General features: G+C 70.6%; 61 protein-coding genes and 2 pseudogenes (1 of these 63 cut by a window edge). 28 read left to right on the forward strand and 35 right to left on the reverse strand.

The window, feature by feature from the left end:
- Window positions 1–462: 462 nt before the first annotated feature.
- The 5 genes and pseudogenes from ACIBG4_RS31930 to ACIBG4_RS31950 all read right to left on the reverse strand — a co-directional run bounded on the left by ACIBG4_RS31930 (window position 463) and on the right by ACIBG4_RS31950 (window position 2,895).
- The gene (locus ACIBG4_RS31930) at window positions 463–708 is read right to left on the reverse strand and encodes an SDR family NAD(P)-dependent oxidoreductase (protein WP_397204947.1); all 246 of its coding nucleotides are present in this window, start codon (window positions 706–708) and stop codon (window positions 463–465) included.
- 63 nt (window positions 709–771) lie between these two features.
- Window positions 772–1,509 (reverse strand): IS5 family transposase, encoded by a 738-nt coding sequence (locus ACIBG4_RS31935; RefSeq protein ID WP_397205291.1) that lies wholly within the window; start codon window positions 1,507–1,509, stop codon window positions 772–774.
- Window positions 1,510–1,598: 89 nt separating this feature from the next.
- On the reverse strand, window positions 1,599–1,997 hold the full coding sequence (locus tag ACIBG4_RS31940; RefSeq protein WP_397204949.1) for an MBL fold metallo-hydrolase: 399 nt from the start codon (window positions 1,995–1,997) through the stop codon (window positions 1,599–1,601).
- 89 nt (window positions 1,998–2,086) lie between these two features.
- A pseudogene (locus tag ACIBG4_RS31945) lies at window positions 2,087–2,305 on the reverse strand (MBL fold metallo-hydrolase); the annotation flags it as partial.
- A 44-nt stretch (window positions 2,306–2,349) separates the two neighbouring features.
- Window positions 2,350–2,895 carry an isochorismatase family protein gene (locus ACIBG4_RS31950; RefSeq protein ID WP_397204951.1) on the reverse strand — a complete coding sequence of 182 codons (546 nt, stop codon included), beginning with the start codon at window positions 2,893–2,895 and terminating at the stop codon, window positions 2,350–2,352.
- 49 nt (window positions 2,896–2,944) lie between these two features.
- On the opposite strand from ACIBG4_RS31950, the gene ACIBG4_RS31955 reads away from it, so the two are divergent.
- Window positions 2,945–3,397, forward strand: a complete 453-nt coding sequence (locus tag ACIBG4_RS31955; protein WP_397204953.1) for a MarR family winged helix-turn-helix transcriptional regulator — start codon at window positions 2,945–2,947, stop codon at window positions 3,395–3,397.
- A gap of 752 nt (window positions 3,398–4,149) precedes the next feature.
- The gene (locus ACIBG4_RS31960) at window positions 4,150–4,536 is read left to right on the forward strand and encodes a hypothetical protein (RefSeq protein ID WP_397204955.1); all 387 of its coding nucleotides are present in this window, start codon (window positions 4,150–4,152) and stop codon (window positions 4,534–4,536) included.
- Window positions 4,537–4,755: 219 nt separating this feature from the next.
- Here the strand turns inward: ACIBG4_RS31960 and ACIBG4_RS31965 are convergent, their stop codons facing one another.
- A complete protein-coding gene (locus tag ACIBG4_RS31965; protein WP_397204957.1) occupies window positions 4,756–7,926 on the reverse strand; it encodes an ATP-binding protein in 3,171 nt (1,056 codons plus the stop codon).
- 141 nt (window positions 7,927–8,067) lie between these two features.
- On the opposite strand from ACIBG4_RS31965, the gene ACIBG4_RS31970 reads away from it, so the two are divergent.
- From ACIBG4_RS31970 to ACIBG4_RS31985, 4 genes are all read left to right on the forward strand, one after another.
- A complete protein-coding gene (locus tag ACIBG4_RS31970; RefSeq protein WP_397204959.1) occupies window positions 8,068–9,219 on the forward strand; it encodes a serine hydrolase domain-containing protein in 1,152 nt (383 codons plus the stop codon).
- Between the two features lie 82 nt (window positions 9,220–9,301).
- Window positions 9,302–10,045: a DUF4097 family beta strand repeat-containing protein gene (locus ACIBG4_RS31975; RefSeq protein WP_397204961.1), complete on the forward strand. Its 744-nt coding sequence runs from the start codon at window positions 9,302–9,304 to the stop codon at window positions 10,043–10,045.
- A gap of 34 nt (window positions 10,046–10,079) precedes the next feature.
- Window positions 10,080–10,628: a serine hydrolase gene (locus ACIBG4_RS31980; RefSeq protein WP_397204963.1), complete on the forward strand. Its 549-nt coding sequence runs from the start codon at window positions 10,080–10,082 to the stop codon at window positions 10,626–10,628.
- A complete protein-coding gene (locus ACIBG4_RS31985) occupies window positions 10,621–11,256 on the forward strand; it encodes a serine hydrolase domain-containing protein (RefSeq protein ID WP_397204965.1) in 636 nt (211 codons plus the stop codon). Before ACIBG4_RS31980 ends, ACIBG4_RS31985 begins: the two co-directional genes overlap by 8 nt.
- A 351-nt stretch (window positions 11,257–11,607) precedes the next feature.
- On the opposite strand, the pseudogene ACIBG4_RS31990 reads toward ACIBG4_RS31985, so the two are convergent.
- From ACIBG4_RS31990 to ACIBG4_RS32000, 3 genes and pseudogenes are all read right to left on the reverse strand, one after another.
- Window positions 11,608–12,453 (reverse strand): annotated as a pseudogene (locus ACIBG4_RS31990) (Tn3 family transposase).
- Between the two features lie 260 nt (window positions 12,454–12,713).
- A complete protein-coding gene (locus tag ACIBG4_RS31995; RefSeq protein ID WP_397204967.1) occupies window positions 12,714–13,367 on the reverse strand; it encodes a DUF4158 domain-containing protein in 654 nt (217 codons plus the stop codon).
- Window positions 13,368–13,554: 187 nt separating this feature from the next.
- A complete protein-coding gene (locus tag ACIBG4_RS32000; RefSeq protein WP_397205293.1) occupies window positions 13,555–14,301 on the reverse strand; it encodes a TioE family transcriptional regulator in 747 nt (248 codons plus the stop codon).
- Between the two features lie 488 nt (window positions 14,302–14,789).
- Between ACIBG4_RS32000 and ACIBG4_RS32005 the strand changes: the two genes are divergently transcribed.
- Both ACIBG4_RS32005 and ACIBG4_RS32010 read left to right on the forward strand, forming a co-directional pair.
- Window positions 14,790–15,623, forward strand: a complete 834-nt coding sequence (locus tag ACIBG4_RS32005; protein ID WP_397204969.1) for an alpha/beta fold hydrolase — start codon at window positions 14,790–14,792, stop codon at window positions 15,621–15,623.
- A 20-nt stretch (window positions 15,624–15,643) separates the two neighbouring features.
- Window positions 15,644–16,246 carry an AraC family transcriptional regulator gene (locus tag ACIBG4_RS32010; protein ID WP_397204971.1) on the forward strand — a complete coding sequence of 201 codons (603 nt, stop codon included), beginning with the start codon at window positions 15,644–15,646 and terminating at the stop codon, window positions 16,244–16,246.
- 62 nt (window positions 16,247–16,308) lie between these two features.
- Here the strand turns inward: ACIBG4_RS32010 and ACIBG4_RS32015 are convergent, their stop codons facing one another.
- Together ACIBG4_RS32015 and ACIBG4_RS32020 are read right to left on the reverse strand one after the other, a co-directional pair.
- Complete coding sequence (locus tag ACIBG4_RS32015; protein WP_397204973.1) at window positions 16,309–16,908, reverse strand: class I SAM-dependent methyltransferase; 600 nt, start codon at window positions 16,906–16,908, stop codon at window positions 16,309–16,311.
- Between the two features lie 23 nt (window positions 16,909–16,931).
- A complete protein-coding gene (locus ACIBG4_RS32020; RefSeq protein ID WP_397204975.1) occupies window positions 16,932–17,918 on the reverse strand; it encodes a helix-turn-helix domain-containing protein in 987 nt (328 codons plus the stop codon).
- 191 nt (window positions 17,919–18,109) lie between these two features.
- Here ACIBG4_RS32020 and ACIBG4_RS32025 point away from each other — a divergent pair, with 191 nt between their 5' ends.
- The 4 genes from ACIBG4_RS32025 to ACIBG4_RS32040 all read left to right on the forward strand — a co-directional run bounded on the left by ACIBG4_RS32025 (window position 18,110) and on the right by ACIBG4_RS32040 (window position 20,090).
- Window positions 18,110–18,451 (forward strand): VOC family protein, encoded by a 342-nt coding sequence (locus tag ACIBG4_RS32025; protein WP_397204977.1) that lies wholly within the window; start codon window positions 18,110–18,112, stop codon window positions 18,449–18,451.
- Window positions 18,448–18,906 (forward strand): pyridoxamine 5'-phosphate oxidase family protein, encoded by a 459-nt coding sequence (locus ACIBG4_RS32030; RefSeq protein ID WP_397204979.1) that lies wholly within the window; start codon window positions 18,448–18,450, stop codon window positions 18,904–18,906. The genes ACIBG4_RS32025 and ACIBG4_RS32030 overlap by 4 nt, the downstream gene beginning before the upstream one ends.
- Before the next feature lie 54 nt (window positions 18,907–18,960).
- Window positions 18,961–19,401: an iron chaperone gene (locus ACIBG4_RS32035; RefSeq protein WP_397204981.1), complete on the forward strand. Its 441-nt coding sequence runs from the start codon at window positions 18,961–18,963 to the stop codon at window positions 19,399–19,401.
- A 113-nt stretch (window positions 19,402–19,514) separates the two neighbouring features.
- Complete coding sequence (locus ACIBG4_RS32040; protein WP_397204983.1) at window positions 19,515–20,090, forward strand: DoxX family protein; 576 nt, start codon at window positions 19,515–19,517, stop codon at window positions 20,088–20,090.
- A 167-nt stretch (window positions 20,091–20,257) separates the two neighbouring features.
- Here ACIBG4_RS32040 and ACIBG4_RS32045 read toward each other — a convergent pair whose 3' ends face one another.
- Window positions 20,258–21,007: an SDR family oxidoreductase gene (locus ACIBG4_RS32045; RefSeq protein WP_397204985.1), complete on the reverse strand. Its 750-nt coding sequence runs from the start codon at window positions 21,005–21,007 to the stop codon at window positions 20,258–20,260.
- 82 nt (window positions 21,008–21,089) lie between these two features.
- Between ACIBG4_RS32045 and ACIBG4_RS32050 the strand changes: the two genes are divergently transcribed.
- From ACIBG4_RS32050 to ACIBG4_RS32060, 3 genes are all read left to right on the forward strand, one after another.
- Complete coding sequence (locus ACIBG4_RS32050; RefSeq protein WP_397204987.1) at window positions 21,090–21,596, forward strand: RrF2 family transcriptional regulator; 507 nt, start codon at window positions 21,090–21,092, stop codon at window positions 21,594–21,596.
- 83 nt (window positions 21,597–21,679) lie between these two features.
- Window positions 21,680–22,300: a TetR/AcrR family transcriptional regulator gene (locus tag ACIBG4_RS32055; RefSeq protein WP_397204989.1), complete on the forward strand. Its 621-nt coding sequence runs from the start codon at window positions 21,680–21,682 to the stop codon at window positions 22,298–22,300.
- Between the two features lie 2 nt (window positions 22,301–22,302).
- Window positions 22,303–22,563, forward strand: a complete 261-nt coding sequence (locus tag ACIBG4_RS32060; RefSeq protein ID WP_397204991.1) for a hypothetical protein — start codon at window positions 22,303–22,305, stop codon at window positions 22,561–22,563.
- Window positions 22,564–22,571: 8 nt separating this feature from the next.
- Here the strand turns inward: ACIBG4_RS32060 and ACIBG4_RS32065 are convergent, their stop codons facing one another.
- Window positions 22,572–23,714 carry a serine hydrolase domain-containing protein gene (locus tag ACIBG4_RS32065; RefSeq protein ID WP_397204993.1) on the reverse strand — a complete coding sequence of 381 codons (1,143 nt, stop codon included), beginning with the start codon at window positions 23,712–23,714 and terminating at the stop codon, window positions 22,572–22,574.
- Between the two features lie 71 nt (window positions 23,715–23,785).
- Window positions 23,786–24,280 (reverse strand): FBP domain-containing protein, encoded by a 495-nt coding sequence (locus ACIBG4_RS32070; protein ID WP_397204995.1) that lies wholly within the window; start codon window positions 24,278–24,280, stop codon window positions 23,786–23,788.
- Between the two features lie 71 nt (window positions 24,281–24,351).
- On the opposite strand from ACIBG4_RS32070, the gene ACIBG4_RS32075 reads away from it, so the two are divergent.
- On the forward strand, window positions 24,352–24,951 hold the full coding sequence (locus ACIBG4_RS32075) for a TetR/AcrR family transcriptional regulator (RefSeq protein ID WP_397204997.1): 600 nt from the start codon (window positions 24,352–24,354) through the stop codon (window positions 24,949–24,951).
- Window positions 24,952–24,966: 15 nt separating this feature from the next.
- On the opposite strand, the gene ACIBG4_RS32080 is transcribed toward ACIBG4_RS32075, so the two are convergent.
- On the reverse strand, window positions 24,967–25,689 hold the full coding sequence (locus ACIBG4_RS32080; RefSeq protein ID WP_397204999.1) for an SDR family oxidoreductase: 723 nt from the start codon (window positions 25,687–25,689) through the stop codon (window positions 24,967–24,969).
- Window positions 25,690–25,820: 131 nt separating this feature from the next.
- Between ACIBG4_RS32080 and ACIBG4_RS32085 the strand changes: the two genes are divergently transcribed.
- The 3 genes from ACIBG4_RS32085 to ACIBG4_RS32095 all read left to right on the forward strand — a co-directional run bounded on the left by ACIBG4_RS32085 (window position 25,821) and on the right by ACIBG4_RS32095 (window position 29,827).
- Window positions 25,821–26,720, forward strand: coding sequence for a LysR family transcriptional regulator (locus ACIBG4_RS32085; RefSeq protein WP_397205001.1), 900 nt, complete (start codon window positions 25,821–25,823; stop codon window positions 26,718–26,720).
- Between the two features lie 162 nt (window positions 26,721–26,882).
- The gene (locus ACIBG4_RS32090) at window positions 26,883–27,839 is read left to right on the forward strand and encodes a cyclase family protein (RefSeq protein WP_397205003.1); all 957 of its coding nucleotides are present in this window, start codon (window positions 26,883–26,885) and stop codon (window positions 27,837–27,839) included.
- 20 nt (window positions 27,840–27,859) lie between these two features.
- Window positions 27,860–29,827: an NACHT domain-containing protein gene (locus tag ACIBG4_RS32095; protein ID WP_397205005.1), complete on the forward strand. Its 1,968-nt coding sequence runs from the start codon at window positions 27,860–27,862 to the stop codon at window positions 29,825–29,827.
- A 24-nt stretch (window positions 29,828–29,851) separates the two neighbouring features.
- On the opposite strand, the gene ACIBG4_RS32100 is transcribed toward ACIBG4_RS32095, so the two are convergent.
- The gene (locus tag ACIBG4_RS32100) at window positions 29,852–30,217 is read right to left on the reverse strand and encodes a helix-turn-helix domain-containing protein (RefSeq protein WP_310711295.1); all 366 of its coding nucleotides are present in this window, start codon (window positions 30,215–30,217) and stop codon (window positions 29,852–29,854) included.
- Window positions 30,218–30,333: 116 nt separating this feature from the next.
- Here ACIBG4_RS32100 and ACIBG4_RS32105 point away from each other — a divergent pair, with 116 nt between their 5' ends.
- The gene (locus tag ACIBG4_RS32105; protein ID WP_397205007.1) at window positions 30,334–31,299 is read left to right on the forward strand and encodes an NADP-dependent oxidoreductase; all 966 of its coding nucleotides are present in this window, start codon (window positions 30,334–30,336) and stop codon (window positions 31,297–31,299) included.
- A 52-nt stretch (window positions 31,300–31,351) separates the two neighbouring features.
- On the opposite strand, the gene ACIBG4_RS32110 is transcribed toward ACIBG4_RS32105, so the two are convergent.
- Window positions 31,352–32,374, reverse strand: a complete 1,023-nt coding sequence (locus tag ACIBG4_RS32110) for a hypothetical protein (RefSeq protein ID WP_397205009.1) — start codon at window positions 32,372–32,374, stop codon at window positions 31,352–31,354.
- 120 nt (window positions 32,375–32,494) lie between these two features.
- On the opposite strand from ACIBG4_RS32110, the gene ACIBG4_RS32115 reads away from it, so the two are divergent.
- Both ACIBG4_RS32115 and ACIBG4_RS32120 read left to right on the forward strand, forming a co-directional pair.
- Window positions 32,495–33,613 (forward strand): sensor histidine kinase, encoded by a 1,119-nt coding sequence (locus ACIBG4_RS32115; RefSeq protein ID WP_397205011.1) that lies wholly within the window; start codon window positions 32,495–32,497, stop codon window positions 33,611–33,613.
- Window positions 33,553–34,182, forward strand: coding sequence for a response regulator transcription factor (locus ACIBG4_RS32120; protein ID WP_310711291.1), 630 nt, complete (start codon window positions 33,553–33,555; stop codon window positions 34,180–34,182). Before ACIBG4_RS32115 ends, ACIBG4_RS32120 begins: the two co-directional genes overlap by 61 nt.
- Window positions 34,183–34,278: 96 nt before the next feature.
- Here the strand turns inward: ACIBG4_RS32120 and ACIBG4_RS32125 are convergent, their stop codons facing one another.
- Together ACIBG4_RS32125 and ACIBG4_RS32130 are read right to left on the reverse strand one after the other, a co-directional pair.
- Window positions 34,279–35,154: a hypothetical protein gene (locus ACIBG4_RS32125; protein ID WP_397205013.1), complete on the reverse strand. Its 876-nt coding sequence runs from the start codon at window positions 35,152–35,154 to the stop codon at window positions 34,279–34,281.
- Window positions 35,155–35,273: 119 nt separating this feature from the next.
- Window positions 35,274–36,854 (reverse strand): carboxylesterase/lipase family protein, encoded by a 1,581-nt coding sequence (locus tag ACIBG4_RS32130; RefSeq protein ID WP_397205015.1) that lies wholly within the window; start codon window positions 36,852–36,854, stop codon window positions 35,274–35,276.
- A 90-nt stretch (window positions 36,855–36,944) separates the two neighbouring features.
- Between ACIBG4_RS32130 and ACIBG4_RS32135 the strand changes: the two genes are divergently transcribed.
- Entirely contained in the window at window positions 36,945–37,544 is a 600-nt protein-coding gene (locus ACIBG4_RS32135; RefSeq protein ID WP_397205017.1) for a TetR/AcrR family transcriptional regulator, read from the forward strand.
- 74 nt (window positions 37,545–37,618) lie between these two features.
- On the opposite strand, the gene ACIBG4_RS32140 is transcribed toward ACIBG4_RS32135, so the two are convergent.
- The 4 genes from ACIBG4_RS32140 to ACIBG4_RS32155 are packed head-to-tail and all read right to left on the reverse strand — an operon-like array spanning window position 37,619 to window position 41,130.
- Entirely contained in the window at window positions 37,619–38,263 is a 645-nt protein-coding gene (locus ACIBG4_RS32140) for a response regulator (RefSeq protein WP_397205019.1), read from the reverse strand.
- Entirely contained in the window at window positions 38,254–39,402 is a 1,149-nt protein-coding gene (locus ACIBG4_RS32145; RefSeq protein ID WP_397205021.1) for a sensor histidine kinase, read from the reverse strand. The genes ACIBG4_RS32140 and ACIBG4_RS32145 overlap by 10 nt, the downstream gene beginning before the upstream one ends.
- Window positions 39,403–39,412: 10 nt before the next feature.
- The gene (locus ACIBG4_RS32150; RefSeq protein WP_397205023.1) at window positions 39,413–40,216 is read right to left on the reverse strand and encodes an ABC transporter permease; all 804 of its coding nucleotides are present in this window, start codon (window positions 40,214–40,216) and stop codon (window positions 39,413–39,415) included.
- On the reverse strand, window positions 40,213–41,130 hold the full coding sequence (locus ACIBG4_RS32155) for an ABC transporter ATP-binding protein (RefSeq protein ID WP_397205025.1): 918 nt from the start codon (window positions 41,128–41,130) through the stop codon (window positions 40,213–40,215). Before ACIBG4_RS32155 ends, ACIBG4_RS32150 begins: the two co-directional genes overlap by 4 nt.
- Before the next feature lie 252 nt (window positions 41,131–41,382).
- On the opposite strand from ACIBG4_RS32155, the gene ACIBG4_RS32160 reads away from it, so the two are divergent.
- A complete protein-coding gene (locus tag ACIBG4_RS32160) occupies window positions 41,383–42,036 on the forward strand; it encodes a 2-phosphosulfolactate phosphatase (RefSeq protein ID WP_397205027.1) in 654 nt (217 codons plus the stop codon).
- Window positions 42,037–42,103: 67 nt separating this feature from the next.
- Here the strand turns inward: ACIBG4_RS32160 and ACIBG4_RS32165 are convergent, their stop codons facing one another.
- From ACIBG4_RS32165 to ACIBG4_RS32175, 3 genes are all read right to left on the reverse strand, one after another.
- A complete protein-coding gene (locus ACIBG4_RS32165; protein ID WP_397205029.1) occupies window positions 42,104–42,979 on the reverse strand; it encodes a sigma-70 family RNA polymerase sigma factor in 876 nt (291 codons plus the stop codon).
- The gene (locus ACIBG4_RS32170) at window positions 42,976–43,365 is read right to left on the reverse strand and encodes a VOC family protein (RefSeq protein WP_397205031.1); all 390 of its coding nucleotides are present in this window, start codon (window positions 43,363–43,365) and stop codon (window positions 42,976–42,978) included. Before ACIBG4_RS32170 ends, ACIBG4_RS32165 begins: the two co-directional genes overlap by 4 nt.
- A gap of 123 nt (window positions 43,366–43,488) precedes the next feature.
- Complete coding sequence (locus ACIBG4_RS32175) at window positions 43,489–44,205, reverse strand: alpha/beta hydrolase (protein WP_397205033.1); 717 nt, start codon at window positions 44,203–44,205, stop codon at window positions 43,489–43,491.
- A gap of 324 nt (window positions 44,206–44,529) precedes the next feature.
- Between ACIBG4_RS32175 and ACIBG4_RS32180 the strand changes: the two genes are divergently transcribed.
- Window positions 44,530–45,201 (forward strand): enoyl-CoA hydratase-related protein, encoded by a 672-nt coding sequence (locus ACIBG4_RS32180; RefSeq protein WP_397205035.1) that lies wholly within the window; start codon window positions 44,530–44,532, stop codon window positions 45,199–45,201.
- Between the two features lie 69 nt (window positions 45,202–45,270).
- Here the strand turns inward: ACIBG4_RS32180 and ACIBG4_RS32185 are convergent, their stop codons facing one another.
- From ACIBG4_RS32185 to ACIBG4_RS32220, 8 genes are all read right to left on the reverse strand, one after another.
- Window positions 45,271–45,657, reverse strand: coding sequence for a VOC family protein (locus ACIBG4_RS32185; RefSeq protein WP_310711279.1), 387 nt, complete (start codon window positions 45,655–45,657; stop codon window positions 45,271–45,273).
- Entirely contained in the window at window positions 45,623–45,946 is a 324-nt protein-coding gene (locus ACIBG4_RS32190; protein WP_397205038.1) for an ArsR/SmtB family transcription factor, read from the reverse strand. The genes ACIBG4_RS32185 and ACIBG4_RS32190 overlap by 35 nt, the downstream gene beginning before the upstream one ends.
- A 32-nt stretch (window positions 45,947–45,978) precedes the next feature.
- Window positions 45,979–46,548 carry a MerR family transcriptional regulator gene (locus ACIBG4_RS32195; protein ID WP_397205040.1) on the reverse strand — a complete coding sequence of 190 codons (570 nt, stop codon included), beginning with the start codon at window positions 46,546–46,548 and terminating at the stop codon, window positions 45,979–45,981.
- Window positions 46,545–47,474: an alpha/beta fold hydrolase gene (locus ACIBG4_RS32200; protein ID WP_397205042.1), complete on the reverse strand. Its 930-nt coding sequence runs from the start codon at window positions 47,472–47,474 to the stop codon at window positions 46,545–46,547. Before ACIBG4_RS32200 ends, ACIBG4_RS32195 begins: the two co-directional genes overlap by 4 nt.
- Window positions 47,475–47,554: 80 nt before the next feature.
- Window positions 47,555–47,815: a hypothetical protein gene (locus ACIBG4_RS32205; protein WP_397205044.1), complete on the reverse strand. Its 261-nt coding sequence runs from the start codon at window positions 47,813–47,815 to the stop codon at window positions 47,555–47,557.
- Window positions 47,816–47,856: 41 nt separating this feature from the next.
- Window positions 47,857–48,642 carry an SDR family NAD(P)-dependent oxidoreductase gene (locus ACIBG4_RS32210; protein WP_397205046.1) on the reverse strand — a complete coding sequence of 262 codons (786 nt, stop codon included), beginning with the start codon at window positions 48,640–48,642 and terminating at the stop codon, window positions 47,857–47,859.
- 196 nt (window positions 48,643–48,838) lie between these two features.
- On the reverse strand, window positions 48,839–49,750 hold the full coding sequence (locus ACIBG4_RS32215) for a helix-turn-helix transcriptional regulator (RefSeq protein WP_397205048.1): 912 nt from the start codon (window positions 49,748–49,750) through the stop codon (window positions 48,839–48,841).
- 406 nt (window positions 49,751–50,156) lie between these two features.
- A complete protein-coding gene (locus ACIBG4_RS32220; protein ID WP_397205050.1) occupies window positions 50,157–50,705 on the reverse strand; it encodes a TetR/AcrR family transcriptional regulator in 549 nt (182 codons plus the stop codon).
- Between the two features lie 115 nt (window positions 50,706–50,820).
- Between ACIBG4_RS32220 and ACIBG4_RS32225 the strand changes: the two genes are divergently transcribed.
- The 3 genes from ACIBG4_RS32225 to ACIBG4_RS32235 are packed head-to-tail and all read left to right on the forward strand — an operon-like array spanning window position 50,821 to window position 52,947.
- Entirely contained in the window at window positions 50,821–51,660 is an 840-nt protein-coding gene (locus ACIBG4_RS32225; protein ID WP_397205052.1) for an SDR family NAD(P)-dependent oxidoreductase, read from the forward strand.
- A complete protein-coding gene (locus ACIBG4_RS32230; protein ID WP_397205054.1) occupies window positions 51,657–52,049 on the forward strand; it encodes a hypothetical protein in 393 nt (130 codons plus the stop codon). Before ACIBG4_RS32225 ends, ACIBG4_RS32230 begins: the two co-directional genes overlap by 4 nt.
- Window positions 52,042–52,947: an NAD(P)H-binding protein gene (locus ACIBG4_RS32235; RefSeq protein WP_397205056.1), complete on the forward strand. Its 906-nt coding sequence runs from the start codon at window positions 52,042–52,044 to the stop codon at window positions 52,945–52,947. Before ACIBG4_RS32230 ends, ACIBG4_RS32235 begins: the two co-directional genes overlap by 8 nt.
- On the opposite strand, the gene ACIBG4_RS32240 is transcribed toward ACIBG4_RS32235, so the two are convergent.
- Window positions 52,935–53,683: the 3' portion of a MerR family transcriptional regulator gene (locus ACIBG4_RS32240; RefSeq protein WP_397205058.1), read on the reverse strand. Its footprint extends 157 nt past the window's final position; the window shows 749 of its 906 coding nt (coding positions 158–906); its start codon lies beyond the right edge, outside the window — the gene reads right to left on this strand; the stop codon is at window positions 52,935–52,937. The genes ACIBG4_RS32235 and ACIBG4_RS32240 overlap by 13 nt on opposite strands.

A 53,683-nucleotide genomic window follows, 5' to 3' on the forward strand; every position in this document is an offset into this window, starting at 1 on the left:
AGCGGCGCCGTCTCCGCGCTCGCCGGGGCGTCGTTCATCGCCGGCGCCGCCGCGGACAGCCCGACGCTGCTCAACGCCGCCGGCTACGCCATCCCCGGCGGCGTCTTCTTCCTCGTCTCGGCCATCCGTCTCGGCCGCATCACTTCTGCGTCAGGCGCAGGGCCGGCGTGTTGATGTCGGAGACCTCGTCCAGCACGTAGGACCAGCATGTGCGCCATCGACGAGCGTGTCCCTGTCCTTCGAGAGGAAGACGAAGCCGTCGACGAAGACCCCCGTGAGCGCCCCTCGGTGGTCCTCGCCCAGGTCGGCGGCGGGTTTGAAACGGTCTCAACCCGGTCCAGGAACTGGCCGAGGCCCGCGATGGCGAGGGCGTGGTGCTCGTGCGGCCTCTGCTCGACCGGCCCGCATACCTGGTCAGCCGGCACGAGGATGTTAGCCAGGTGCTGGCGGACCCGGCCCGGTTCAGCAGCGCGATGATGCCGTTCCCGGTCGCTCCCGACCCTTCTCGTGCAGAGCGGCCATGCGCAAGGCCGCGGTCCACTGTTCGTCGTCGGTGTCCAGGAACCCGACGGGCTGGATCGCGTCTCCGGCGCCGGCGTTGTTGACCAGCAGGTCTATGCCGCTCAGCTCGGCCAGGGCGCCGTCGATGAGGGTGGTCACGCCGGCGGCGGTGCTCAGATCAGCGGAGACGGGGCTTTTCCGTACCATGGGCCCAGTTCCACCAAGAAGCCATACGCGCAACGCGCAGCCCTAGAGCCTGTTTTGTGGATCTCATGTGAGCCATAGCAACAGGCAGATGATGGTGGCACCTGCCTGGTAGTGAACGGCGAGCTTGTCGTAGCGGGTGGCGATGCCTCTGGCCTGCTTGAGCCGGTTGAAGCAGCGTTCGATGACGTTGCGACGCTTGTAGCGGGCTGGGTCGAACGCGCAGCGCCGGTGCCCTCGATGAGCTCGCCCGGCCAGTTGGTCGGCGCGTTCAGGGATGGTCGCGCCGATGCCCCGCCGACGCAGATAGGTGCGGATGGCCCGCGAACTGTAGCCCTTGTCAGCGATGACATGCTCCGGTCGGGTGCGGGGCCGGCCCCGACCGAGGCGAGGGATGCGAAGGGCCGCCATCACCTGGGTGAATGGGGTGCAGTCGTTGATGTTGCCACCGGTGACGACGAAGGCCAGCGGCAGACCGCGCCCGTCGGTGGCCAGGTGCAGCTTGGTGGTCAATCCACCGCGCGAGCGCCCGAGCTGATGGGCCCGCACGATGGTCGAGTCGACGCAGACAGCTGACCAGTCCACCGCGCCTGCCGCATCGTCATGAGCTTGGACGTGCTCCAGCAGCCGCTGCCACGTCCCCTCCGCTGACCAGCGACGGAACCGCTGATAGATCGTCTGCCAGGGGCCGTACCGTTCAGGCATGTCCCGCCAGTCGGCACCGGTGCGGATCTTCCACATGGCCGGTAGCAGCGGCGCGATACGTTCCCACGCAGCATCCGTTAACTCATGGCGACGAACCATGTACCCATCGAGCCACACCCGAGCTCACCGCGCTGCCCGAAACGGCGAATCAGGCGGCTGAACACTCCTTCTGATCCACAAAACACTGCCTAGCCCTTCCTGACCTCCTCGCTCACCTGGGCCGGTGAGGTGCGCCAGGGGGCGCCGTGGCCCGGAAGCACCCAGGATGCCGGCAGCCCGGCGAGCCGGTCCAGGGAGGACAGGGCTTCGGCTGGGTCGTCGGTGAAGGGCGCGGGCTGCGGGCCCGTGCGCCCCGTGAGGACGTGCCGCGTGGTCAGGGCGTCGCCGACGAAGACCGCGTCGGCCAGGGGGACGTGGATCGCCACGCTTCCCGGTGAGTGCCCCGGCATGCCCACGATCACCGGCTTCCCGGGCAGGTCCAGGACGTCGCCGTCGCCGATCTCGGTGACCTCGCTGACGTAACGGGTGCGCAGGCCGTTCTTGCGGAGGGAGTAACCGAAGAAGCCGAGCGTCGGGCCCAGGCGCATGGGCCCGAGCGCGGTCTTGGGCTTCTCCCCGTACGGGTACGGACCGCGTCGGCAGCATGCACGAACACCGGAACGCCGTGCTCGCTGCGCAGGCGTTCGGCGAAACCGATGTGGTCGGAGTCACCGTGAGTCAGCACGAGTCCGCGGATGTCATCGACGGACTTGCCGAGGGACCGCAGTTCGTCCTGCAGATCCCGCCAATGGCCGGGCAGCCCCGCGTCGATCAGAGTGATGCCCTCATCGGTGTCGACGAGGTAACACGCCACGACATCGTTACCGAGGCGATGCAGACGGGGTGCGAGTTTCATGGGAGCTCTTTCGGGGTCTGAGGGCGAAGGGGCGGATTGGGTTGCTAAACCATCAGGTCGTGCAGTGCGGTGATGACGTCGCGGCCGGTGGGGGTGGTGAAGTCGCGCACCATGCTCGTGACGAAGCTCGCCACCGACGTCACCGTGCCGCCCGCTGCCTCGATCTGGCGGAGTGCCGCGTTCTCCGTACGCTCGGACATGCCGCCGCTGGCGTCGACCAGAACGATCACGTCATAGCCGCCGGCCAGGGCGTCGAGTGCGGTGTGCAGGACCACGATCTCCGAGGTCACGCCGCATATGGTCAGCGTTTTGCGGGCCTCGGCGGCGATCGCTTCGCGCCATGCCTCATCGTCCCAGCAGGACGGTCCGCTGCGCACGAACGGAAGCGTCTCGGGAAGTTCGGCGATCACGCCGGGCCCACCGGGGCGGGGTGCGGCCGACACGGTGAACGGGATGTCCAGCGCCTGCGCGACCATGCCGAGAACCCCGGCCGAGCGTCTGATGGTCTCGGGGCTGTTCGTCCTGCTCAGGGCCACGATGCTGTCCTGCAGGTCGGCGAAGACGATCTGCGGGGCGCGGTGATCGAGCATCGATCTCATCTCTAATCGTTCATAGTCTGAATGATTTATGGACGGTATCATGCTGAATGTGAACGATGTCAAATGGACCGAAACGCTCAGCTTCCGGCTCAGCACCCTGGGCGTGCTGGTCGCCGATCAGTACGCCCAGACTCTGGCCGTCCACGATCTGAAGCCCAAGCACGTTGGCCTGCTGGAAGTCCTCGGCTCGGGGCTGGCCGTCTCGCAGCTCGAGATCGCCAAGCGGATGCGGGTGGCACCCAGCCTCGTGGTGTCCCTCGCCGACCACCTCGAGTCCATGGGCGCCATTGAGCGGCTCCGCGATCCGGCCGACCGTCGCCGCCAGATTCTGAGCCTCACCGGCGAGGGGCGTGACCTCCTCGCGGAATGTACTGCCAAGGCGCTCGTTCTCGACGCGAAACTCGCCGCCGACCTCACCTCGTCCCAGCACGCCGCGCTCAGCGAGGCGCTCAGCCGCCTGGCGGCGTCCTACGGTCTGCCTGTGCGTGAATGATCAGATGCGGGTACGGCACGCCGTCGTCAGCATGTGGTGGCTTTCGGCGGCGGTATCGGCTGGGCGCCCGCACCACGGGTGCCACCGGAATACGGCAGAGACTTGATCCTCGATTGGAATCACTTCTCAGTTGCCCCAACCGCGCTGTGCCGTCCCTGCTGCCGGTGGCCAGAATCTTGCCGTCGAGGCTGAACGCGGTACGGGCATCGGCCAGGCGGGCCAGGGTGACCGCGTCCTGCTCGCGTGCCGCGCTGGTGGCCGCGGCTGACCCGCGCACCCGAGCGCGCCTGCCACACCGCGAGAGCCTGCGGCGCCAGGTCCGGGGGTGGGAGGCTGGCGAGCACCTGCCGAGTGAGCGATTTCAGCTGTTACTGCCGCCTGCTCGGCCTCGTCGGGGAGTTCGCCCAGATCACCGGGTGGATCGCGAGCGACGCCGGGGAGCACCAGCGCGCCGCATCGGCCTCTGCGAGCGCTCCCGCTACTCGCCGACGTGCTGAGCCGCTACGACGCCTTGCACACGGGCGAGCTCGCGCTCTACCCGTCGTGGCTGGCGGTCGCCCTGTCGACGCCCACGAACCGGAAGAGGCGTGCGCGGCCGCCGGCCGGATGCTCGACCTGTCGGCCGGGATGAGCAGCGAGCGACTGCGCCGGCGGGCCACCCGCCACCTCCGCAGAGCGCCGCGGAAACGCCCGAACCACCGTGACACCATTGATCTCCCGCGGATGAGCTCGTCAGCCGAAGGCTGCTCCAGGTGACGGTGTCCTGGCACACCCATCCCAGCGCCGACCAAGCCTCACTGGTGCACATGTGGTTGCACCTGAGCGACCTCGGCCCACTCCGCTTCCACACCGCCCCCGACGCCTCGCTCGAGCTGACGCTCGATCAACCACACGACTCCTATGACATGGACGAGTACGGCCAGGTCATAGTCGGTCCCGCCCCAGACAATTTCCTGATGGGCCGATTCGTCGGCCAGCCGATCCGGGCCGTTCACCGCATCATCGACCACCGGATCGAGACGGAGATCGGCCTCCGGCTCGAACTCGATCACGGCGAGGTGCGCATCCTCAACCTGGGCGACGAACTGGTCATCACCGACACCGCCCTGCCGGACGCGCTCGAAGCCGCCCTCCGCTGACACTCCCCCGCGACATTCAGCGCGCTGAACGCACGAGGCGAACAGGCGTTGAGATGCCGAACCCACGTGAGTTTCCGCTCCCGGTGAGCTGTGTGATCGCACGGAGACAGGCGATGAACAAGCAGACGGAGACCCAATGGGTGCTGCCGCACTTCGCCGACCTGTGCGGCACATTGCTCTTTTCCTCGTACTTGGCCTGCCTCATGTACGACAATCGGCTCAAATGCCCCTGCCACCCTGGACTTGTACACGTAGCTTTGTCAGACGGTCGGTGGCCTCGTGTGGGGGCAGGTCGGCGCCCCGTTCATAGGCGCTGTCGTAGTCGGTACGGCCGAGCGACTCCGCGAGCATCTCCGAGAGGCAGCGCAGTTCGGTGTCGCCGTGGTCGAAGGCGCCGCGGATGGCCTGACTCAGGCCGAGCGCGGTGGCCGCGCCCGCCGGATCGCCCTCCAGCGACAGTAGCTTGGCCAGGAGTTGAGCAGCCAAGGGGACCTCCATGATCGCCTGCGCCGCCTCGACAGCGCGGGGCATCATTCCGCGGGCGCGTACGGCCTCGCCGGCGGTGAGGAGGTTGGCTACCCGAGCGAGGAGCAGCCGAGGGTCGGTGGCCTCCGCCGGCTGGGGCAGCTTGCGCAGGAGCGCCTCCATCCGGTCGAGCGCTTGATCGGCGCGTTCGACCTCTCCGGAGCGGCGGTGCAGTTCTGCCTGGACGCCGAGCACCTCGATCTCCAGCGCCGGCTGGCCACGCCGCCAGGCCGCTCGTTCGGCGGTGTCGATGTCGCGCCTCGCGCCGGCCAGGTCGCCGGCGCGCATACGTTCCGTGGCGAGCCCGAGCCGGCTGGAGACCTCGTCCTGCGAGCCGAGGTCGGTGGCGATCGCGAGGCTGTGCTCATAGGCGCTGATCGCCTGGTCGTGGTCTCCGGCGATGGCGTGGATCTGGGCCAGGCCGTACAGCGCCTTCGCCGTCCACCACCGATCGCCCGTCTCCTCGAACAGGCGCAGTGCCGTGGTCATCGCGGTCGCGGAGCCAGCCCGGTCGCCCTGTTCGCGATGGCGCATGGCTTCGATCATGAAGGTGCAGGCGATCGCCCAGCGGTCCGGGCCGCTGCGCACCCGGGCGATCTCTTGATCGAGCAGCTCGTCCAGCCCGGGTATCGCCGCCATCACCAGCACTATCGTCAGCAGCATCGGATAGCGGCGCAGCGCGCCCGTGCGCGCGCAGTCGCCGATGAGCGCGCGGAGCCGCTCGTGGTCAGTGATCGGCCCGCCCTCGGCGCCCACCAGGTGGATCGCGGTGAACGCGGCGCGGGCGTCCGCGGGCAGCGCGTCGCCGAACTCGGTGACCTTGGCGATGTAGGTCTCGGCTCGGGCGTCGTAGCGGAGCATGACCCAGTACCAGTACAGCGGTCCGAGTATCCGGGCCGCGGTCTCGGCGTCGTCTCCGTCGATGGCCGTTTGCAGGGCGTACATCAGGTTGTCGTACTCGGCCTGGAACAGCCGCAGCGACTCCGCCTGCTTGTCCGAGCGCAGCAGCGGCTCGTGTTCGTCGGCCAGGTCCGCGAAGTACCGGGTGAGCCCACGCAGGACGGCGTCGGTCTCTCCTGCGAGCCGGAGCTTCCCCGCCGCGTGTGCCCGGATGGTCTCCAGCATCCGGTAGCCGTCGCCTGTCCGCTCCACGATGGATTTGTCGACCAGGGAGTTCAGAAGGTAGACGACCTCGTCCGCGGGAAGCGTCTCATCCGCGCAGATTGCTTCGATCACCGCGATACCCGTCCGCGCCGGAAATATCGACATCCGGGCGGCCAGCGTGCGCTCTTGTGAGGTGAGGAGATCCCAGCTCCACTCAATGACCGCATGCAGCGTCTGCTGGCGGGGCTGGGCGGTCCGGTTACCGGTGCTGAGCAGCCGGAAGCGGTCATCCAGCCGCCGGGCGATCTGCTCGGCGCTCATGGTCCGCAGGCGTGCCGCGGCCAGTTCCAGGGCGAGCGGCAGCCCGTCCAGCCGGCGCACGATGTCCACGACCGGCCGCGCCGTCGAGGCGTCCAGGGCGAAGCCGGGTCGTACGGCTCCCGCCCGGTCGAGGAACAGCCGCACCGCGGCCGAGGCAGAGGCACGACCGCGATCCGCGTGCGCCGGGGGGAGGCCGAGGGGTTCCAGGCGGCACAGCGCCTCACCCATGACGTCCAGCGGTTCCCGGCTCGTGGTCAGGATGGTCAGGTCCGGACGGCGCTCCAGCAACTGCCCGGCGAACTCCGCGACGGCTCCGGAGATCTGCTCGCAGTTGTCCAGAACCAGCACGCCCTCACCACCGGCGAGCAGGTTGACCACCCGCTCCAGCAGCGTGCCGGCCGGCTGGGCTCCGGCGAGGCTGATCGTGCTCAGCACCGCCTCCACCAGCCCGTCGGCCGTGTTCACCGCGGCCAGGGAGACCAGCCAGGCCCGGCCTCGCTGATGGACCCGATGCCGGCTGACGGCCTCCACGGCCAGCCGGGTCTTGCCCACTCCTCCGGGGCCCACGACGGTGACCAGCCGGGAGGACTCCAGCAACCCGGCCAGCAACCTCAGCTCCTCCTGCCTGCCGACGAAGCTGGTGAGCTGGGCGGGCAGACGTCCTGGCACTGCGTGCGGCCGGACCTGTCGCGCCTGGGGGTACTCCCGCTCACCCCGCAGTACGGCGAGGTAGGTCTCGCGGAGGTCCTCGGAGGGGTCGACGCCCAGTTCCTCCGCGAGGGTGCCGCGGACCCGGTCGAACACGGCCAGCGCGTCGGACTGGCGGCCTGCCGCGTGCAACGCTCGCATGCGCAGTCCGGCCAGCCGTTCGCGCAGCGGGTGACCGGTGGCCATGGCCGCCATATCGGCCAGGATCTCGTCGTGGTGGCCCAGTCGCAGCTCCGCCTCGAAACGGTCTTCCTCTGCCGCGACCCGTAGCTCGTCCAGCCGCGCGCCGGCCGTGGCGGCGAAGGGCGTGTCACGCACGTCGGCCAGCGCGTCTCCCCTCCACAGCGCCAGCGCCTCGTTCAGCAGCGAGGCCGCTCGCCGCACGTCACCCGCGGCCAGTTCGCGACGGCCCCGCTTCGCCTTCTCCTCGAACCGGCAGGCGTCGACGTCCTCGGCGCGTACGTGCAGGCGGTACCCGCCGGCTGCCCTCTCCACGACCTCGGCCTCGCCCAGAGCTTTGCGCAGCCGATGCACCAGCCCATGCAGTGCGTTGACGGTGCCCCCGCGCGGATGCTCCCCCCACAGGCCGTCGACGAGTCCGTCGACCGGCACCATCTCGCCCTCGGCCAGAGCCAGCCGGGCCAGCAGCGCTCGGACCATGACGCCGCCGACCTCGATCGGCGTGCCATCGTCGGCACGGGCCCGGACCGGTCCGAGCAACTCCATCCGCATGCACAAAGGCTATGAGCACAACGACGCGCACGTGCCGTTTGAAAGTGGCGCCATACCGGCTAAAAGAGCGTTCAAAGACGCATGTAAGCGCCGGTGGACATCGTGGAGGACGTACGGAAGAAACGTCCGAAAGGCAGTGCAATGGCAGCCCACGAGAACGTGCAGCAGGTGCTCGACCGGTCGGTGGCCGAGGTCGGCATTCCCGGCATCGTCGCCGAGGTCAAGGACGGCGACCGCACCTGGTTCGGCACCGCCGGCGTGGCCGACATCGCAACCGGCTCCCCGCGCGTGCCGGGCGAGTACTTTCACGCCGGCAGCAGCGGCAAGGCCTTCACGTCCGCGACGCTTCTGGCCCTGGAGGCCGAGGCCCGTCTCAGCCTCGACGACACGGTCAACGCCCACCTGCCCGGCGTGCTGGACGTCAACGTCAACGGCTACGACGGCGACAAGATCACCATCAGGCACCTGCTCAGCAACACCAGCGGCCTGTTCGCCACCGGCCTGGCCCCGGAGGTCAGCCACCGCTACGCCACCCGCTCCGGGTTCGACCGGCATCGCTTCGACACCTTCAGCACCGAGGAACTGCTGCGGGTGGCGGTGTCCCAGCCGCCGGTCGGTGCGCCCGGCGAACGCTTCGAGTACGCCAACGGCGGCTTCTACATCGCCGGCGCGATCATCGAGAAGGTCACCGGCAACAGCTACGCCGACGAGGTCGACCGCCGGGTCGTCCAGCCGCTCGGCCTGACCCACACCCGCGTGCGCCCCACCACCGAGACCGGTTACCCCAGTCCGCACCCGCGAGGCTACTCCTCCCAGTTCCTCAAGGACGGCGCCGACCCGGCCGCGCTCACCCCGGAGAACTGGGAATCGCTGATGGAGGAGCCCGGCCTGCCGCCTCTGGACGTCACCGAGTTCAACTCCTCTCTGGGCTACGCGGCCGGCAACGTCGTCTCTACCACGACGGACATGATCCGCTTCTTCACCGCGATGACCACCGGCAGCCTGCTGCCGCCCAAACAACACCGGCAGATGTGGACCACGGTCTCCACCGAGGGCGGCTACTGGATGCCGCACGCCCGCTACGGCCTGGGCATGTTCGAGTTCGACGAGCGGGCGACCGGCGGCCGGACGCTGCGCGGCGTCGGCGGCAGCCTCTGGGGCTCCTTTTTCTTCGCGGTCGGCACCCCCGACGGCCGGCACACCGTCGCCGTGCACACCAACACCGAGTGGAAGTCCTGGGACCTCATGTTCAAGGTCATCGAAGCGGAGTTCGGCGTTTCCATCGATGCGTAAGCACGCCGCCCGCCACCGACCCCCGCTGAAAAGCGAACCACCCATGGATACCTTTGACACACCGGAGCCGATCGTCGCCGCCTTGTCATTCACCGCGGCCGACATCCGCATCAGCGCGACCCAGCGCACCGACACCACCGTCGAGGTACGGCCGGCCGATCCGGCCGACGCCACCGACGTCGCAGCCGCCGAACGCGCCCGCGTCACCTACGCAGGCGGCCGCCTGACGGTCAAGGACCGCTCGAGCATCCGATCTCTTCCCGGACGCGTCGCAGTGACGGTCGAACTGCCCAACGGCTCGGCGCTCGACATCAGCCTCGGCGACGGGCACCTGAACGGCCAGGGCCGCCTGGGCAAGGTACGGGCCCACGTCTCCCGTGGCCATATCCGCCTCGCCCGCACCGGCGAGTCGCGCCTGAGCACCGACGACGGCGACATCACCGTGGCCACGTCCGGGGGCCCGGCTGCCCTCACCACCGCCCACGGCCAGATCAAGGTCGGCGAGAGCATCGGTGCCACCGTGATCGGCAACGGCGCCGGGAACGTCACGGTGGACCGGGCGGCAGACGGCCTGCGCGTGACCGTCGAGCAAGGCGCCGTCGAGGTCGGCGCGTTGGCGCGCGGGCGCGCCGATCTGGACGTCGGCGCCGGGACGATCAGCGTCGGGATCCCGAACGGCACCGCCGTACTGGCGGACGCCAGGACCGCGCTCGGCAGGGTCCACGACAACCTGGGCGACGACTCCGAGGTGTCCGGCGGCGACACCGTCGAGCTCCACGCCCACGTCACCCAGGGCGACATCCTGCTCCACCGTGTCACCAGCTGACTCACGTATTCCCCTACGCCAACACTCCACCTGTATGAAGGGCGATCGACCCATGGCCAAGATCCTCCGTACCACCGCTTGCCTGCTCGCCGCCGCAGTCGCCGTGACCGTAAGCGCGTCGCCGGCGGCGGCCGACGACCACGCCGACCGCCGCACCGACGACCACGCCCGGCTCCAGCGGGTGCTTGACCAAGCCGTGGCCGACGGCATGCCCGGCGCCATGGCCGAAGTCCGTGACGACCGCAGGTCATGGTTCGGTACGGCAGGCGTGGCCGACACCGACACCGGCCTCAAGCGCCGCCGGCAGGAGTACTTCCGGGCCGGGAGCACGACCAAGACGTTCGTCACGGTCGTGGTGTTGAAGCTGGTGGCCGAGGGCCGGCTGAGCCTGGACGACACCGTGGACAAGTGGCTGCCTGACGTGGTGAAGGGCAACGGCCACGACGGCAGCAAGATCACCATCAGGCAACTGCTCAACCAGACCAGCGGCATCTTCCCCTACACCTCGGATGCGGACCTGGCGACCGAAGAGTCGTTTCCGCAGCTACCGTCCCGAGCAACTGGTGAAGATCGCCATGGGTAACCCGCCCTCCTTCGCGCCTGGCAAGGGGTGGGGCTACTCCAACACCAACTTCACGCTCGCCGGAATGATCATCGAGAAGGTCACCGGCAGGTCCTACGCCGAAGAGATCACCCGGCGCATCATCCGCCCGCTCGGCCTGCGGAAGACGTACCTGCCGGGCGAAGACACGAAGCTGCGCAAGCCGCACGCACGGCACTACGTCAAGTTCCTGGTCGGCGAGGACACCACAACCCCCTACGACCTCACGGACATGAACCCCTCCTGGGCCGGGTCAGCCGGCAGCATCGTCTCGACCATGGGCGACCTGCACACCTTCTATCGGGCGGTGCTGAGCGGCCGTTTGCTGCCGCCCGCGCTGCAAAAGGAGATGTTCACCACCGTCTCCACCAAGGGCACGCAGTGGATCGACAACACCGCCTACGGGCTCGGCGTCTTCTCCCAGAAGCTGTCGTGCGGCGTGACGGTCTGGGGCAACGGCGGCAGGATCCACGGCTCCTGGACCTACGCGATGGGCACCCGAGACGGCAGGCACATGGTCGTCACCAACATCAACGGCGACTGGGGCAACCCGATCAGCATCCTCACCAAGGAAATGGAAGCCGAGATGTGCCCGCCGAGATCACGATGACCGCTCAATAGCACCCGGCTCATCCGGCCTCACGGGCACGAGGCCGGATGAGCTCGCGCACCGCATGCGGCTCGGCGGACACCTTCCCGGCCATGCCGAACCTGGAGCGCGCCGGCAGCAGCCAGGCCGTGAGTCCCGGTGGTCAATGGCCAGGAAATTCCGGCGCGGTCTCGGCGCGGCGGGCGGCGTCCTGGTTGGGATGCTCCGGCGCGCCGGCGACGAACCGCTGGTTGCCCTCCAGCAGCGTCGCCAGGCATCATCGGGCGTTAGCGTCAGCATCTCGGTCATGACCGCACGCTACCGGGACTGCTGAACCGGCTCCGCGCAGACGACCCGCCAGCGCCTCGGAGATCACGCGGCCAGTTCGAGGTCGGTGAAGTCGAGCTCTTTCAGCAGGGGCCGAACGGATCCGGCCGATGGCGCAGCTCGTGGTGGCGTACGCGCCGAAGCGGCTGATGTGGGCCCGCAGGTAGGGCGCGATCTGGCCGAGCTGGTCGGCGGTGATCTGCCAGCCCTCGGCGACCAGCTGCCGCAGATGATCTTCTCGGAGGCGCGGAAGAAGATCAGGTCTTTGAAGTTGCGGATGCGTGGCATCAGGTCGAACCCGAACAACGTGGCCAGCGTGAAGACCGGGAAGTTCTGGCCTTGGGTGTCGGCGTGCACGGTGGAGGGCTGGATGTCGGAGGTGTTGGCCAGCAGCCCTTCGATGAGGTGCACCGCCTCCCACACCCCGCACGGGATGAACCGGGAGAACAGCGCCACGTAGGTGTCGGAGATGTAGTGGTAGGCGATGCCGCCGAATTCTCCCTACCGGATGCTGGTCTCGGCCAGGAGATTGTCGATGTAGGTGTCCACCTGGGTGCCGTCGGCGGCCACCGTGCTGCCGTCCCCCCCCAGGCCTTGATCACGTCCAGCTCAGGCGAAGGCGTTGACCACATCGGCGATCGCGGCGTTCAGCTTCTCCAAGGTGATATGCCGGTTGCGGACCATGGACAGCTCGCGGGCGGTGACGCCGGAGATGTGCTTGGCCGCCTCGTACGGGCCGATGTTGATGCCGCCGGTGAACACGGCCAGCGAGTACCGCCCCAGCTTGTCCTTGATCTTGGGGTCGGAGCCGGAGGCGGGGCTGAAGTGGCGATACCAGGTGAGCCAGTGGGCGGTGCGCGCGACGATCGACAGCAGGGAGCGTTCGGGCATGCGCCGCTCGATCTCGGCCGCCAGCCGCTCGGCCTCCGCATCGCTGCCCTTGCCGCGGCGGCGTTTGAGGGTGGGCACGCCACCTTCGTCGATGACCAGGTCGGCGTTGTCGCGGTAGCCGGCGTCCAGGTGCGCGGCCGCGGTCAGGTGGGCGTCCTTGAGGTGGGCGACGAAGCCGGCGGGGGTGGAGGCCGACCTTCTCGCAGAAGGCGGCCAGCTTCGGCTGGCACTCTTCCCAGGGCAGCAGGTGCGCGCTCCAGTCAGCGTACTCGCCTGAGCCGAGGACGGCCACGTCGCCGGTGCGCAGTTCCTCGGCCAGGTAGCAGAGCACCATCGCCTCGAAGTGCCGCCGCGCCACCATGCCCGGCCGTCTGCGGTCGGTCACCGCGCGCCGCCAGTTGCCGCAGGCGAACGCGATGCCCGACTCCGGAGCGTCCTCCTCCACAGCCGGGGACAGCGGGATGAAGTCGCGGCGCTTGGGTGAGTGCTCGCGGGCGTGCGCCAGCGCGGCCAGCACCCGAATCGTCGCTGGAGGTGGCCTTCAGCCGCAGCTTGCCCGCCAGCTCGAACAGCGTCGGCCGGTCCTTCTTGAAGAACCGGTACACCACCAGCTCGTGCGCGTCGCCGTGGAAGGCGGCCACCTCCTCGATGTCGGCCAGCTGCGCGGCGAACCCGCCGGCCTGCTCCACCGCGGCCCGGACCGCCTCGTCGTGTACCCGAGCAGTTCCAGCCGTCGCCGGAGCAACTACGTGGTCGATCACCACCTCGAGAATCTCATCCGGGGACGGGAAACGCGCCATCTTCTGAAAGCACTTCAACGCCAGCACCAGCGCGAAGCGCGACTCCGGCCTGCCGGTGCGCTGTTCGGCCCAGGCCACCTCCTCCGACGATGGCGTGAAGAGCACGTGCAGCACCCGCGCCTAAGTCAGCCGCTTGAACTGCGTCGGAAACCGTAGCGATGATCAACTCTGCCGAACGGCCGTGTTCATCATAACGTAACCAAACCCAAGCGGAGGGTCACATCACCCGACAAACGAACCCTCTGGGCAGTCACCTCAACACCCCACTATTCCTTTCTCCCGTACTTGGTCTGCCACCCGGTTACGGGCTGCGGGTACCCGGCTCGTCTCCGGCCGGAGCAGGTCGGCAGTCGAGGTAGGCGTCCAACGCGGCGGCCCCCGTGAGCATGGCGCGGCTCCTGGCCGAGAGGCGGGCGTGCCAGTCGCGCAGCGTCGACTCCAGCGGTGCGACGCCGCCGGCTGAGTGGACCTGGGCGATCAGCGGGGCGATCTGCTCCAGCAGGTAGCCGCCCCTTCTGAGCTGGTGGGCCAGCCGGGCGTCACGTACGTCGGCCGCGCTGTAGATCCGGTAGCCCGTCTGCGGGTCGCGGCGCGGCCGGACCAGGCCGGCGCGTTCCCATTTGCGCAGGGTGGCCGGGCGGATGCCGAGCCTTCTCGCCAGCGGGCCGACGAACGTGTCGCCGCGTTCCTGCGGCACGGGCGCGAGGTCGCGGAGCGCGGCTTCGACGGCCTGGAGGGTGCGGCGGTCGTCGAGGAGCTGGGCGTGGCTCTCGTCGATGAGCCGCAGCGCGTCCTCGGTCGCGCCCCGGTTGACCGCCTGCATGATGGACGTGGCCGTACGGTGGCCGTGTCCGGGCACGAGGGCGAGGAACGCGCGCAGGGCCTGCGCGTGCAGCGGCGTGTAGGTGCGATAGCCGTGGGGGGTGCGTTCAGCGGCCGGGAGGATGCCGGCGTCCTCGTAGTTCCTGATCGCCTGCGTGGACAGGCCGTGCCCGCGCGCCAGGTCGACCGGCCTCAGCCGTGCGCCGTTTTGAAGGTTACGTCCCATGAGCCTGCCGATGCCGCGAAAAAGTTTCAACGAGAGCTCAACAATACCGTTGACGGCGTGATTGCTGGGATCAAGGACGCTGTCCATGCCGTCATGAGGCCGCTCCCGGCTGGGCCGCGGCCGCTCGCCCTTGATACTTCGGACGGCGGCAGAACGACGATCGAGGGGGGTGCAGTTGCGCCGCCCTCGATCGTTTCCACGCGCCTACCAGCGCAGTTCCCCGGTTTCGTCCTGGAACGTTCCTGTCGGACCGTCCGCGTCAAGGGTTGCCAGGCGCACGACAGTCCTGGCGCTCTCTTCCGGCGACCTTCCGATTCCGCAGGCCGCGGTAACCTTCCTCCGGGAACCGATCCGGGGCTCCTGGCCCGCTTCCGGGCGGCCCTCGCTGGACGTGGACGTCCCACACAGCCGCCTCACCCCGTGCCAGGCGAGCCAGAAGGGAACATTCCTCCAATACACCGGCCCGCGCCGGCCGCGACAGTGGCCGCATGACATCTCATGACGTGCAGCCTGCCGAGGACCCGACCCTGTCCCTGAACGACGACGACCTCCACGTGTGCCAGGACGGCCCCAGCGACTCCCCCGCACTGCTGCTCATCCACGGGTCCGCATCCTCGACCCGCTCGTGGGACGCGATCGTCCCGATGCTGACCGGATCCCATCGCGTCATCCGGATCGACCTGCTCGGGCACGGCCGGTCGGCCAAACCGTCCGACCGCAGCTACGCGCTCCCGGACCAGGCCCGCCGGGTCGGCGCGGCCCTGGACCGGCTCGGCGTCAGGCACGCCATGGTCGTCGGCCACTCCAGCGGCGGCGCGGTCGCCACCGCCCTCGCCGAACAGCGGCCCGACCTGGTGACCGCGCTCGCGCTCATCAACACCGGCCCCAGCCTGGACGCCTTCATCGCGCCGCAGTCCGCCGCGATCAGCCCCTCGCAGTGGCCGCCGACCGACGAGCAGCTCCGCCAGTTCGCGAGCACCGGTTTCAGCCGCGCCGGCTACCTGATCCCACAAGAGCTCCTGGACGAGGTGCGCTGCATGACCTTCCACACGCTCACCGCCACCATGCAGGCCACCCGCGAGTACCTGGAGCAGCAGCCGCTCCCGGATCGGTTGCAGGCCCTCGGCAAGCCGCTACTGGTGATCTTCGGCCAGGACGACCGCAGATGGCGATCCTCCTCGGCCGCCGACTACCGCGTCGTTCCTGGCGTGAAAGTCGAGATGTTGCCCGGTCTCGGACACTCGCCCATTCTTGAGGACCCGCCGCGCACCGCCGCTTCCCTCCTGGCCTTCACCGCGGCCCACACCGTCCAGGCGCTCTGACCGGAGGTACCCTCACCCCGATGGAGACGACGCCACGTTTTGATGTCGGTCACGGCTATGCGCTCTACCAGGGACCATCGTGGGACACCGCCTTTCATCGTCACGCCGCCTTCCAGATAGCCATCGCGATCGGGGGCGAAGTGGGCATGGTGGACGACTCCGGGACCTGTCACCGCGCCGTGGCGCTCGTCGTGCCGCCCATGGCGCGGCATCGGATGCTGGCGACGACGGAGCTGCGTGTCTTCTTCGTCGAACCGCGGTGCGCGTTCGCCGACCGGTTGCGCGAGCGCTACGGCACCGGGATCGGCGTGGCTCCCGAACTGCTCCGGCTCAGTGACGACGACGTTCGCCGTGCCGGCGCGCGACCGTCCGGTGAGCTCGATCACCGGCTGCTCGCGGCGATGGACGCGCTGGTGGACGGGCAGGTCTCGATGCCGGATCTGTCCGCGCGGGTGGGTCTGTCACCGCAACGGCTGCGCGCTCTGGCGCGCGGCCAGTTGAGCATGCCGCTGGCACGGTGGCGGGTCTGGGGCCGGCTGCGCCGGGCGGTGGAGGCGCTGCGGGCGGGGCAGACACCGGCAGAGGCGGCGGCCGTGGCGGTTTCGCCGACCAGGCCCATCTGACGCGATGGACCCGCGAGATGATGGGCCTGACCCCGGCGGTCCTGCTGCCGGTGCTGCGCGGGTCAGCCGCGGAAGGCGACGTAGACCGAGATCGAACCGGTGAGCGTTGACACCACCTCGGCCTCCCGCACGTCGCCGAAACCGGCCCCGGCCATCAACTCCGGCACCACACCCTCGGCGTTCGGCCGGGTGTCCTCGACGCCGTCGGCGGCCTGCACCAGCCGGAACCCCAGACGCATCAGCCGGGTGCGCTGCAACCCGTAATCGGCGATGACCAGTTTCCCGCCCGGTCGCAGCACCGCGTGCATCGAAGCCAGAATGGCCTGCTTCGTCCCCATCGGGCATTGGTGCAACACCAGGCTGGACACCGCCGTGTCCGCCACACCGGTGCCCACGATCTCCGGCAGCGCGTCGCCCATGCCGGCCTCCCACCGCACGGTCGCCCCGACGGCCGCGGCCTTGCGCCGGGCGATCTCCAGCACGCTGCGATCGGGGTCCACCGCCACCACCCGTGCCCGCGGCTCGGTGCGGTGCAGCAACAGTGCCGTGGAGCCGGTGCCGCATCCCACATCGACGATCACATCGTCCGGTCGTGGCGCGACATGCATGACGGCCAGTGCGCGCCACAGCCGCTCGCGGGTCAGCACGAGTTTTCGGCTCACCGGTTCTGCGCAATACCGCCGAGTCACTTGGCGGAGGGTTGGCGGCGGAAGTCAGCGGGGGTGCGGCCGTACCAGCGGTGGAAGGCGCGGCGCAGCGCCCGCACGTCGGAGAAGCCGACGCGGGCGGCGACGGCGTCAATGGTCAGGCCGGTGTCGCGCAGCAGGCGGGTCGCCTCGGCCTCGCGGACCTTCTCCACCTCCTCCCGCCAGCTCGTGCCCTCCTCGTGCAGCCTGCGCTGGAACGTGCGGGAACTCATGGTCATCCGCCGCGCGACCCGGTCCAGCGAGGGCGGGCCGTTGGCGAAGCTGTCGGCGATCTCGGCGTGCACCTTGTCGAGCCAGCCGAGGATCGGCCGCGCGTTGCTGATCGAGTGGACAGCGTGGTCGCGGACGATGGCCGCCAGCGCCGGGTCGGCACCGGGCAGCGGCGCGGTCGCGTCAGCGGGGGCGAAGGTGATGGACGAGACGGGCGCGTCGAACTGGATGTCGCGGGTGCCGAACGCCTCGACGAGGTGGGCGTGCGAACGGGGCGGCTCGCCGGCGACGGTGATGGCGACGGGTGTGACCGGCCGTCCCAGCGCCGCCCCGGCCTGACGGAGCAGCAGGCCCAGCACGAACTCGCCGATCAGCGCGCCGACGCGGCCGAACGTGGGGACCGGCCGGGTGGCGACCGTAAGGCGGCCCGCCGCGTCCCGCCGCACGACGAACGCGCTGTCGGGGTCGGTGATCGCGGGCAGGTGCCGGGCGGCGAGGTCGAATGCCTCGCCCAGGTCGGCTGAGGACTTGATGACGTAGTCCCAGACGTGGAACCGGCCGGGAGTCCACAGCTGCGCGACCCGCGGAGCACCCCCGGCCTCCGCGAAGGCCGCCGAAGAGACCTCCCAGACGCGCGTCAGCAGCATCGTCGGAACGCGGATGCCCTGCCGGTCGAGGACGCCCACGCCGGGGAGGCGGTTGAGCTCGTCCGGGGAGACGCCCGCCGTTCTCGCCGCTTCTAGGACTAGACGCACCACATATGGCGGCATTGACCCTTTTGTCGCCTCCGGCACGGGTGACAGCTTAAGGCAGCGCCGCATGCCGCGCTTCCGGCGGATCCAGTGGCGGCTTGGGTCCCCTCTGTGGCGCGTTCTGGTCTCACTGGCGGCGCGCCGGCGTCCGTAGGTTCGGCACATCGCAGAACGCCGACGAGAACGGAGCCGCCATGGCGAACGCAAAGACGATCATCTATCCGGTCAGGGACCTCGCCCGCGCCAAGGAGGTCTTCACCTCGCTGGCCGGGGCGGGGCCGTACGTGGACGAGGTCTACTACGTCGGCTACCGGGTCGGCGACCAGGAGATCGGCCTGGACCCCAACGGGCACCGGCAGGGCATGACGGGGCCGGTCTGCTACTGGGAGGTCGACGACATTCACGCAGGCCTGCAGCGGCTCCTGGTCGCCGGGGCCGTCCTGCGGCAGGACGTCACCGAGGTGGGCGGCGGCCGTCTGGTGGCCACCGTCACCGATCATGACGGCAACGACCTCGGGCTGGTCCAGGACCGATGAGCACCCGCAACCCGCCCCGCGCCCGCGCCGAGCGGCGCCGCGACACCGAGCACCGGCTGGCCCGCGACGTGGACGTCTGGGTGGCCAGCGCCTCGCCCGACGGCACGCCCCACCTGGTGCCGCTGTCATTCGACTGGGACGGCGAGACGCTGCTGCTGTCCACACCGGCCGGCAGCCCGACCGGGCGCAACCTCGCCGCCACCGGCACCGTCCGGGTCGGGCTGGGCGGCACCCGCGACGTCACCCTGATCGACGGTGAGGTCGAGGTCATGGAGATCGACGCGCTGACCTCGGAGCTCGGCGACCGGTTCGCCGCGCGGACCGGCTTCGACCCGCGCACGCTCACCACGCCGTACCGCTGGTTCCGCGTCACCCCGCGCCGCGTTCGGGCCTGGCGCGAGGAGAACGAACTGTCCGGCCGCGAACTGATGCGCGACGGCCGCTGGCTGGCCTGACGCTCACCCGGACCCACGGCGGACGCAACGACCCTTCACAAGGAGGAGCCTTCCATGAGCAGCACCTACACCGGATTCACGCCCGAGGAGCGGGCCGCGATGAAGGACCACGCCCACGAGCAGAAGGAGGCCGCGCGGCGCGGCTCACGCGCGGACAAGGCGGCCCAGGCGGAGCAGGACGTGCTGGCGAAGATCGCCGAGATGCCGGAAGCGGACCGCGCCCTGGCCGAGCACATTCACGCCATCGTCAAGGCGAACGCGCCGGACCTCGAACCGAGGACGTGGTACGGCATGCCCGCCTACGCCAGGGACGGCAAGGTCGTCTGCCACTTCCAACCCGCGCAGAAGTTCAAGACCAGGTACGCCACCTTCGCCTTCAGCGACCAGGCCGACCTTGACGACAACACCATGTGGCCCACCGCCTTCGCACTGACGAAGCTGACCCCCGCCAACGAGAAGGAGATCGCCGCACTGCTCAAGAAGGCCGCCGGTTAGGAGCCGAGCAGCACTGGCCATCCAACCGCGACGGAACCCCTGATCAGGCAGTCCATCCCACGGCTCGCCCGACGTCGCCGGACCAGCTGTAACCCCCACTAAGGAGACAAAACATGACATCGCACACCAGCGCGCACCCCCATGACGTCCGAGACAAGGAGCAGCGGCCCCAGTCCCGTGGAACGTGGGTGACCCTCAACCGGACGCTCTGGACGCTTCAGGTGGTGTCCGGCCTGTTCTTCGCCGGTAGCGGCTTCGGAAAAGTGTTGTTGTACGACGCAGCCCTGTATGCGGCGGCACCCCGGGCCGTGGCCTGGTACGCCGCGGTGCCGCAACCCCTGATCGTCTTCATCGGCGTCGTGGAAGTGCTGGGCGGCGTCGGCCTGATCCTGCCGGCGATGACTGGAGTCCGGCCGAAGCTGACGCCGCTCGCCGCCGGTGGCCTGACGCTGACGATGATCCTGGCGGCCGGCTTTCACATCATGCGCGGCGAGTACGGACTGGTGCCCGCCAACCTGGTGCTAGGAGGCGTCGCGGCCTTCATCATGGTCGGGCGGTGGAACCTGCGGCCCATCGCGCCCGCGCACATCACCACAGCTCGCGTACTCAAGTCGATCATGGTCCTGGCCGGGCTTGCCCTGTTGGTGTTCGGCCCGACCTGGTACTCGATGACACACGTCCGATTCTGATCACCCGGTCGCGTGTTCGTCCGGCCAAGCCCACCTCGCCGGCTTCACCGCCGGCAAGGCCACGTGGACGAAGGAGTCGCACGCTCCGCAGTCACCGAAGTGATTCCGGCAGAGTGAGCGTCTCCGCGACACCGTCACCCACTACGTGACGGGGAGTTCCTGAGTCGTCACCGCACCCGCTGCTCCTCGAGCCACGCGTCGAACGTGGTCGGCGCGATGCGCGCGTTCTCCCCGGGCAGCAGCACGTTGCCGGCCATTCCCGGGTCGAACAGTCCCGACCACGTCGGCACGAGCTTCACCTCACGGCCGCGCGCCCGCAGCGTGCGCCGGGCCATGTCGACGAGATCCTGCGGCTCGGGACCGGCGACGTCGGCGTGGCGCCCCTGCGGCTCCCCCACCGCGACCTCGGCCAGGATCCCGGCCACGTCGGCCGGTGCGATCGGCTGCACCAGCAGCGGCGCGATCGTCGCGACGCCGTCCCGCTCGGTCCAACCGGCCACCATCTCGGCGAAGTCGTGGAACTGGGTGGCCGGGACGATCGTCCACGGCACCGGCCCCGCGGACACCAGGCGCTCCTGCTCCCGCTTGCCGGCGTAGTGGGCGTTGCCCTCGACCCGGTCGATGCCGACGATCGACAGCAGCACATGGTGACGGACGCCGGCCCGCTCCCCGGCGGTGAGCAGGTTGCGGGTGGTGGCGCCGAAGTACGCCACCGTCTCGTCCACATCGGCGGCCGGGCCGTTGGTGGCGTCCACCACCGCCTCGACGCCGCCCAGGGCGTCGTCCAGGCCGTCACCGGTCAGCAGGTCCACGCCGAGCGAGCGGCTGATGCGCACGACGTCGTGCCCGCCCCGTTCGAGGGCGGCCACGGTCAGGGATCCGATGGCGCCGGTCGCGCCGGCCACGGCGATACGCATGACGTTCTCTCCTTCTCGTCGGTACCCAGCGACCATATCTCGGACTAAGCAGATCCTCAATATCCGCGATATGCTGGTGATCGTGAAACTGCCCGTGAGCACCGAATGGCTGTTGCACTGCGCCACCTCGCTGGCGCAGTTGGAGCCTGGAGCCACTGCGTCGGCGGCCCAGCTCGCGGACTACTACGACCTCCCGGCGCCCTACCTCGCCAAGCAGCTCCAGTCGCTCGTCAAGGCCGGCGTGCTGTCGGCCACGACGGGGCCGCGGGGCGGGTTCCGGCTCGCCCGGCCCCCCGGGGAGATCACGTTGCTGCAGATCGTGGAGGCGGTCGACGGCGCGTCCTCGCCGTACGAGTGCCGCGAGATCCGCCGGCAGGGACGCGGCGCGCTGCCGGCCGAGGACTGCCTGGGCGCCTGCGTCCTGGCAGTCAAGATGGCCGAGGCGCACCGCGCGTGGCGCGACAGCCTGGCCGGGGTCTCGCTCGCCGACATCCTGTCCGAGCTGCCCTCCTCGGCGCCTCCGCGCACCCGGTCACTGCTCACGGGCACCAAGGACTTCCGGCCCCGGCGGCAGAGCCCGTTCGGCTGACGCACCGGACGCCGGGCCCGGATGACGCGAGACGCGCACGCCACCTGCTCGACATGCTGACAATCTTCGTATAACTTGTCAGCATGTCAGATGCTGCCATCGCCAAGCGGGAGCAGATCGTGGCCGCCGCGCTCGGCGTCTTCGGCCGTTACGGCTACCGCCGGACGTCCATGGACCTGATCGCCCAGGCCGCGCGGATGTCCCGGCCTGCCGTGTACCAGCACTTCAAGGGCAAGGAAGAGGTGTTCCGGGCCGTCGGCCGGCGGATCGTCGACGATGTCGTCGAGGCGGCGGAGAAGGCCCGCCACTCCGACCGCGCCGTGGCGCAACGGCTCTACGACGTGCTGTCGGTCAAGCTCGACCTGTTCTCCGGGACGGTCGAGGCCGAGTTCCGGGCGGAGCTGTTCACCGAGGCCAGTGTGGTCGCCGAAGACGTGCTGCTGTCGTTCGAGGAGCGGTACGCCGAGGTCGTCCAGGGGGTGCTGACCGACTCGGCGGACGAGCTCGACCGGCTCGGCGAGGCGCTGTCCGCCCATGACGCGGCCCTCATCCTGCTCGACGCCCTCGCCGGGATCTCCCAGGCGCGACAGGAGCAGGACGTCCTGCGTGCCCGGCTGCGCCAGATGGTGGAGCTGACCGTCAGGGGCCTCACCCGCGACCCGACTCGGCGTGCCGGGCCGGCCACCCGAGAACCACAGGAGTGACCATGTTGCTGACGGCCGTCCTCAGCTTCTTCGCCGGCGTGTTCGGCGCGAACGCGACGCCGCATTTCGTCAAGGGCATCACGCTGGTCAACCTGGTGGCGGGCTGGGCGATGTGCGTCATCGCGGCCCTGCTCGCCCTCGGCGCCGACACGGCCGGGCACCCGGCCGCGGCCTTCACCGCCGCCGCTCTCGGAGTGCTGGTCATGGGCGTCTTCCATGCCACGGTCGGGGCCTTCGGCAAGCGTCCGCCCGCCACGGTCTGAGAGCCGGCTCAACCGCCGGTCAGGCACGTGCGCAGGGCCGCGATCAGGCGGCCGGCCCGGGCGTCGCCGTGGCCGATCATGCGGTTGGCGACGTACGCGAACCCCACCCCGAACGCGTCGTCACCGAAGGCGAACTGGCCGCCCGCTCCGTCGTTGCCGAAGCTGCGCTCCCCCAGCATCGGCCGGAACGCCGAGTCGAGGAGGAAGCCCGAGCCCCAGCGCGCCCCGGCGTCGAAGCCCAGCCATCCCTTGCCGGAGGAGACCTCACGGACCGCGTCCGTCACGCTGTCCGGCGTGAGCAGCCGCTCGTGACCCTCGACGCCGGTGGCGGCCGCCGCGTACAGCCCGGCGAGGCCGCTCGCCGACGCCGTGGCACCCGCTCCGGGCAGCTCCATGCCGAGCAGCGCCGGATCGTTCCAGCCGCGCGGCTCGTCGAGGCCGGGGAAGACCAGGGCGCCGTTCATCGTCACGATGCGGGTGAGCAGGTGTTCGGGTCCTGGCATGGGAGGCCGCCCTTCGGCCTCGGTGAGCCGGGCACGGCCGTCCATCTCCTCGGCGGGCAGGCCGATCCAGGCCCGTAGCCCCAGCGGCTCCCCCACGGCACGGCGGAAGTACGCGCCGGGGGTGAGCCCGGTGACGCGCCGGATGACCTCACCGATGAGGAAGCCGAAGACGTGGCCGTGGTACTCGTACGCCGTGCCCGGCTTCCACAGCGGCTCCTGCTCCTCGATGGCATGGACGACCGGCGCCCAGGCGGCGATCTCCTCGAAGCCGAGCACCCGGTCGAGGGCGGGCAGCCCTGCCCGGTGCCCGAGGACCATGCGACAGGTGACGGCTTCCTTGCCGTGCCGCGCGAACTCGGGCCAGTACCTGCTCACCGGGGCGTCGAGATCCAGGCGTCCTTCCTGCGCGAGGAGGTGGGCGCAGACGCTGACGAGGCCCTTGGCGCAGGAGAAGACCGGGACGACCGTGTCCCGTGTCCACGGCCGGCCGGTTCGCCCGTCCGCGACTCCGCCCCACAGCTCCACGACCTTGCGTCCGCCGGCGAACACGGTGACGGCCGCGCCGAGCTCGTCGTAGTCGGCGAAGTTCCGGGCGAACGCGTCGGCGACCGCTCCGAACCGTTCGTCGGCCCACCCGTCGTGCTCCACGGTGATCTCCTTCTCTCGATGCGTCGTCGATGGGCGCGCCGCGGCGCCGGGCGCCGATGCGCGGTCCCCGTTCACGCCGTGACCTTGTCGAGGAACGCCGACAGCCTGGCCCTGGTGCGATCGACCTGCTCCTCCACCGTCAGGGACTCCTCCAGCCGGCCGCCCAGGTCCGGGGTCTTCCGGCCGCGCACGTACAGGGAGCAGGCGAGGTCGCTGCACACGTACACGCCGACCGAGTTGCTGTCCCGGCCCGCCTGGCCCGCTCTCCGGGCGGTCATCAGGGAGACGCCGCTGCCGGGGTGCGTGGTCAGACACAGGGAGCACATGCCGCGGTGGAGGTGACCGCGCTGCTTGGCGGCCAGGCGAAGCGCCACCCCGACGATGGCGCCGCCGCGCTCGGTGACGAGGTAGCCGCGGTCGGGCGCGCCGGAGTCACGCCACCCGAGGAAGTCAAGGTCGTCCCAGGGCTGCTCGGTCAGGCCCCGTGGGAGCGGCAGCCGCTTGGCCTCTCCCTTGGAGCAGTTGACGAACGAGGCGCGAATTTCCTGCTCACTGGCTGGCTTCATGGCGCGGAACGCTACAATGCCTAGGAGTATTATGCAACTACCTAATACTCCTAGGAAGCGTGGAGGTGGCGATGGCTCGTGCGGGACTGACAGCGGAGCGCGTGACGGAGGCGGCCGCGGACCTGGCGGACGCCGTCGGGTTCGAGAACATCACCGTCTCCGCGCTGGCGCGGCACTTCGGGGTCAAGGACGCGAGCCTGTACGCGCACCTCAGAAACCTGCAGGACCTGCGGGAACGAGTCGCGATGCTGGCCGCGGGCGAGCTGGCCGACCGCATCGCCGCGGCGGTCGCGGGCCGGTCCGGCAAGGAGGCCATGGTGGCGTTCGCCAACGCCTACCGGGACTACGCGCTCGCCCACCCCGGCCGTTACACGGCGACCCAGGCGGTCCGGGTGGACCCGGCCGTCCTCGCCCGCTCCACCGCCTACGTCCGCACCATCGAGCTGACCCATGCGATGCTGCGCGCGTACAAACTGGCCGAGCCCGACCTGACCGACGCGGGCCGGCTGATGCGCAGCGCCTTCCACGGTTACATCAGCCTGGAGGCCAACGGCGGATTCAGCCACTCCCGCGAGGTGCGGAGGTCCTGGGAGCGCGCCCTCGACGGCCTGCACATCATGCTGGAGAACTGGCCCGCTGATCCGTCGCGTCACGCGGCCGAGGAGGAGTGATCGAGGGCGGCGGCTTCAGACGAGCCGGCCGCCGCCGTCCACGTGCAGCACCGTGCCGGTGACGTAGGGGTTGCCCATCGCGAACAGCACGGCCTGCACCAGGTCTTCGGGCATGCCGACGCGCCGGGCCGGGTTCCGCTCGGCCACGCCCCGCAGGAACTCCTCCTTGTCCGCGCCGAGCCCGTCCCACGAGCCGGTGTCGACGATGCCGGGCGAGATCGCGTTCACGCGCACCGGCGCCACCTCCACCGCCAGGGCCTGGACCAGGAACGCCAGCGCGCCGTTGGTGGTGGCCATCACGGTCCGGGCCGGGGCGGGCCGCCAGGCCGCGACCCCGGAGAAGAAGGTGAACGAGCCGCCCTGCTCCACCTGGCCCGCCAGGTGCTTGGCCAGCAGCAGCGGGCCGATCACCTTCGCGTCGAACGCGCGCCGCACCGCGGCGAGGTCGAGGTCGGCCAGGGGGCCGTTGGCGGGCATGGCGGCGGTGGACACCAGGTGGTCGAAGCGGCCCGCCCGCGCGGCCAGGCCGGCGACCGAGTCCTCGTCGGAGAGGTCCACCGGCACCACGTCGGCCTTGCCGCCCAGCTCGCCGGCGGTCCACTCCAGCTTGCGCGGGTCCGGCCCGGCCAGGACGAGGTCCGCGCCGGCGGCGGAGGCGGTGCGGGCGAGCAGGCGGCCGGTGCGCGAGCCGGCGCCCACCACGATCAGGCGCTGCCCTTCGAGAGTCTGTGCAGGCATGGCTGAGCTCCTCATGTCATCGGGATGGGGCGGGCCGCCGCTGTGCTGCGTCGCGGCCCGTGGCCACAGCCTGTCCGACCTGGCCGGATAAGTCCAAGGCTTGGTTTCTATGGGGCCGATAACATCTGTTCATGGCAACCTTGCGGCAGCTCGAATACCTGGTCACGGTGGTCGAGACGGGTTCCTTCACCCAGGCGGCGGAGCTGCTGCACGTCACCCAGCCGGCGCTGTCCCATCAGATCCGCGCGCTGGAGACGTCACTGGGCGGCCCGCTCCTCGAACGACTCCCCCGGGCGGTCCGCCTCACCCCGCTGGGCAGGGCCGTGCTGCCCCATGCCCGCGCCGCACTCAACGACGCCCAGCGCCTCCACGCCGCCGCCCGCCGCGTGGCCGGGCTCGACGGCGGGGAGCTGGAGGTGGCCACCGTCTACTCCGTCAGCCTCGGCATCCTGCCCCCGGTGCTGCGCGCCTGGCGGCGCCGCCACCCGGAGGTGCGGATCCGGCTGCGCGAGTACCCGCACACCGTACGGCTCGAAGAGGCGATGATCGCGGGACAGGCCGACCTCGCCATCGGCCCTGCCCCGGCCCGGTGGGAGGGCCCGGTCCGGGACCTCGGCGTCGAGGAGTTCGTCGTCGTCCTGCCCCCCGACGACCCCCTCGCCGCCCATCCCGGGCCCGTCGCCCTGAGCGCCCTCGCCGACCGTGACTGGGTGCACTTCGCCCCCGGCAACGGGCTCGCCGAGCTCCTGGACCGGTCCTGCGCCGACGCCGGATTCCAGCCGCGCGTCGCCGTGCGGGCCGAGCAGACCTCCGCCGCGCCGCTGCTGGCAGCCGCCGGGCTGGGGCCCGCGCTCGTGCCGGCCTCGATCATCCCCTCCGGCTTCGACGGCGTCGCGCTCCGCGCCGACCCTCCGGTACGCCGCACCCTCACCGCCTACACCCGCACCCGCCCCGACCCGCTCACCACGGCCTTCGCCGAGCTGCTCGCGTTCGGCGCCGAGCCGGGCGGGCGGGCGGCTCGGTGGCCTTGACAAGGCTGCGACGTGCTCGGCCAGCCACCCGGTCCGTGGACGCAGCCGGCCCGTTGATCTAGTATCGTGCCGGCTCCAGCGGACCCTGGCAGGTCGAAGGAGAGGGCGGGACACCGTGCCCGCGGTGCCCCGAACCGCGCGACCGGAGGAGTCGATGCTGGGATGACGGCAGGGCGACCGATGCCCACGCAGGACGACGTGCTCGGGTACTTCGACACGCTGTCGAACTGGGGACGGTGGGGCGACGACGACGAGCTCGGCACTCTGAACCACATCACCGACGACGTCCGGCTGGCGGCGGCGCGCGCCGTGCGCCACGGCAGGAGCGTGTCGTGCGCGTGGGAGGTCGCCGTGCCGGAGGAGATGGAGCGGTCGACGACGACGTGCCCGTGCGCCGCCGACATGCCGGGTGCCGAGAACATGCCGCTGCCCGGATTCCGCAACGACCGGCACTGGGGCTATTCGTCCGAGCGGCTCGGCATCACGTTCCACGGCAACACCGTCACCCATGTCGACTCGCCGTGCCACATCTTCTGGGACGGCACGATGTACAACGGGCGGTCGCACTCGATGGTCGACGCCGCGACGGGATCGGCGTGGGCGGCCGTCACGGCGGCGGCGAACGGGATCATCACGCGTGGCGTCCTGCTGGACATCGCGAAGGTGCGCGATGTGCCGTGGTTGGAACCGGGGCAGGGTGTGCATCCCGACGATCTCGAGGAGGCCGAGCGTCGCCAGGGTGTGCGGGTGCGATCCGGCGATGCGGTACTCCTGCGGACCGGCTACGGCCGCGTCCGGCACGAGGCCGGTGCGGCCGGCGGTTTCACGCAGCCCGGGTGGCACGCGTCCTGCCTGCCGTGGCTGCATGAACGGCAGGTCGCGCTGATCGGCGCTGACACCCCCCAGGACGTTCAGCCGTCGGGGTACGAAGACATGGCGATGCCGGTCCACACCGTGGGCCTCGTCGCGATGGGTCTGTGGCTGCTCGACAACTGCGACCTGGAGGCGTGCGCGACGACGGCCGCCGAGCTCGGCCAGTGGGACTTCCACCTCGCGGTCGCGCCGGTCCGCCTCGCCGGTACGTCCGGCAGCCCGGTCAACCCGATCGCCACATTCTGACCGCCGCGCCTCTCCTAGTAGTGTCGGCTCGCGTGGCGCGCTCAAACTCGGACTTTCGTGGGTGGTACTGGTGGGCACTGGTCGCCACGTCCATCCTCGTGCCATTCCTGGCCATCGCTGTGGCCGTGCTCTTCGTCTCTCAGGGCCGTGAGTACGCCGACCAGTGGGCCAGCATTTTCAGCTTCGTCGTCACCGCCCTGGCCGCCTCGGCGGCGATGATCGGATGGTTACGACAGAGAGCCAAGCGCGGCGGCGACCTCGGTACGTTGGACGTGGCCGAGCCGGAGGCGGACGCCATGGCGGCTCATGCCGAACGGCTGGCCGTCAAGGTCGAGCAGGTATGGAAGTCGGAGGAGCTGCGGCAGCGCCTCCTGGACCCCGAGCCTCTGCCCGTCTCCTGGCGTACGGTCGGCCCGCCTGTCAGCGACCACTGGCGTGTCATCGGCGGCGATGACCTGCCCATCGACCTCGACGGCAGCCTCGACGACCTTTATCGCACCATTCACACCAAACTGCCGCGGACACGCTTGGTCGTGCTCGGTGAGCCCGGCTCCGGCAAAACCTCGCTGGTGATGCGCTTCGCCCTGGCCTGCCTGTCCGCCCGCGAGCAAGCCGGCCCCGTCCCCGTCATCCTGCGGCTCTCGACGTGGACGCCCTCCAGCCGGCCCATCGTCGGCTGGATCTACGCCCGTCTGGTGAAGGACTACGACTACGACCCCGCCGAGCCGCTGTCCCTGGACCGGCTCCTGCTCATCCTGGACGGCCTTGACGAGATGCCCGCCTCCGAACGGGAGCTGGCTCTCACCCAGATCAACGCTGCCTTCAGCGCCAGGCATCCCCTTGTCCTGACCAGCCGTACCGCGGAATACCTGGCCACTGTCGACTCCCAGCACGCGGATGTCCTGACGGCAGCGGCCGCCATCGAGATCAAGCCGCTCGACGTCGCCGCCATCCGTGACTACCTGACCATCACCACGAAACCAGCCCGGCTGCCAGGATGGTCCAACGTGTTCGCCGAACTGACCGCTGACCCGGAAGGCGAACTCGCCCGCGGCTTGTCGACTCCGCTGGCGCTGTCCCTGGCCCGCGTGGCCTACGCCGAACGGGCGGCGAATCCCGACCACTTGCTCACCTTCACGACCAGACGCGATCTCGAGGTCCATCTCCTCAGAGAGCTTGTGCCGGCCCTCTACTCCGACTCCGGCGGCCACCACGGGCGCAGCCGATCCGGCAGCCCGAGCCGCTCCAGCGCGTATGAGCAGCCCAGGCTCGCCTGGCACCCGGACGCCGCGCGTCACTGGCTGTCCTTCCTGGCCCGGCACTTCGGTCGGCGGGGCATCTCGTGGCCAGGGCTGATCGACCTCGTCCCCTCTTGGGTCTACGGCCTGATCCTCGGTCTCCTGTCAGGGTTGTGCGTCGGCACGGCCTTCGGCGTGGCGGCAGGCCCCGCCTGGGGCGCTCTCCTCGGAACGGCCATGGCCATGGCCACCTTCGTCCACGTCTTCGTCAAAGACTCTCAAGAGCCGCCCCCCTCGAGCCTGATGAGGTCGTGGATCGCGGCATCGGCCTTCTTCGCCTTCGTCCTCGCTCTTCTCACGATGGGCGCCGGCCTGCGAGCCGATCAGGGAGTGGTCATTGCGCTGGGGGCAGCGCTCTGGCTGCACGTGACGCTTTCCCGCGGCCTGATCGCCTTACAGGTGGGGCTGCTTGACATCGCCGTCGTGTACACGGCCGTCACCCGGCCGTCCATCTCCTCGGACGCGCTGACTCTGGCCTCCCTCGTGACCGTACTCGCCCTGTCCGCCCTGTCCGCCTCCCGGCTCCGCCTCTTCCTGGCCCGCGCCGTGCTCACCGCGTCCGGCCGGCTGCCCTGGCGAGTGGCCACGTTCATCGAAGACGGCCACCAGCGCGGCGTGCTCAGACAGGTCGGCGACCTGTACTACTTCCGTCACGATCTCCTACGACAACAGCTGATCCAGAAGGAATAGCCCCTCGCGCCAAGCGCGGCGTCCCTACGACAGGGCGGGGATCTCGTGCAGGTGCTGCTCCACCCAGGAGCGCAGCATCCCGAGCGGCACGGTCACGCTGCGGCCCAGCTCGGTCAGCGCGTACTCCACGTGCAGCGGCACGGCGGGGTACACGGTGCGGTCCACGAAGCCCGCCTCCTCCAGCCGCCGCAGCGTCTGGGTCAGCACCTTGGGGCTGACGCCCTGAAGCTGCCGTTGCAGCTCGCCGAAGCGCTGCGGCCCGTCCTCCAGGGCGCCGATCGCCAGCGTGGACCACTTGTTGGACAGCAGATCCAGCACGTCGCGGCAGGGGCAGAGCGCGGAGTAGACGTCGTGGCGGTCGTGCTCCCCGGTGGGGCATCTCAGGATCACGGCTGGGGCTCCTCTCGTACTACCCAACAGATAGTAATCCCCCTTGCGGGTTACTACCGCCCGACGGATAGCTTCCGGGATCGTCGCACCAAGCACAACAAGCGAGGAGAAGCAGCATGTCGACGCCCACCATGCGAGCGATCAGCCAGTCCGCGTTCGGCGGTCCCGAGGTGCTGGAGCCGGTCCGCGTCCCCCGCCCCGAACCGCTGCCCACCGAGGTGCTGGTACGGGTGCACGCCGCCGGGGTCAACCCGGTGGACTGGAAGACCCGCTCCGGCGGCGGCATGGCGGGGGTGCTCGGCCAGCCGCCGTTCGTCCTGGGCTGGGACGTCTCCGGGGTGGTCGAGGAGATCGGGTTCGGCGTGACCGTCTGGAAGCCGGGCGACGAGGTGTACGGGATGCCGTGGTTCCCGCGCGCGGCCGGCGCCTACGCCGAGTACATCACCGCCCCGGCCCGCCAGTTCGCCCGCAAGCCCGCGACGCTGGACCACCTGCACTCGGCCGCCGTACCGCTGGCTGCTCTGACCGCCTGGCAGGTCCTGACCGACACCGCCGGCGTCCAGGCGGGGCAGCGGGTGCTCGTCCACGCCGGCGCGGGCGGCGTCGGCCACCTGGCCGTGCAGTTCGCCCGTCACCTGGGCGCGCACGTCATCACGACCGCGAGCGCCGCCAAGCACGAGTGGCTGCGCAAGCTCGGCGCCGAGGAGACGATCGACTACACCACCACCCGCTTCGAGGACGCGGTGGCCGACGTGGACGTGGTCATCGACCTGGTGGGCGACGGGCACGACCACACCAGCACGCGGTCGCTGGGCGTGCTGCGCCCTGGCGGCCTGCTGGTGGCGGTCCCGTCGGGGATATCCCCCGAGCTGGTCGAGCGGGCCCGGGCTGCGGGTGTCCGCGCGACCCCGTTCCTGGTCGAGCCCGACGGGCCGGGGCTGGCCCACATCGCCGGCCTCATCGACCGGGGCGAGGCGGCGATCGAGGTGGAGGCCGTCCTCCCGCTCGAACAGGCCGCCGAGGCGCACCGGCGCGGCGAGGAGGGCCGCACCCGCGGCAAGCTCGTCCTGAGCGTCGCCTGACAGACGTGGGCCGGCCGTCGCACCTGACCGCACAGAGGTGGCCGACGCGTCGTCACGTTCGGCTGAGACTCCTACCGGTCGGAGGAGCGTGGCCGGCGGCCACCTCGGGTGTGACCTGCCGGCGCCGCCGGTGGTAGGAGACGGTGGCGGTGGCCAGCGCGGCGCCCCAGATCGGCCAGAAGCACTCCGGCAGCCAGGCGCCCCATTCCTCCAGGGCGAACCGGCCGGCGATCGTCCAGCGGAGATAGGTGAGCCCGGCGACGGTGATGATGACGGAGACGAACCCGGCCGGGACGACCGCGAGCAGCGGCGGCACCCGTCTGCCGCGGAGTCCGGGGATCCAGCGGGGGAAGATCTCGCCCCACCGCTGGGTGAGCCCGAGGGTGAGCACGCCGCCGAACGCGCCGAATGTCGCCAGATAGGCGCCCGCCAGCCACAGGCCGCCCTCGCCCTCGGCCAGGAACGCCGTGCTCACCCCGAGAGGAACGCCCAGCGCCCACGCCCACCGGGTGGCGCAGTACACCAGCGGCACCACGACCGCCACGTACACCGCGACACGCCCGCGCTGCGGGGTGAACCAGCTCCTGCGCCCCTGGTCACGTCCGTAGGCCGGCGCGGCGGCGGCCAGCAGCAGGCCGCCCAGCACGCACACGAGCTGGTTGAGCACCGGCCACGGCCAGGCGTCGGCGAAGGTCGCACCGCCCAGGTCCCACCCGAGGACGGGGGCGGCCAGCAGCAGCGGCGTGTAGGCGACGCCCATCATCAGCCGGGAGTCGGGAATCACCAGGATCAGGAGCGCGGCGACGGGCCAGGCCACGAACAACGGCGCACGGTGGCCGCTCCGGAGGGTCAGCGCCAGCGCCGTCACCGCGATGAGGAGACAGAAGGCGGCGATCCACCAGCCGAAGCCCGGTGTTGTGCCGGCCAGGATCGACAGCGCCCCGTCGGGGTCGGGATCGGTGGCGCCCCAGGGGAAGCCCGGCGTCCCCAGCGCCCACGCGGCGCCGAGCACACCGTAGGCCAGCGCCCACGACGCCGCCGCATACTGTCGCCAGGCAGAGGTGAAGGTCTTCATGTGATCAGCCTCATGGCGGGGCCCGTCGGTGGGCCAGATGCCGATCGGCACCCCTGGAGGCCGGAAGTGGTGCCGTTCGGCACTCGCGGGTGAACCGTCCGGTGCGCGTATCTTCATCGGGTGGACGTGACATGGGCCCTCGCCCTGATGTCGGAGGCGGTGCCCGTGCTGGTCGCCGTCGCGGTGGCCACGGCCGGGCTGTCGCGACCCCGGCTCAGGCCGCGTCTGGCCGCGCCGGCCCTCCTGGCCGCGAGCGTGTCCCTGGCCGTCACGGCGGCCCACGTCAGCGGCGCGACGCGGGCCCAGTCGGGCGCCGGCGCGCTGGGGATGGCCGAGAGCGTGGCGCTGATGGTGCTGGTCGGCCTGGTCGTCCGGTACGCCCCCCTCCGGCAGGCCGTGCTCTCCTCGTCGGCGGCGGGTCTGGCCGCGGCCGGCTGGCTGCTGCGCGTGTTCACGCCCGCCTCGCCGCTGGAGGCGGTGGGCGTGTGCGCGTTCTGGGGGCTGGGGGCGTTGGCGGCCGCCGCCGTGGGCGCCTACCTGCGCTCCCTCGACGTACGGCAGGAGCGGGCGGTGGCCGACACGCGCACCGCTCTGCGGCTGCGACTGGCCCGGGACCTGCACGACTTCGTCGCCCACGACATCAGCGAGATGGTGGCGCACGCCCAGGCGGGCGGCGTGGCGGGCGATCCGCTGCGGGCTCTCGAACGCATCGAGGCCGCGGGCCAGCGGGCCCTGTCGATGCTGGACCGCACGCTTGACATGCTGCACCACGACCGGCCCCTCGGCCCCGTCGGCGATCTGGGCGGCATCGCCGAGGCGGCCGAGCGGTTCTCCGCCGTCGGCCCCACGCGCGTCAGCCTGCGCATGGACCCGGCCGTGACGGTTCCGGTGGACACCGCGGCGCTGGCCTACCGGGTGGTGATCGAGGGGCTGACCAACGTCCGGCGGCATGCGCCGCGGGCCGGGCATGTCGACCTGCGCGTCGGCGCCTCGGCCGGGGTCCTGGAAATCAGGATGACCAACGACGGCGTCGCCCGCACGAGAAGCCGCCGGCGGGGCGGGTCCGGCCTGCCCGGCCTGGCCACGCTCGTGGCGGAGCAGGGCGGCGAGCTGGTGACGCGGGCGCTGCCGGACGGGTGGTCGCTGACGGCCCGCCTGCCGCTGGCACAATCGCCGGAGTGGTCACCCGAATCCTCATCGCCGACGACCAGGAAGGCATCCGCGCCGCCTTCCGCATGATCCTCGACGCCCAGCCGGACATGACCGTCGTCGCCGAGGCCGCCGACGGCCGCGCCGCGATCGACACCGCGAAGACGATCAAACCCGATGTGGTGCTCGCCGACATCCGCATGCCGCGCGCCGACGGCATCGAGGTGACCCGCGCCCTGGCCGGGACCGGCATCCACGTCGTGGTCGTCACCACGTTCGGGCTCGACGAGTACGTCCACGCCGCCCTGCACCACGGCGCCGCCGGGTTCATCCTGAAACGCTCCGGACCCACGCTGCTGATCGAGGCGATCCGGGCCGCCATGAACGGCGACGTGCTCATCAGCCCGCAACTCACCGTCCGGCTGCTGCGGCGGCGCGGCGTGCCGCAGGAGTCGCCACACGTCGTCCTCACCGAGCGAGAGGACCAGATCGTGGCCATGGTCGCGCACGGCAGGACCAACGCCGAGATCGCCGCGGAGCTCTTCCTCTCCCCGGGCACCGTGAAGAACCACATCGCCTCGATCCACGACAAGATCGGCGCCAGGAACCGGGTCGCCATCGCCGCGTGGGCCTGGGCCACCGGTAGAGCCGAGCCCTGAGCGTGCGGCGCACCGCCGGCGACGCCGGCCGCGTTCGAGACAGGCGTGCTGCACCTGCGACACGAAACCCACCGACCCCACGCACGAACAAGATTTTCAGTAGTGGAGTTCGGCGACGGCCACCCAGGCGAGTAGTACGACAAGAGGACGTGTCAGGCCGACGCCGTGGAAGTAGAGAAGGCTGCGTCCCGTAGCGATGAACGCGTTCGGTGGGAGGATCGGCCCGATAACGCTCATCCAGTGGGGCAGGAACCAGCCCGTTGTGCTCGCGCCACTCGTGGCGTTGCCCAAGGTCATAGTGGTCAGCGCGACAACGGCGATTCCGGGCATGCCCAGCACACGCACCATTCCCAGCCCCGCGGCGATGATGGCGGTGAGATAGAGCGCCGCCAGCGCGGTCATGTGCCAGAGGTTTCCTGACAGCACGTTGAGGCCGGGGCCGAGCAGGGTGACTGCCGCCAGTCCGGCCAGTCCCGCTGCCACGGGAAGCAGGATGGCCCGGGCCACAACAGACACCTGCTTGGCGATCACGCTGAAAGCTATGATGCCGACGATGCCCGGGATGAGCAGGCAGCCGAGCAGCGTTGCCAGGGTGATGCCCTGGGGATCGTTCTCGGGAAGCGGGGCCACGTCATGGGTCCGCAGCGGCAGTCCTGTCTCCGAGGCGGTCTGCTGAGCCAGGGCCGTGATGCTTTGGCTGATCCTGGGGCCTTCGCCGCCGGCGATGACAGCCACCAGCGCGCCCGACTCCGCGGAGATGGCGGCTACCACCTCCCGGTCACGCACCGCGTCTTCGGCTGCCGCGGCAATGGCGTAGGACCGCAGGTCGAAGGCGTCCGACCCGTTGGCAGCCAGGAGTCTGGTCAGGTCATCGGTGAAGTCGGCCGGGCCAGAGATGCCCAGTGGCATGTGGTGCGGCCGCATGTCACTGACGGATGCGCCATTGAAGATCCCGAAGGCCAGGGCTGCCAAACACGGCAGCACGGCGGTAAGCACCGCCAGTCGTGCGGGGCGGCCAGGCAACGGCTGGCCGGAGCCGCTTGGCGGCTCGGGATCACCCGAGCCGCGAGCGTATGTCTCCCGTGGGGTGTTCACCGGCCGGCGTCATCCGCTTGAGGTGCTTCGGGCTGCCCGGCCAGGTCCTGGATGGGGGCGGGCAAGAGCCGGCGTTCACCACGGGCCGGGTCGCCCAAGGCGATGGTCAGGGTGTCGAAGCACATGGTAAGACGATCTGCCGGGGTATACGCCTCCCACATGGGGACGCCCTGAGTGTTGGGATTCCCGGTGCGTACGAACGCTGCCACGGCCCGGCGGAAGGTGCTGCCGATCGGTTCAACGGTGACCGGGTCGACGCTGCGGAACATGGGGGACGCCGACCACGCGGGGAGGTTGTCCAACAACAGCGGGATGTCCACGGTGTGGCAGGCGCCCAGGCCAGGGGATCGCCAATCCACCTGGTAGACGTAGCCGGGATGCCCGTGTCGGGCGCGGGCCTCGGCGACTTGAAGAGCCGGCAGCCTGACCAGACGGTCGGTGGTGATGTCGGCCAGGACCTGGGACGGAGTGGCCCCCGGGCGCCGGTCCGCGTAATGGTCGTAGACGTCTCCTCCAGCTGGGCCAGGCGCCAGCCGTTCCAAGATCTGCAGGACGGCCTCGCGGGTGATAGCCGCGGCGGACGGGTCGATGGCGAGGAAGGGGTTCATCTCCTCGGCGGTGGCGCCGAGGAGAACGTCGATGCCGCTGCCCGCCCCGTCGGCTAGGGCCGAGAGCACAGGTGTGGGCAGGCCCGGGCCGCCGGCGATCGGGTGCATCGGCGGGGCCGGTGCGCCGATGCGGCGCCGGCCACCGCCGGCGACGAGCTGCTGGTAGCCGGTGACCAGCTGTTCGGCCGGCAGGTCTCGCAGTCGATGGGCTGTCGCCGGTGTCAGGCCGAGGACGTTCATGTACTCCGCGCCGGTCTGTTCGGCTTCGGCAGGCGAGGGCATCGGGATGCCGATGGGGCCGCTTTGGGCGAAGACCCGGCGAAACAGGCCGGATGCCGACGGCGAGGTCAGGAGCGCCACCGAGGTCACCGCGCCGCCGGACTGACCTGCCACGGTGACACGATCGGGGTCACCGCCGAAGTCAGCGATGTTCTCCCGCACCCAACGCAGTGCGGCCACGACGTCCAGGAACCCCATGTTGCCCTCGGCGACGCCGGGGACGCGCAGGAAGCCCAGCGGCCCGAGCCGGTAGTTCGCTGTGACGACGACGATGTCCTCGGCCGCCGCCAGATTCTGGCCGTGATAGCCGGGCCAGGCGCTGGCGCCGCTGAGCCAGCCGGAGCCATGGATCCACACCAGCACGGCACGAGGTGAGCCGGTGAGGCCCGGCGTCCAAATGTTCAAGGTGAGGCAGTTGTCCTCGGCTTGGGCCAGTGACGGCGAGCCGGTCAGTAGCTGCATCGCGTCCACCGGCTTGTCCGGGTTGGCGGGTGGTTGCGGAGCGGCCGGGCCGAAGGCGGTGGCCGGTCGGATCCCTTGCCAGCGGGCGTGGGGTTGCGGTGCGGCGAAGCGCAGGTCGCCGACGGGCGCGGCGGCGAAGGGCACGCCGAGGAAGGAGGCCACCCGCCCGTCCCAGCTTCCCTGGAGGCTGCCCTGACCGGTGCTGACAACGGGGTTCAGATCGTTCATGACCCATCCTTGAGAAGGAACGTTCATTCTCACGAAAGCACATTCTCGGCGGAGTTGACAAGAGCGAACGTTCATTCCAGGCTCGGAAGCGTGTCAGCCTCACCCAATGCAGCCAGCGCGCGCCGTCAGCACGTCCTGACAGCCGCGCGCCGCTGCTTTCTCGCCAACGGCTTCCATGCCACGTCCATGCAGGACATCCTGCGCGAAGCGCAGATGTCGGCCGGGAACCTCTACCGCTACTTCCCCAGCAAGGACGCCATCGTGCTGGCCATCGTGGAAGCCACCTTGGCCGAGGTGACCACCGCATTCGAACGGCCCCTCCTCGATGAGCCGCCCACGCTCCTGGAGGCCCTCACTGAGATCCTGCGCGCCATCGAACGACTGGACGCCGAAGACGGCACCCCCCGGCTCGCCATCCAGATCTGGGGCGAAGCCCTGCGCAATCCGGCGATGGCCTCGCTCTTCACTGACGCCATCGCTCCCGTCAAGCTGTGGTTCGTCCAGCTCATCGAGGCCCACCAGCGCCGCGGCCTTGCCCCGGTCGCGGTCCCGTCCGAGCATCTGGCGGGCGTCCTGCTCGGCAGCATCCACGGGTTCATCGTCCAGCGGGCACTGCTGGAGCTCGATGCCAACAGCTACGCCGAAGGCCTGCGAAGCCTTCTCGCGGTCACGGCCGACAAGTCGGCGTAACGCTCAGCAAGAGCATGTAACAGCAGCTCAGGGCCATATCCCGTGGTTCTTCCCACAGGACTACCGGGACCCCGTCAATGGTCGAGGTAGCGCAGAATGGCCAGCACCCTGCGGCTGTAGCCGGGATCGCGCGGCAGGTCCAGCTTCTCCGTGATGGCGTTGATGTGCTTCTCCACCGTGCTCAGCGACACGTGCAGGCGCTCGGCGATCGCCGTGTTGACGTAGCCCTGCGCGAGGTGGCGCAGCACCTCCGTCTCGCGCGGGCTGAGCCTGCTCAGCGGGTCGGCGTGGGTGGTGCGGGCGAGCAGCTGACGGACCACCTCGGGGTCCACGACCGTGCCGCCCGCGCGGACCCGCTCCAGCGAGTCCAGGAAGTCGGCCACCTCCGAGACCCGGTCCTTCAGCAGGTAGCCCAGCCCCTCGGTGTGCCCGGCCAGGAGCGTGGCGGCGTACGTCTTCTCCACGTACTGCGACAGGACGAGCACGGCGACGTCCGGGAGGCGTTCGCGGATCTCCAGTGCCGCCCGCAGCCCTTCGTCGGTGTGCGTCGGCGGCATGCGCACGTCGACCACGGCCACGTCGGGGCGGTGCTCCTCGACGGCGGCGAGCAGCGCCGGCGCGTCCCCGACGGCGGCGAGGACCTGGTGACCGGCGTCGTCGAGCAGCCGGCCCAGGCCCTCGCGGAGCAGCACCGAGTCGTCGGCCAGGATCACCCGCACGGCGCCTCCTTGGGCAGCGTCGCCGTGATCCTGGTGGGGCCGCCCGGCGGGCTGTCGACGGCGAACGACCCGTCGAGCGCCAGGACGCGCCTGGCCAGGCCGGACAGCCCGCCGCCCGAGGGGTCCGCGCCGCCCGCGCCGTCGTCCGAGATCGCCACGCTGACCGTCTCCTCGTCCTCGCTCAGCACGACCAGGATGTCACCCGCGCCGGCGTGCTTGATCGCGTTGGTGATCGCCTCGCGGGCGACGAAGTACAGGGCCGTCTCCACCTCGGACACGGGCCGCCCGGCCAGCCCGTAGTGGACGGTCACCGGCCCGCCCGACCGCTCGGCCACGCCCGCGAGGGCCGCGCGCAGGCCCAGCTCGTCCAGCGCGGTCGGGTAGATCCGCCAGGCGACGCTGCGCAGCTCGTCCAGGAGCCGGCGCGACTCGGTGTACGCCTGGCCGACGAGCTCCCCGGTCCTGGCGGGGTCGGTGCTGTGCCGGGCGCGGCCCAGCAGCATGGCCAGCGCCACGCCCCGCTGCTGCACGCCGTCGTGCAGGTCGCGCTCGATCCGGCGCCGCTCGTCGTCCACGGCCCGGACGATGCCCGAGCGGGTCGCGGTCAGCTCGGCGATGCGCCTGCGCATCACCTCCTGCCGGCCCGGCCCGAGGAAACGACCGGCCAGCCGCCGCTCGCCGGCGCCCGCGACGGCGGTCGCGGCCGCGAGCAGGACCAGCAGGAACGCCGCGTTGGACAGCCCGAGGATGGCGGTGTCGGTGACCAGCCGCACGCCGGGCAGGTTGACCGCCACGGGCTCACCCTGGCCCGTGGCCACGGCCCACAGCCCTCCGGCCAGCAGCAGCCCGGTGAGGAACATGCCGGCCGCCAGGACGTACCCCACCACGACCCCCAGGGCGGCGCGGGCGGCCAGGAAACCGTAGCCGCCGCCTCCGGGCTCGGCGTCGTGGCCGAGCCACCGGGACAGCCGCCGGCGTTCGAGTGCCGTCAGCCGGGCCAGGCCCCGCTCGGCGGCGGGCCGCGTGGACGCGAACAGGGACGCCGGCCAGGCCACGCAGAGGAAGAGCAGCTCGGCGACGCCGAGGGCCGCGCCCGCGATCACCCCGACCAGGGTGCGCGCGACCCGGTTACCCGACACGGCCAGCAGTCTAGGCGTCACGCCGGCGCAGCAGCGCGTGGCCTGCCGCCAGAGCCGCCGCCGTCCACCCCGCCAGCCAGGCCAGCCCCTCCGCGGCGGTGTACGGGATCGGGCCACCGGTCAGGTTGTCGGTGCTGCCCATGAACGCCAGGCCCGCGACCAGCGGCATGCGCATCGACGCCTCCAGCGCCGCCTGGCTACCCGTCATCAGCAGCATCAGCGGCAGGCCCATCAGCAGCATGAACATCACCGTCAGCGTGCCGGCGGCGCTGCGCATCGCGGCGCCCACGCCGACCGCCATGACCGCCACCAGGGCGAAGAAGACGCCCATGCGCAGCAGGTCGAGCGCGACCTCGGCGGGCGGCAGCTCCACCAGCCCGCCGAACACGTCGGCGGACAGCACCGCGTAGACGGCCACCGTGGCCGCGCCCCCGGACACCACGCCCACGGCGACCATCACCGGCGCCACCACCAGCGCCTTCGCGGCGAGGACCCGGCCGCGGATCGGCGTGGCCTGCAGCGTGGCGCGGATGCCGCCCGACGCGTACTCCGAGGTGACCGCCAGCATGGCCATCGCCACCAGCGCGAACTGCACGAACGACGTCGCCGACACCGCCGGCTCGCTCGCCGTCAGGCGCGCCCCCGCGACGCCCTCGCGCACCATGTCGGTGACCGTGGCCCCGCCGAGCATCAACGCGCTGAGCACCATGAGCACCGTCGCCGCGGCCAGACACCACCAGGTGGAGCGCACCGACCACAGCTTCACCCATTCGGCGCCGACCGCCCGGCCCAGCTCTCCGCTCCCCATGCTCATGACGCCCCCGCCTTCTCGGTGCCGTACTCCACGCTGCTCGCCGTCAGCTCCTGGTAGGCCTGCTCCAACGACGCCTCGCGCGTGCGCAGCTCGTGCACGCGGATGCCCGCCTCGTACGCCAGGTCGCCGACGCGCTCGATCGTGGCGCCGGTGGCGACGAGCTGGTTCTCCCCGAGGCGTTCCACGGTGATCCCGGCGGCGCCCAGCCGTACGGCCAGCTCGTCCGCGTGCGGCGTGCGGACGGCCACGGCGGTCAGGGCGCTGCCGGCGATCACCTCCGCCAGCGGCGCGTCCATGATGAGCCGTCCCCTGCCGATCACGACCAGGTGGTCGGCGGTCAGCTGCATCTCGCTCATCAGGTGGCTGGAGACGAACACCGTGCGCCCCTCCCCCGCCAGCGAGCGCATCAGGTGGCGTACCCAGCGCACGCCGTCGGGGTCGAGCCCGTTGACGGGCTCGTCGAACATCAGCACCCCGGGATCGCCCAGCAGCGCGGCCGCGATGCCGAGCCGCTGGCTCATGCCGAGCGACAGCACGCCGGCCCGCTTGCGCGCCGCCGCCGCCATCCCCACCTGGTCCAGGACCTCCGCGACCCGGCCGCGCGCGATGCCGTTGCTGCGGGCCAGCGCCGCCAGGTGCGCGTGCCCGCTGCGTCCGGGATGCAGCGCCCGCGCGTCCAGCATCGCGCCGACCGTGCGCAGCGGGTTCCTGATCTCGTGGTACGGCACGCCGCCGATCAGCGCCGTGCCCGCGGTGGGGCGGTCGAGCCCGAGGACGAGGCGCATCGTCGTGGACTTGCCGGCGCCGTTCGGCCCGAGGAACCCGGTCACCGCGCCCGGCCGCACCTCCAGCGACAGGTCGTCGACGGCGGTCCGGTCGCCGTAGCGCTTGGTCAGATTCTTGAGACTGATCACGCCGGCCAACGCTAGGCAGCCGGCGGCACGGCGACCATGGGGGCGAACCTCCGACTTCCATGGCGGAAAACCGTAAGGCCTCGCGACGGACAGCTCCCCGGAAGATCGTCGGTGTCGCGTCGTCCACACGCGTTCCGAGACCGTCCATGTGACGCGTACCACTTGTTGGGTGCTTCGGGGCGGGCATGCGCGAACATGACCGGCATGAATAGTCGGTTCCTTGGTATCGCTGAGCTGGTCGAAGTCCCTTCCGTGGCGGTCGTGGTCGACGTCATGCGTGCTTACACGGTGGCCGCCTGGGCCTTCGCCCAAGGGGCGGAGAAGATCGTTCTCGCTGCGTCGCTGGAAGAAGCCCTGGCGCTCAAGGCTCGTCACCCGGATTGGGTGGCGCTCAAAGACGGTCCGCCCGCGCCCGGGTTCGACATCGTCAACTCCCCCGGCTTGCTGCGGTCCATCGACCTTGGCGGACGGACCGTCGTGCAGAAGACCACGGCAGGGACGGTCGGCGCCCTCGCGGTCAAGGAGGCGGAGCTGGTGCTGTGCGCCGGCTTCGTGGTGGCGGAGGCAACGGCTCGGCTCCTGCGGACGCGCAGGAGTGACAGTGTCACCTTCGTGGTCACTGGCGAAGACGGGCACGCCGATGAGGATCTGGCGTGTGCTCAGTACATCGCTCGGAGGGCCACCGAGGCCGGGACGGACGCCGCTGAGTTCCTCCGCCGCGCCGCCGAGTCGCGCGCCGCCGCCGAGCTGGCGGAGGGGGTGCGTCAAGGAGTCCATCCCGATGACGTCGCGCTCTGTCTTGAGGTGGACCGGTTCCCCTTCGCCATGGTGGCGACCTTGGAAGGCTCGCTCATGGTCCTGCGTCCACACGCGATGCCTTCGCCGGTTGACGAGGACCCGGTCTGATCGCTGGTGAGGTCTGCTTTCGGCATGCGAGAGCTTCCACCTGTCCGCGCTCGGCGCCCACCCCGGCTCAGGCCGGGGCGGGCAGCTGGATCGAGGCGAGTTTGGCCGGGTCGACGACGATGTGGATGGCGGTGATCCGGCCTTCGGTCACCGTGAAGGCGATGACGGAGAGAGGGGTTCCGTCGGGGCGCCAGGACATGTGGCCGGGAACGCCGTTGACCAGCACGGGTCGTTGGCGGGCGACCTCGCCGGAGAACCTGCGGGCGCCGGCGGCGACTTCGGTGGCGCCGAGGGTGACGACCATGCCGTCGGGGGTGTCGACGGTCAGCTTCACGTTCGGGTCGAGGACGCGCAGGAGCGCTTCGAAGTCGCCGCCGAGCGCGGCGGCGCGAAATGCCTGGACGACCTCGTGGTGCTCGCGGCCGGGGCCCGCCGGCCGGTCCCCGGCTTGGACCTTGCGGCGGGCGCGGCTGGCGATCATCTTGGTGGCGTCGGCGGATTTGCCCAGGATCTGGCCGATCTCGTGGAACGGGACCGCGAACATGTCGTGCAGGACGAACGCCAGGCGCTCGCTCGGGGCGAGCGAGTCGAGCACGACGAGCAGGGCGAGGCCGACCGAATCGGCCAGCGCCACCTGCTCGTCCGGCGCGGGGTCGTCGGCGGGCGTCACCACGAGATCCGCGAACTCGTGGCCGTAGGCGGTCTCGGGGTGGGCTTGACGCGATCTCAGGAGGTCCAGGCTGATCCGGCCGACCACGGTGGTCAGCCAGCCCGCCAGGTTGCCGATGGTCGCCCCGTCCTGGCGGACGAGGCGCATCCAGGCTTCCTGGACCACGTCCTCGGCGTCGGCGTGCGAGCCCAGCACGCGGTACGCAAGCGCGCGCAGCCGATCGCGCTGGGCTTCGAACGCCTCGGTCACCAGGCCGGACGGGTCGGCGGTCACGGCTTCCGCTGCTGGCGGAGCGAGATCCGGTTGCCGTCCGGGTCCACCGCCTCGACGCGGACCCCGAACGGATAGTCCACGGGTTCCCCCTCGAAGGCGACGCCGCGCCGGCGCATGATCTCGAAATCCTTTCGCAGATCATCGGATTCGAGGATCAGCGGACCGGGCGCGGCATGCTGGTCCACCTCGCCCGGCTGTCCCGCGGCCGCCGCATGCGACCACAGGAGGATCTGCACCGGGCTGCCGGGAACGCCGACGGTGAGGAACCGTCCGTCGGGCCCCGAGACGTCGATCCGCTTCTCCAGGCCGAGTCCCTCGGTGTAGAACTCCAGCGCGCGGTCCTGATCCGTGACGTACATCGTCACGTACATGATGGTAGTCAGCATCCCTGTTCTCGATTCACTCGTCGGTGCGACGTCCGTTCGTATGCGGTCGTCGCACCTATGACGAGTGCCGACGGGAAAAGGTAACAGGACCGGTCCGCCGGAGCGGAAGGACAGGCTTCGGTGTCAGCCCAGATGACGGGCGAAGAAGCGCAACGCGCTGTCGGCCTCGAAGGCCGGCAGGTCCCCGTGCTTGCCGGGGTTGGCGTGCAGCGTCTTCTCACCGGAGGCCAGGGCGTCGAACAGGGCCAGGGCATCCTCGCGCGGAACCAGCTCGTCGTCCCACTGCATCATGAACCGCACGGGCACAGTGACCCCGGCGGCGGCCTCGGCCGAGGCCGACGACGTCCCGCTCAGCCCCAGCACCGCCGCGCGGATCCGCGGCTCGGCGGCGACCAACGGGATGCCGAGGGCGCAGCCCAGCGACATGCCCCAGTAACCCACCGGGCCCAGATCCCCGAGCGCGTCCAGGACCGAGCGCCATTCCGGGACGGTCTGAGCGGCCAGCAGCGCGTGGAGCTCGGCCAGTAGCGGGAGCGGGTCGCCCGCGCCGGCCATGCGGGCCCGCATCTCGGTGATGATCCGGTCGTGTTCGGCGGTTCTGGGCCGCCCGCCGTGGGCGGGGGCGTCGATGGCCGCCGCCGCGAACCTGTGCTCGGCCGCCAGCCGGATGGCGCGGGCCACCACGCCAGGGGCCTGCTTGTGCTGTCCGCCGCCGTGTCCGATGAGGATCAGGGCGCGGGGTTCGGCGTCGTCCGGCGTCCACAGCACGCCGGGGGTCTCGCCGAGGGTGAAGGATCGTTCGGTGACGCCGTCGGTCGACGTCTGAGAGGTGAAGCGCATGCGCGTTTCCGAGCCTTTCGGGATGCCTTGTGCGGGCGCTCCCTAGGCCATGCGAGAGAGGGAGCCCCGACCTGTCACAGCGTTGATCGGTCTCACCTCCTCCGGTTCGATACAGAAGCACAGCGACGCCGAACGTATCACGACGATCACGCGTTCCATCCGGAGATCCCCCACCGGAACACCAGCCGTCCGGGCCACCGCCCCACGGCGAGCCCGGCGGCTCCCGTTGCGGCCGCTCTGCCGGAGGGCGTAAGTTACTCGGCGGTAGAAGCTGATCGCCGACGACGGCGTGACCTGCCGCCCACTCCGCCCGAGGGAGCCGCCGTGCCCATGCTCGACCGCCAGGACGACGTCTTCGTTCTCGACCTCGGCGACACCGAGAACCGCTTCCACCCCGACTGGATCGACGCCGTCAACGCCGCGCTGGACGAGGTGGAGAAGGCGGAGGGGCCCCGCGCCCTGGTGACCGCCGCCACCGGGAAGTTCTACTCCAACGGCCTGGACCTGGACTGGCTGTTCGCCCACGCCGACCGGCATCGGGACTATGTCGTCAGCGTCCACGAGCTGCTGGCGCGGATGCTGGCCCTGCCGGTGATCACCGTGGCTGCCCTGCAGGGTCACACCTTCGCCGCCGGCGCCATGCTGTCCCTGGCCCACGACTTCCGTGTGATGCGCGCGGACCGCGGTTACTGGTGCCTGCCCGAGGCGGACATCAACATCCCGTTCACCCCGGGCATGTCGGCGCTGATCCAGGCCCGGCTGACCCCGCAGGCCGCGCACGAGGCCATGACCACCGCCCGCCGCTACGGCGGCCATGACGCCCTGGCCGCCGCCATCGTGGACCGCGCGGTCGAGGAGGACGCGGTGCGACGTACTGCCGTGGAGATCGCCCGCGCCCTGACGGCCAAGGCCGGCGCGACGCTCGGCACCATCAAGGCACGTATGTACGCGCCCGTCCTGGCCGCGCTGCGCGACGGGGACGTCCCCCTCGGCTGAACCCGGCTCCCGCTGAGCGGCGGGTGAGTCGGACCCGAGTGCCGGGCGCGATGACGGCCGACGTGGTCCTTACTTGCTGTGCACGATCTGGAGCAGGTTGCCGCAGGTGTCGTCCAGGACCGCCGTGGTGACCGGGCCCATCTCCAGCGGCTCCTGGGTGAAGCGGACCCCGAGCCCGCGCAGCCGTTCGAACTCCGCGGCCACGTCTTCCACGGCGAAGGAGGCCGCCGGGATGCCGTCCTGGACCAGCGCCTCCTTGTACGGCTTCACGGCGGGATGACCGTCGGGCTCCAGCAGCAACTCGGTCCCGTCGAGGTCTTCCGGTGAGACCACGGTGAGCCAGCGGTCCTCGCCCAGCGGGACATCGTGCTTCTTCACGAAGCCGAGCACGTCGGCGTAGAAGCGCAGGGCCTTGTCCTGGTCATCGACGAAGACGCTGGTCAGGTGGATCTTCATGGGGTGCCTCCGGTGTGTCGCGCTTGAGCCACCGGGTGATGATGAGCTCAAGGGGTTCGGTGTTCAGATCGTGGAACTTGTAGCGGCCCTCGCGCCGCGAACGGACCAGATCCGCGGATTCCAGCACCGCCAGGTGCTGACTGATCGCCTGGCGGGACATGCCGAGACCGTGCTTGGTCACCAGTCGTGCGCAAATCTCGAACAGGGTCTGGCCGTCGCGCTCGACCAGCTCATCGAGGATGCGCCGGCGGGTGGGGTCGGCCAGAGCCTTGAAGACATCCTCCGCCATGACCCCACCATAGGCAAGTAGCGACTTGCCTATCAAGTCGGTTTCGCTGCCCCTGGTCGGACGGGCGTCCACAGCCGGTCGGCGTCATCGGCGGCGAGCCGGCCTCGGTAGACGTCGATCTTGTGGTCGATGAGCTTGAGATTCTCCTGCAGCTCGGCGAGCTTGGCCGTCACCTCGGCGCGGTGGGCCTCCACGAGGGAGAGCGGTTCCTGCTCGTTGCCGTGACCGGCCGTCACGAGCTCGACGTAACGCCGGATGGCCCTGATGGGCATGCCGGTGGCCTGCCTGGTGCAGACGACGATCCACTCGAGGCCGATCCGGTGGTAGCGCCGCCGGCCGCCGGCTGTGCGCTCGACGGTGGTGACGACCAGGCCGGCGCGCTCGTGGTAGCGCAGCGTGTGCGCGCTGACCCCGGTGCGGCGGGCGGCCTCGGGTCGCCGTAGTAACCGCCGAGAACCGGGCAGCTCTGGATCAGCAGGCTTCTGACCTGGGGTTACGTCGGCGTGGAAGGCCGTGGCGTGGCCCCGGCGCGGGTGATGTGCTCGGCGGTGGCCTGGGCGTCGTCGTGGTCGCGGTCGACGGCCGCGGGGCGGGGTGATCAACGGGTGCCGGCTGAGGTCGGCTGGGTGCGGGCGCGCTCGTCGAACTCCAGGAACATGGTGGTGAAGTAGCCGGGTTTCTCCTCAGCGACCCAGTGCCCGCAGTCGGGGACGAGGTGGCCGGTGACGTTCTCGGCGATCTGGCGGCACATCGGCTCGTAGTTCTTCGACAGGGTCTGCGTGCCGCCGCCGGAGGCCAGCACCGGGACGGTGAGTTTGCCGTGGCGGGAGAGGTCGGCGCGGTTGAGGTCGGCGTCGTGGTCGAGTTCGCGGTAGACCTCGCACAGGGCGCGCATCGCGCCGGGCGCTTCGAACGCGCGGGCGTACAGGTCCAGGTCGTCGTTGCCGATGGCGTCGGGCTGGTAGGTCAGGTCGTCGAAGAACCGGTTGATGTACCAGCGTTCGCGCCCGTGGGTGAGGTGGACGGCGATGTCGGGGTTGGCGTGGAAGTCGAAGTGCCAGGCGCTCTTGGCGACCTTGCGCTGCTCGTAGTAGTCGGTGCCGGGCAGCGGCGCCTCCATGAACGTCGCGCTGAGCACGTCGGAGCGGTGACGCAGGGCGTAGCTGAGCGCGAGCATCGAGCCCAGGTCGTGGCCGACCAGCGACACCGGCCCCCTGACGCCCAGCACGTCGTGGACCAGGGTGTGCAGGTCGCCGGACATGGTCCACTTGTCGTAACCGTCGCGGGGCTTGGTGGAGGCGCCGGCCCCGCGGTAGTCCGGCGCGATCACCCGGTAGCCGGCCTCGGCCAGCGGGCCGATGACCTTGCGCCAGGCGTAGCGGGTCTGCGGGGCGCCGTGCACCAGCAGCACGGTCTTGTCGGGTTCGCGGCCGACCGGCACGGCGAGGGTGTAGCCGAGGCGCACACCAGCGGCCTGGTCGATCCAGGCGCGTCCGTGTTCGACTTCGACGGCGGTGCTCTGCTGCATGGTGGGTGCTCCTTTCTGGGGTCCGCGGCGGGTGGCGGGTCGCCAGGGGCGGGCAGTGGTGCCGGGGGTGCGGGCGTGGGCTACCAGGCCTGCTCGGTGGGGTGGATCACGACGTCGTAGATCGACACGTCGGCGGGCTGGTCGAGGGCGTTCACGACAGCTCCTGCAACCTGCTCGGGCGTGATCGCGATGTCGTTGGGGCTGCCCGCGACCTGCTTGCCGTCGCGGTTGGTGACCTTCAGACCAAGTGTGATCGAGGTCCGTGACGTCCGGCGACCGAACTCACGTTGAGGATCCGGCCGCTGCCGCGCTCTCGCAAGGTGCGCGCGCCGGCCGAGCACGCGATCGAGACGTACGGGCGGGTCTCACGGATGCCCTTTCGTCAGCGCGGTCGGGTGAGTTCGGCCTGGCGGGCGGCCTTGACCGGCTCGGGCAGGGTCCGGTTCTGCTCGGCCTGCCGCTTGGTCGCCTCGTCCCCGCCCACGACATGGTCGACGTCGCTCATCAGTGCGTCGAAGCCCTGGCGGGCGACCAGCCGCTTGTCGTTCTTGGGGGCCGGGCCCAGCTCGGTGTTGCCCATACCGGCGTTGGCGTGGAACTGCGAGTCGGTGGCACCGGGCAGCAGCGCGGTGACGGTGACGCCGCTGTCGCGCAGCTCCTCGCGCAGGGACTCGGCGAAGGAGAACCCGAAGGCCTTGGAAGGCCCGTAGACCGTCTCGTAGGGGGTGGGCGAGGTCGCCGAGATCGAGGAGACGATCAGGATGCGGCCGCGGCCGTTGGGCACCATGTGCTGCACGACCCGCTTGGCCATGTGGACGGTGCCCGTGACGTTGACGGCGATCAGCCGCAGCTCGTCCTCCAGGTCGTTGTCGACGAAAGCGCCGCCCAGGCCGATCCCGACGTTGAGCGCGGCCGCCTCCACGGGACGACCCAGGTCGTTCACGAACCGCCAGAAGCTTTCGACGCCGTCGTAGGTGGCCGCGTCCGCCTGGTGGGGGTGGACCTCGACCCCGTGCTCGGCTCGCAACTGCTCGGCTGAGGTGAACACACGATCGCTGGATCCGGAGATTGCCACGTCGTAGCCGTGGGTGGCGAACTGGCGGGCCAGTTCCAGGCCGATCCCGGACGATCCTCCGGTGATCATCGTGAGAGGACGTGGTGTGGGCATGGCTGATCTCCTTTGATGGGTCTTGCTGGTGACGGGACTTGCGCCGATCTGCGCATGGTCACTCTGGGTAGCCGACTGTGAGTTGTGTCCGTTCGGCGCGGTGCCGGTGTTCGGGCAGACAGATCCCGCCCGGTCGCGTCAGGGCCGTGGTCGCGTCCTCTTGAGAACGCCTGCCAGCTGTGACGGGGGCTGCCGGTTAAATCTTGCGGTCATCCTCCTGGGCTCCCGGCCGGGCTGCTCGGTCGGGCGCCGTCTGCCTAATGGTGGCGGGGTCGGCGGCCCAGCTGGCCAGCAGTTTCCAGGCGTCCTGGGACGCCTGGTCCTCGGCCGGCAGGTACAGGAAGAGGGTCTGGTCGTCCTCGCCGGGCATGGCGAAGGCCTGGTAGTCGATGGTCAGCGGCCCCACCAGCGGGTGCCGGAACCGCTTGTGGCCGAAGGTGCGCGTCAGCACCTTGTGATCGGCCCACCAGCGGCGGAAGTGCTCGCTCTTCATCGCCAGCTCCCCGACCAGCTCCGCGGTGCGGGTGTCGTCGGGGTGCCGACCGGCGTCCAGCCGCAAGATCGCGGTCATCTCCGCGGCGATCTGTTCCCAGTCCACGTACAGGTCACGAGCGGCCGGGTCCAAGATGATCCAGCGGGTGAGGTTGCGGTCCCGATACGGCATGGCGTCGAAGTCGGCCAGCAGGGCCCGGCACAGCCGGTTGGTGGCCAGGATGTCTCCGCGCCGGCCCAGGATGAACCCGGCCTGGTCGGTGAACGACTCCAGGAACCGGTGCAGGTGCGGCCGGACCCGTTGCACCACGGGCGCACTGCGGCGGGCTCGGCCGGTGTGCGAGCGCACCAGGTCGGTCAGGTGGGCGCGCTCGGCGTCGTCCAGCCGCAGCGCCGCGGCGATCGCCTCCAGTACCCCCGGGGAGGGACTGATCTGCCGGCCCTGCTCCAGGCGCGTGTAGTAGTCGGTGCTCACCCCGGCCAGCTGGGCGACCTCTTCCCGGCGCAGGCCGGGCACACGCCGGTAGGCGCCGCGCGCGGCAAGGCCTGCCGACTCCGGGCTGATCCGGGCACGGCAGCGGCGCAGAAACTCGCTCAGATCCTCATTGCGTGCCATGTCTTTCATCCTGTCTGCCCGGCCACCGCCGAACCGGCCCGGTAGGGGGGCCGCTTGGTCCTAGGAAGCTGCTGCCCTCGCAGCTCAGCGCCATACTTCCCGAGCCCGGACGGCCGGCCGGGGCTGTCCTGGGGCAGGCGGCGGGTTTCCGCCCGGCGATGGGTCAGGACCGGGCGCCCCGGTCGAAGTCGAGGACCATCTCAACGAAGAAGCCCCGATTTTCGTCGGCCACCCTGCCGCCATCAGATACTCGCGTCGCCTGGCTGCCTGTGCTGCCGGAGCCGCTCGGCCACCCGTGCCACCGCCGCCGTCGGCGTGAATCACCGGATCAACTCGTCACTGGTGATCTCCGGGAACGAGCGCAGGTGCTCCTCATTGCTACCGGGACCCCTGGATGCGGCCCGTTTCAGGTGGGGCGGCGGATGGCCTGTACGGCGGTGTCGTAGAGGTCGAACAGGGCGACCTGTCCGCCCAGGCGCACCCATTCCTCGTTGGCCGCCTGCAGGCAGATGATCGCCGCGGCCGCGATCGCGCGGGCTTGCAGGGTGCGGCGGTCGGAGTCGGGCAGCCGCGGCTCGATCAGCGGTACGAACAGGTCTTGCCAGCGGGCTTGCTTCTCGGCGTGTCCGGCGCGCAGGGAGTCGTTGCCGAACAGCAGCGTGATGAATTCCAGGCGCCCTTCGGCTGTCATGTCGATCTCCTCGAGCACCTGGAACGCCGCGCGCAGCGCCGCCCAGGCATCCTCGCCGGCCGGGCGCTCCGCGAGGCGCGCGGCGATCAGCTCACCCTGTTCGGCCAGGCCGCTGAGCGCGAGGTCTTCCTTGTTGCGGAAGTAGTTGAACAGGGTGCGCCGGGAGACACCCGCGGCGGCGGCGACCTCTTCGAGGGTCGTGTTGTCGTAGCCCTTGGCGGCGAACAGCTCGACAGCGGTCCGGGCCAGCAGCGAGCGGACCACGGAGCGGGTCTGTTCCCGAAGAGGTGTCGGTCTCTGAGCCATGCACAGATGGTACGTCATCTCACACGATGCAGCTCTTTGCACTCAGTGCAAATGCGTGCGTAGAGTGAATGCCATGAGCACAATCGACTACCACCGCCAGACCGTCATCGTCACCGGCGCCAGCTCCGGCCTCGGCGCCGAATTCGCCCGCCAACTGGCCCGCCGCGGCGCGGACCTCGTCCTGGTGGCCCGCCGGGCGGACCGGCTTGAGAGCCTGGCCGCCGAACTCACCCGCGCCCACGGCGTCACGGTGACCGCCGTCGCCCGCGACCTCGGCCTGCCCGACGCCGGCCGCACGCTGCGCGCCGAACTCGAGTCCCGCGGCATCTACGCCACCGGACTGGTCAACAACGCCGGCTTCGGCACCCACAACGCGTTCGCCGACGAGGATCCCGACCGCCTGCAAAGCATGATCACACTGAACGTCAGCGCGCTGGTCGACCTCAACCGCGCCTACATCGACCCGCTGACCTCAGCCGACACCGGCGTCCTGATCAACGTCGCGAGCCTGCTGGGCTTCCAGCCGACCCCATACCTGAGCGTCTACGGCGCCACCAAGGCCTTCGTCCTCAGCTTCACCGAATCGCTGTGGGAGGAGACCCGCGGCACCGGCCTGCGCGTCCTCGCCGTGTGCCCCGGCGCGACCCGGACCGAGTTCTACGACGTCGCCGGCAGCCAGTCCGCCGACTACGGCACGAAACGGGCAACCCCCGAGCAGGTCGTGACGATTGCCCTCGACACGCTCGACCGCCGATCCGCGCCCCCGTCGGTGATCACCAACGGCCGCCCACTCGCCCTCGCCGGCAAGCTCCTGCCACGCCGCCCGATGGTCCGGCTCATGGGCCGGATGGCCCGCCGCCGGCCCACGCAGCCCTCCGCCGCCCTGACCGACAGCCAGGGAACGCCATCATGACCATCGCCGACGTCAGCACACAGTCGACCGACGCGGAGCGCTTCGATCACATCCGCCAAGCTCAGCGCGCCGCCTACCTGCGCGACGGAGCACCCTCCCCGGCGGCGCGGCGCAGCGAGCTGACCAAGTTCAAGGCGGCGCCGAGCGTTCGCGAGGAGATCGTCACGCAGGACGACCTGCCCTTCGGCGGCGTCGGCGCCAGCGGGATGGGCAGATACCACGACATCGAAGGATTCCGAACGCTCAGCCGCCCCGAGGGCAGCCACGTACAAGCACGCCGGAACGCCACCCGCCTGCTGTACGCCCGCTTCGGCAAGCGCACCGAAGCTCTCCTGGCGGCCAGGGCCTGGCCGAGGCAGCACCTCCGGAAGGAAGCCACCGATGGCTGATCACGACCTCGTCCTCGTCACCGGCGCCGGCGGCGTGGGCCGCCTCGTCACCGAGCGGCTGCGCGCGCAGAACGTGCCGGTCCGCGTCATGGTCCGCCGCGAGGACGACCGCACGGCCGAGGTGCGGGCACTGGGCGCCGAGGTCGTCACCGGGGACCTGACCCGGGCCGAAACGGTGGCGGCCGCGCTCGACGGCGTCCGCCGGACGTACTTCGGGCTCAGTGTGTCCCCGGACCATCTGCTGGCGGCGACCGTCATGGCCACGGTCGCGAAGGCGTACGGCGAACTCGACGTGCTGGTGGACATGTCGCAGATGACGGTGTCGCAGATGACCGCCACCAGCACCGCCGAATCCCACCAGCAGCGGCTGCACTGGCTGGCGGAGCAGGTGCTGGACTGGTCGGGCCTGCCCGTGGTGCACGTACGCCCGACGACGTTCCTCGACAATCCGTTGTTCACCGCCCTCGCGGCGCGGTCGATCCGCGAGAACGGCACGCTGGCGCTGCCGTTCGGGACCGGACGCACCTCGCCAGTCGCTGCCGACGACGTCGCCCGGGTGGTCGCGACCATCCTGCGCGATCCCGGCGAGCACGCCGGGAAGGTGTACGAGCTGACCGGACCGCGGGCGCTCGACATGACCGAAGTGGCCCAGGAGTTCTCCAAGGCGCTCGGCCGCACGGTGACCTATCTGGACGTCCCCCTGCAATGGTGGCGCACAGAGGTGCTCGCGAACGCGGGCCTGCCACGGCACACCGAGCAGCACATCGCCACCATGGCGCAGCTGCACCGCGCGAACCGTTACGACAGGGCGACCAACGACGTCGAGCGCATCACGGGGAAGCGGCCCCTGACCGTCGAGGAGTTCGTCGCCGCCCGCAAGGACTTCTACCTCGGCTGACTGGGGCCCTGTTCGGAGGCGTCGAGTCCGGCGCTCCGGCGACCCCCGGACTCCCGTCCCCGCCGCGAGCCGTGACGTGACCGTGCGTCCTGCTCGTCCTGCGCGTCGACGGCGGACCGTGGCTCCGGCTCCACGCGCTCGAGCTTGGTCCAGCCGGTCCAGCCGCGCTGCTTCAGCAGCTCGATCAGCCGGCGGGCCGGCGGCACGGTGTCGAACGCCAGCGTGTCCATCAGCTTCACGAACGGTGGCTCCATGTCGGTGTCGTCGACGTAGTGCTCGCCCTGCTCATCGGCCATCCGCGTGATGTAGGCGGCCACCTTGTCGGCCAGCTCGACCAGCCGCGGGTCGTCGTCGGTCCGGTCGAGAGCCTGGCTCAGGGTGAGATAGAAGTCGATCAGCTGCGGGTCGGCGATCTGCTGCCGCTTGCGTGCCATCCACTCCGGGACTCGCTCGGGTGAGTGCGCGGCCAGCGGGATCCAGCCGTCGCGTTCGGCCTGGACGATCCGTTCGTCGACGCCAAGCGCCCGCAGCCGGTCGAGGAACTCGACCACCTCCGGTGGCAGCGCCAGGTTGTCCCCGGCGGCGAGGCGGGCGATCCGCTCCCGGTGCCGCTGCCGCTCCCGGATCTCCGCCCGCAGCCGCCTGTCGATGTCCGCGACCGCCGCGGCGAACTCCTCCTCGTCGGCCCGCAGCAGCTCCCGCACACGCGCCAGCGGGACCCCGGCCTCGGCCAGGG

It is taken from the genome of Nonomuraea sp. NPDC050383, from assembly GCF_044459125.1.
Classification (GTDB): domain Bacteria; phylum Actinomycetota; class Actinomycetes; order Streptosporangiales; family Streptosporangiaceae; genus Nonomuraea.

Coding starts and splice junctions, on each gene's coding strand:
- ACIBG4_RS31930 (WP_397204947.1), bottom strand. CDS start 708: ATGGTACGGAAAAGCCCCGTCTCCGCTGATCTGAGCACCGCCGCCGGC.
- ACIBG4_RS31935 (WP_397205291.1), bottom strand. CDS start 1,509: ATGGTTCGTCGCCATGAGTTAACGGATGCTGCGTGGGAACGTATCGCG.
- ACIBG4_RS31940 (WP_397204949.1), bottom strand. CDS start 1,997: ATGCGCCTGGGCCCGACGCTCGGCTTCTTCGGTTACTCCCTCCGCAAG.
- ACIBG4_RS31950 (WP_397204951.1), bottom strand. CDS start 2,895: ATGCTCGATCACCGCGCCCCGCAGATCGTCTTCGCCGACCTGCAGGAC.
- ACIBG4_RS31955 (WP_397204953.1), top strand. CDS start 2,945: ATGCTGAATGTGAACGATGTCAAATGGACCGAAACGCTCAGCTTCCGG.
- ACIBG4_RS31965 (WP_397204957.1), bottom strand. CDS start 7,926: ATGCGGATGGAGTTGCTCGGACCGGTCCGGGCCCGTGCCGACGATGGC.
- ACIBG4_RS31970 (WP_397204959.1), top strand. CDS start 8,068: ATGGCAGCCCACGAGAACGTGCAGCAGGTGCTCGACCGGTCGGTGGCC.
- ACIBG4_RS31980 (WP_397204963.1), top strand. CDS start 10,080: ATGAAGGGCGATCGACCCATGGCCAAGATCCTCCGTACCACCGCTTGC.
- ACIBG4_RS31985 (WP_397204965.1), top strand. CDS start 10,621: ATGGGTAACCCGCCCTCCTTCGCGCCTGGCAAGGGGTGGGGCTACTCC.
- ACIBG4_RS32000 (WP_397205293.1), bottom strand. CDS start 14,301: ATGGGACGTAACCTTCAAAACGGCGCACGGCTGAGGCCGGTCGACCTG.
- ACIBG4_RS32005 (WP_397204969.1), top strand. CDS start 14,790: ATGACATCTCATGACGTGCAGCCTGCCGAGGACCCGACCCTGTCCCTG.
- ACIBG4_RS32010 (WP_397204971.1), top strand. CDS start 15,644: ATGGAGACGACGCCACGTTTTGATGTCGGTCACGGCTATGCGCTCTAC.
- ACIBG4_RS32025 (WP_397204977.1), top strand. CDS start 18,110: ATGGCGAACGCAAAGACGATCATCTATCCGGTCAGGGACCTCGCCCGC.
- ACIBG4_RS32030 (WP_397204979.1), top strand. CDS start 18,448: ATGAGCACCCGCAACCCGCCCCGCGCCCGCGCCGAGCGGCGCCGCGAC.
- ACIBG4_RS32035 (WP_397204981.1), top strand. CDS start 18,961: ATGAGCAGCACCTACACCGGATTCACGCCCGAGGAGCGGGCCGCGATG.
- ACIBG4_RS32040 (WP_397204983.1), top strand. CDS start 19,515: ATGACATCGCACACCAGCGCGCACCCCCATGACGTCCGAGACAAGGAG.
- ACIBG4_RS32045 (WP_397204985.1), bottom strand. CDS start 21,007: ATGCGTATCGCCGTGGCCGGCGCGACCGGCGCCATCGGATCCCTGACC.
- ACIBG4_RS32055 (WP_397204989.1), top strand. CDS start 21,680: ATGTCAGATGCTGCCATCGCCAAGCGGGAGCAGATCGTGGCCGCCGCG.
- ACIBG4_RS32060 (WP_397204991.1), top strand. CDS start 22,303: ATGTTGCTGACGGCCGTCCTCAGCTTCTTCGCCGGCGTGTTCGGCGCG.
- ACIBG4_RS32070 (WP_397204995.1), bottom strand. CDS start 24,280: ATGAAGCCAGCCAGTGAGCAGGAAATTCGCGCCTCGTTCGTCAACTGC.
- ACIBG4_RS32075 (WP_397204997.1), top strand. CDS start 24,352: ATGGCTCGTGCGGGACTGACAGCGGAGCGCGTGACGGAGGCGGCCGCG.
- ACIBG4_RS32080 (WP_397204999.1), bottom strand. CDS start 25,689: ATGCCTGCACAGACTCTCGAAGGGCAGCGCCTGATCGTGGTGGGCGCC.
- ACIBG4_RS32085 (WP_397205001.1), top strand. CDS start 25,821: ATGGCAACCTTGCGGCAGCTCGAATACCTGGTCACGGTGGTCGAGACG.
- ACIBG4_RS32090 (WP_397205003.1), top strand. CDS start 26,883: ATGACGGCAGGGCGACCGATGCCCACGCAGGACGACGTGCTCGGGTAC.
- ACIBG4_RS32105 (WP_397205007.1), top strand. CDS start 30,334: ATGTCGACGCCCACCATGCGAGCGATCAGCCAGTCCGCGTTCGGCGGT.
- ACIBG4_RS32110 (WP_397205009.1), bottom strand. CDS start 32,374: ATGAAGACCTTCACCTCTGCCTGGCGACAGTATGCGGCGGCGTCGTGG.
- ACIBG4_RS32130 (WP_397205015.1), bottom strand. CDS start 36,854: ATGAACGATCTGAACCCCGTTGTCAGCACCGGTCAGGGCAGCCTCCAG.
- ACIBG4_RS32150 (WP_397205023.1), bottom strand. CDS start 40,216: ATGAGCATGGGGAGCGGAGAGCTGGGCCGGGCGGTCGGCGCCGAATGG.
- ACIBG4_RS32170 (WP_397205031.1), bottom strand. CDS start 43,365: ATGCTGACTACCATCATGTACGTGACGATGTACGTCACGGATCAGGAC.
- ACIBG4_RS32175 (WP_397205033.1), bottom strand. CDS start 44,205: ATGCGCTTCACCTCTCAGACGTCGACCGACGGCGTCACCGAACGATCC.
- ACIBG4_RS32185 (WP_310711279.1), bottom strand. CDS start 45,657: ATGAAGATCCACCTGACCAGCGTCTTCGTCGATGACCAGGACAAGGCC.
- ACIBG4_RS32190 (WP_397205038.1), bottom strand. CDS start 45,946: ATGGCGGAGGATGTCTTCAAGGCTCTGGCCGACCCCACCCGCCGGCGC.
- ACIBG4_RS32200 (WP_397205042.1), bottom strand. CDS start 47,474: ATGCAGCAGAGCACCGCCGTCGAAGTCGAACACGGACGCGCCTGGATC.
- ACIBG4_RS32210 (WP_397205046.1), bottom strand. CDS start 48,642: ATGCCCACACCACGTCCTCTCACGATGATCACCGGAGGATCGTCCGGG.
- ACIBG4_RS32215 (WP_397205048.1), bottom strand. CDS start 49,750: ATGGCACGCAATGAGGATCTGAGCGAGTTTCTGCGCCGCTGCCGTGCC.
- ACIBG4_RS32225 (WP_397205052.1), top strand. CDS start 50,821: ATGAGCACAATCGACTACCACCGCCAGACCGTCATCGTCACCGGCGCC.
- ACIBG4_RS32230 (WP_397205054.1), top strand. CDS start 51,657: ATGACCATCGCCGACGTCAGCACACAGTCGACCGACGCGGAGCGCTTC.
- ACIBG4_RS32235 (WP_397205056.1), top strand. CDS start 52,042: ATGGCTGATCACGACCTCGTCCTCGTCACCGGCGCCGGCGGCGTGGGC.